The organism is Pseudarthrobacter linnaei (assembly GCF_055412825.1).
In genome coordinates this window covers 56529-110817 of record NZ_JBVAYX010000006.1, presented here as the reverse complement: position 1 = coordinate 110817, position 54289 = coordinate 56529, and the positions used below count along the sequence as shown (strand labels likewise).

Below are 54289 nucleotides of genomic sequence, written 5' to 3'. Positions count from 1 at the left end.
GTCGGCCTGGGAATGCTCGACGCCGCCGTCCCGGGCGCCGTGTTCACCTCGCCAACACCCGACCAGATCCTTCCGGCGACGCTCGCCGTCAACTCCGGCGCCGGCGTCGTGCACATCGTAAAGAACTACACGGGCGACGTCCTCAACTTTGAGACCGCTGGAGAGCTTGCCCAGGCCGAAGGCGTCGAGGTCCGCACCGTCCTGGTCAACGACGACGTTGCGGTGCAGGACTCGCTCTACACCGCCGGACGGCGCGGCGTGGGCGGAACCGTGCTGGTGGAAAAAATCGCCGGTGCCGCCGCCGAGCGCGGGGACAACCTCGACGCCGTCGCAGCCATCGGCGACCGGGTCAACCACAACGTGCGCAGCATGGGTGTGGCACTGACCGCCTGCACCGTTCCGCATGCCGGGGCGCCCAGCTTTGTGCTGGAGGAAAACGAAATCGAAATCGGCATCGGCATCCACGGCGAGCCCGGCCGGCACCGCATTCCGATGGAAAACGCCGACGGCATCACCGACCGCCTGCTGGAACCGGTCGTCAGCGACCTCGGCCTGGCGTCCGGGGACAAAGTGCTCCTGTTCGTCAACGGCATGGGCGGCACCCCGCAGAGCGAGCTCTATATCGTCTACCGCCGTGCCGCGCAGCAGTTGGCCGCGCAGGGCGTCACCGTGGCTCGGTCACTGGTGGGCAACTACATCACCTCCCTCGAAATGCAGGGCTGTTCCATTACCGTCCTGCGCCTCGACGATGAGATGACGGCCCTCTGGGATGCGCCCGTCCACACCCCGGCTCTCCGCTGGGGCGTCTGACCGTGGGGCTGGACGTCAACTGGGCACTGCGGTGGATGACACTCTCGGCCCAGGCCATGGCGGAGCACCGGGAGGAACTCATAGAGCTGGACCGGCCTATCGGCGATTCGGACCACGGCGAGAACATGGACCGCGGCTTCAAAGCGGTGATGGTGAAGATTGCCGAGGCGCCGCCGGAGACGGCGGGGGCGGCCCTGAAACTGACCGCCATGACCCTGATGTCCAAGGTCGGCGGAGCCGCCGGACCGCTCTACGGCACGGCGTTCCTCCGGGCGGGCACGGCGCTGGGCGAGGCGTCCGACATCGACGCCGCCACCCTCGCCGCGGCGTTCCAGGCCGCCAGGGACGGGATCGTGGCCCGCGGGAAGGCGGAATCAGGCGACAAGACGATGGTCGATGCCTGGACCCCTGCGGTGGACGCGGCCGCTGCCGCGGCAGGGGACAGCGATGTGCTCAAGGTCCTGGTGGCAGCCGCGGAGGCGGCAGAGGCCGGGGCCGTCTCCACCGACCCGATGCTCGCCCGCAAGGGACGCGCCAGCTATCTGGGGGAGCGCAGCATCGGCCACCGGGATCCGGGCGCCGTTTCCAGCGCGCTGATACTGCGCGCCGCCGTCGGGGCAGCTGAATGACGGTCAAGCTCGTCGTCGTCTCCCACAGCGAGAAGATTGCCGACGGCGCCGTCGAACTTGCCGCCCAGATGGCTCCCGACGTGCTGATCCTTCCCGCCGGCGGCACAGACGACGGCCGGATCGGCACCAGCCTCGAGCGCGTCATGGCGGCGCTGGAGCAGGCCGGGGACGCCAACAGCGACGGCATCGTCGTCCTGACGGACCTGGGCTCGGCTGTGATGACAGCCGAGTCCGCGGTGGAGTTCCTGGCGGACCCCTCCTCCGTGCTGCTGGCCGACGCGCCCCTGGTCGAAGGTCTTGTCGCGGCCGCCGTGGCCGCGCAGGCCGGAGCGGATTCCGCGGGCGTGAAGGAAGCAGCGGAAGCCGTCTACCGGCCCCCGGCCGCGGCGCAGCACGTTCACGAGCACCGGCCGCCGGAGGCGACAGGGGACTTTGAACTCATCAACCAGGCGGGCATGCACGCCCGTCCGGCAGCGAAGATCGCCGGCGGGCTCTCCGGCATGGACGCCGAGGTGACAGTGAACGGCGCCGACGGCGCATCGATGACGGAGCTCATGATGCTCGGGGCAGTGCGGGGCACGGTATTGCACGTCGAAGCCAGCGGCCCGGAGGCGGGCAAAGCCGTGGACTATCTGCGCGGACTGATCACGGCGGGCTTCGGCGAACCCTAGCGGTCTGCTCTCAGACCGCGCCGGCCGCGGTTAGGTCCGGTGCTGCCGTGGAGTGCCTGGAGCCGCTCCAGGCGATCCACCCGCCGGCAACTGCCATCAGCAGGGCCCCCGCGGCCTGGGTCGGCAGGCTGCTCCCCGTCGTCGTCTGTCCCAGGACGACGCCCAGGAGGTAGAACACGACGGCGCCGGCCGCCCAGAGTGCCCCGGCCCAGCGCGGCAATACGTGGGAATGCCACACCGCGACCCCCAGCAGGATGTTGCCGAGGAAGGCGAGCAGGAGGCCCATCAGAAACGCCCCTGTCATGGACCCCGGGAATTCAAGCTGCATCACGTCCTGGTTTCCGGCCAGGTAGGCCTTTCCGATGGCGGGAGTGGCGAAGGTGGAGATCGCAGCCGGCACCAGCAGCAGGGCCGTGCCGGCGGCTGCGGTGACCATTGCTGCCAGCGCGAGGCCTCCCACCCGGCTGTTTGCCAGGCAGCAGCCCAGCGCGAAGACGCCGAAGATGGCCAGGATCGTGCCCAGGGTGCTGCCGAACAGGTGGCTGGACTGGTAGGAGTCGGAGCTGACAAACCGTGCCCAGGCGTCCGGATCCCTCTCCTGGTCCGGCTGCGGCTCCAGCGTGGACCAGGCAGTGACAAGCCACGACACCGGCAGCGCCCACAGCCCGGCCCGGATCCAGCGGCTGATGTTTTGTGCGTTCACGGTGTCCACCTTTCTCAACGCAGGTCAGACGGCCCGGAGTCCGTCAGCATCCAGTAGCACTCCGGCTGAGATGAACCTGCCGCACTGCTCGCCGTACGGGTACGCCACCCGCGGCGTGAACGTCAGGGTCCGGACTGGCAGGGGGGGGCCGCCGCCGTCGGTGCCGCCCGCCATCACCTCGATGGGGGAATCGGTGAGCGGATCCAGCATGAGCATCCCGGTCAGGGTGCCGTCGGGCGTGGCGGTAGCGGAACAGGGCCGGTCCTTGCCGTCCGGTCCCGGTTCGCAGCCCTGATCCACAGTGGTGGTGCCCGGGAACAGCTCAAGGTCAGCCTCCGCGCAGTTCCCGTCCTGGCAGGCTTGGAGCCGGATTGTCTTCACGGAAGCGGCGTACTCCCGAGCCACTGTCAGCGCAACTACCGGTGCCTGGGCGATGGCCGGGCAGACCGCCTGGGGCTGGCAGCCGGTGGCCAGCAGTGCAGTGCACCCCAGGACGGCGAGTGTTGCGAACGTGCGCATGTTTTCAGGGTAGTTCCGGCAGGCCGGCCGAGCTAGGGTCCGGCGTCCTGGGACGATCAGGCGGGCAGCAGGAAACCAGCGGGATGCAGCTCGGCCAGGCCGTCGCTCAGCAGCCCTGCCAGCGCCCGTTCCAGCTGTTCCGGGGCGCAGCCGAGACGGTGCAGTGCGGCCAGCGGAATTCCGATCCCGGCCGGTTCGAAGCCAAGATCCGCCGGCGCCCGGTGGAACAGCTCTGCGGCCACCGGCGACTCGGCCACGCGGAGGACAGCCATCACCGCCCCCCGCACCTGACGGTCCGTTCCATGCCACGACTGCCCCTTGGGTGTGTAGGTCGGCGGCGGCTCGCCGGCTGCGAGCCAGGCGCAGGAACCGCTGACCGGGCATTCCCCGCACTTCGGCGACCGCGCCGTGCACACCAGCGCGCCCAGCTCCATGACGGACGCGTTCCAACGGACGGAGGGGGCGGCGTCGTCGGGCAGTGCCTGCGCGGCAACCCGCATCTCCGCGGCGGTGAGTGCGGGCGAGGGCAGGGCCGCGCCGGAAAACAGGCGTGCGTGCACGCGGCGGATGTTGGTGTCCACCACGGTTTCGCGGCGCCCGAAGGCGAAGGCGGCGACGGCCGCCGCGGTGTAGCTGCCCACCCCGGGCAGCTCCAGGAGTTCCGGGTACGTGCCGGGAACCTTTCCGCCGTGGCCGGCGCCGATGGCGACGGCGGCCGCGTGCAGCCGCAGGGCCCGCCGCGGATAGCCCAGCCGTCCCCAGGCCCGGACCGCTTCGCCGGCGGGCTCCCGGGCCAGATCGGCGGGCGCCGGCCAGCGCCGCAGCCATTCCACCCAGACCGGCAGCACGCGCACCACCGGCGTCTGCTGCAGCATGATCTCGCTGACCAGTACGCCCCATGGTGTGCATTCCGGCGCCCGCCAGGGCAGGTCCCGGGCGTTGGCCCCGAACCAGGTGTCGAGAGCCGCGTGAAGGGTGGCCAGCGGAGCGGCCGCGTGAAGGTCGACCGGTCGCGCGGCGGCAGGGGCGGTGGGGGAATCGGCTAGAGCTTTGATGGATCCAGCGTAATAGACGAGGGCCACAGTCTGCCTGCGGCGTGGGAGGGCCCCATACCCGGCGCGGTTCTCTAGCCTAGAAGGATGGGCAGGCAAGACAATTCAGGAACTCACGGTCCCCGCCCGGGGGCTTCCGGCAGCGGAGCATCCTCGGGCCGGAAACCGCCGCGCCAGCCTGCAGGCAAACCCGCGGGCAAAGCTCCCCGGAAGCCGGCCAGCCCCGTCTACCGCCGCCGCCGGCTGTTCGTGGGCGCCGCCCTGCTGCTCGTGATCGCCGTCGCCTTCGGCGGTTTCGCCGCCGTCTCCAGCGTTGTCAACGGCGGGCAATCCAATTCCGGCGGGGGAGCGGCACCCTCGGGCCAGGTAACGTTACCGGCCGCCAGCCCGGAAGCGACGCCATCGCCTTCGGCCACACCGACCGGGAACGGCTGCGAGCAAAACCTCCTGACCATTACGGCCGCCACGGACCAGGCCGCCTATGCAGACGGCGAGAACCCGCTGCTCACACTCAAGGTGACGAACGGTAACAAGGTGCCGTGCCAGGTCAATATCGGGACGTCGCAGATGGAATTCCTGATCACCAGCGGCTCGGACCGGATTTTTTCGTCCACCGACTGCCAGACCGACGCCACCGAACTCGTCAGGACCATCGCGCCGGGGCAAAGCGAGACGGCGAACTTCCCCTGGCAGCGCAACCGCACCGTTCAGGGCTGTGCCCCGATCGAGGCGAAACCGGGGGCGGGCGGCGCGTATTACGTCTTCACGGCGCGGCTGGCGAACAAGACCAGCCCCAAAGCCGTGTTCCAGCTCAACTAATCCCATCGACCAATTCCCTCAGCCAACCCCCGTCGATTGCTCCGCAACAGCCCTTTTGGGGCCCCAAAAGGGCTGTTGCGGAGCAATCGACGGGGGTTAGAGGAAGCGGTCCAGCAGGCTCGCCTCGGCCATCCGGCTCAGGCCCTCACGGACCGTCCGGGCGCGCTGGTCGCCGATGCCGTCCACGGTCATAAGGTCATCGATCGTGGCGGCCATGAGGAACTGCAAACCGCCGAAGTGGTCCACCAGACGGTCCGCGACAGCCTTCGGCACGGCCTTCAGCCCGGACAGCAGCCGGTAGCCGCGGGGCTGGACGACGGCGTCAAGGTTGGCCTCGCCGCCGGCGAAGCCCACGATTCCGGCGATCTTGCCCAGATCGATCAGCTCGGTGGGGCCCAGGCTTACAAGTGCCTTCACGGCCTTGTCGATGTCGTCGGCGGTCGCGTCGGGACCCGAGTAATCGCGGATGATGACGTCGCTGCCGGGACCGCGGCCCACGGTCAGTTCGTCCAGCTGGAGGGAGAGCAGCCGCCCGTCCTCGCCGAGCTCGAGCACGTACTGCGAGATCTCCTCGGAGATCCGGCGCACCATCTCCTGGCGCTGCAGGGTGACGGCGACATCACGGACCGTCACCATGGCCTCGATTTCCAGGGCAGAGAGGGAACTGGTCACCTGGTCCAGGCGCGAACGGTATCGTTCCAGGGTTGCCAGCGCCTGGTTGGCGCGGGCCAGGACCTTCTCCGAGCCCTCAAGGACGTGCCGCAGCCCGTTGACGTAGAGGGCGATGATCTGCATGGACTGGCTGACCGAGATGACCGGAACGCCCGTCTGGATGGCGACACGCTCCGCGGTCCGGTGCCGGGTGCCGGACTCCTGGGTCTCGATGCTGGAGTCGGGGACCAGTTGGACGGCCGCGCGCAGGATGTTGCTGGCATCCTTGTCGCAGATGATGGCGCCGTCCATTTTGGCCAGTTCCCGCAGGCGGGTGGGGGAGAAGTCGATTCCGATGTCGAAGCCGCCGGAGCAGATGGATTCGATGGTCCGGTCGATGCCCAGGACGATCAGGGCGCCGGTCCGTCCGCGGAGAATGCGCTCCAGGCCGTCGCGGAGGGGGGTGCCCGGTGCCACCCGGCCCAGGGTCGCCTTGAGTGAATCTTCAGGGCTCCGAGCCATAGACGTTCCCTTCAAAGGTGCAGGCCGCAGCCCGCAAGTGCGCCGGTTTCCAGTGATTCCCGGCAGGGTCAAAAGTACTCAGTTCCCCGCTCTCCCCATAGTAGAGGTAAAGCGGGCCAACTTCCGCACGGACAAGCCCCAAAGTGGCCCATGGGGACGTCCAGCGGGGCGCCTCCGGAATGGCCCTGCGGGCGGACGCCCGGGGCGTACTTTTCGAGCTGCGGCTGTCCGGCTCCGCGCCGGCATTCCGCCCGCTTCGCGGCGCCGGCGCGGGCTGCGATAAACTGGAAGCCTTGGGTGTTCCGTCGGCTACCCGGCGCCGCGCCCCGCAATCCTCCACAGCAGTCCCGCACACACCACGCAGAACAACCCGCGATTCCACCGGGCCACCCGGATTCCCGCCAACCCGGGAGCGCAACCATTCAACGCCGCAGCGAAAGTAGCACCGTGTCCCAAGAAGTCCTAAGCCCCGCCCGAGTCCAGGAGATTCATAAGCAGGCGGCCCGGCGTCGGACTTTCGCGGTCATTTCACACCCTGACGCCGGCAAGTCCACGCTCACTGAGGCGCTCGCTCTGCACGCGAAGGTGATCGGCACGGCCGGCGCCTCCAGCGGCAAGTCCAACCGCAAGGACACGGTCTCGGACTGGATGCAGATGGAAAAGGACCGCGGCATCTCGATCAGCTCCGCGGCCCTGCAGTTCGGCTACCGGGACACTGTGATCAACCTGCTGGACACCCCCGGCCACGCGGACTTCTCCGAGGACACCTACCGGGTGCTGGCCGCCGTCGACTGCGCCGTGATGCTCGTCGACGCCGCCAAGGGCCTGGAAACGCAGACCATGAAGCTCTTCGAGGTCTGCAAGCAGCGCAACCTGCCCATCATCACCGTGATCAACAAGTGGGACCGGCCCGGCCTCGATGCGCTGGCCCTCATGGACGAGATCACCGAGCGCACCGGCCTGCAGCCGATGCCGCTGACCTGGGCTGTCGGCATCTCGGGTGACTTCCGAGGTGTCTGGGATCTGCGCAATGACCGCTTCGCGCAGTTCAAACGCAACAACGCCGGCGCCAACATCGCCCTCACCGAGTACTTCACCCCGGAGCAGGCCGCCGCCAGCCAGGGCGACGACTGGTCCAACGCCGTCGACGAGGCCGGGCTGGTCATCGAGTCCAACCTGGAGTTCGACGTCGAGGCCTTCCACGCCGGCAAGGCCACCCCGATCCTCTTCAGCTCCGCCGCGTTGAACTTCGGCGTAAAGGAAATCCTTGACGCGCTCGTGGACTTCGCCCCGCCGGCCGCCCCGCGGCCCGACGTCGACGGCGCCGCGCGGCCCGTCGATGCGCCCTTCTCGGGATTCGTCTTCAAGGTCCAGGCCGGCATGAACAAGGCACACCGCGACCACGTCGCCTTCATCCGGGTCTGCTCCGGCATCTTCGAACGCGGCATGGTGGTAACGCAGGGCCGGACCGGCAAGTCCTTCGCGACCAAGTACGCCCAGCAGGTCTTCGGGCGGGAACGCGAGGTCATTGACGAAGCCTTCCCTGGGGATGTTGTGGGACTCGTCAACGCCTCCTCGCTGCGGGTGGGCGACAGCCTGTTCCTGGCAGAGCCGGTGGAGTTCCCCGCCATTCCGCTGTTCGCGCCGGAGCACTTCCAGGTGGCACGCTCCAAGGACCCCAGCCGTTTCAAACAGTTCCGCCGCGGCATCGAGCAGCTCGAGCACGAGGGCGTCATCCAGGTGCTCCGCTCGGACGTCCGTGGCGACCAGGCCCCGGTGCTGGCCGCCGTCGGCCCCATGCAGTTCGAAGTGGTGGAGGACCGCATGGCCCACGACTTCAGCGCGCCGATGCGCCTGGAGCGCCTGCCGTATTCCATCGCCAGGATCTCGACGGCGGACGCCATGCCGGCGCTGGCCAACGTGCCCGGCGCCGAGGTGCTGCTGCGCTCCGACGGCGAATACCTTGCGCTGTTCAATGATGTGTGGGCCCTGCGCCGGATCGAGAAGAACCACCCCGATCTGACGCTGCTGCCGATCGGCACCCACAACCCCGCCAAGTAGCCGCCCGCGCCCACCTGCGGGCGGAGAAAAATGCACAGTCTGCAGGTCTTTCCGAATCGGGAAAACGCGGTATCATAAGTAACCTTGCTAATTGTGCGGGCGCCGGAGCTTCACCAATGCCGGTATTGGACTGATCCGCCGGCGCCAACGGCGGACCCCGCTATAAGGGACAACGGACACTCCTTGACTGAGCTCATTTCACAACCGGCCCGTGCCACGCCGGTCACCCCGAAGCAGCGCATGGAATCCGGCTACCTGCTGAGCGGCCGGTACCGGATCACGGACCTTATTGGCCGCGGCAGCCAGTCCACCGTGTTCCGGGCCTACGACGAACTCCTGCAGCGCGAGGTGGCGGTCAAGCTCTTCCGCAACGACGCGCACGATCTGGAGCAGACCCGCCGGCAGGGCGAGGAGATCCGTATCCTGGCCGGAATGAGCCACCACGCCCTGGTGACGCTCTTCGACGCGGGCGCCGACCTGAGCGACCCGAGCGACCGGCTCACCTACCTGGTGATGGAGCTGGTGCGCGGGCAGGACCTGCGACACCGCGGCGCCCAGGGCCCGCTCTCGGCGGCGCACATGGCCCACATCGGCTATGACCTGGCGGACGGGCTTTCCTACATCCACCACCACGGTATTGTGCACCGGGACGTCAAGCCCGCGAACATCCTGCTCGTGGACTACAGCAACGATGACCGGCGCCCGCGGGCCAAGCTCACCGATTTCGGCGTCGCCGTCTTCACCCGCAGCGGTCCGGTCTCGGATGAAGGCGGGACCTCCGGGACACCGGCCTACCTCAGCCCCGAGCAGGCGTCCGGCGAACCGGTCGGCCCGCTCAGCGACGTGTATTCGCTCGGCCTGGTGCTGCTCGAGGGACTGACCGGAAAGAGGGCGTACCCTGGCGCGCCCATCCAGTCCGCCGTCGCGCGGCTGCTCAACGACCCCCAGATCCCTGAGGAGCTCGCACCCATGTGGTTTGCGCTGCTGTCCTCCATGCTGTCCCGCGACCCGGCGCAGCGCCCGCCGGCCCGGGAAGTGTCGCTGGCACTGCGCCGGGAAGTCATCAACAGCGCCGCGCGCCACCGCATGGAACCGGCCCCGGCGCCCTCGGACGAGGAAGGCCGGATGCGCGCAGTCGAGCGCTACCGCATCCTTGACACGCCGGCGGACGGAGCCTTCGACCGGATCGCGGGCCTCGCGGCCCGGATGTTCTCGGTACCCGTGGCGATCGTCAGCGTGGTCGACCATGACCGGATCTGGTTCAAGGCCCACCATGGCACCGAGGTCACGCAGATCGGCCGCGACCCGGGGCTGTGCGCCTCCGCGATCCTGCAGGACGAGGCCTGGATCATTACGGACGCTGCCAGGGATCCCCGCACCCTCGCCAACCCGCTGGTGGCAGGCGAATTCGGCCTGCAGTTTTACGCCGGGGTCCCGCTGCGCACCCCGGACGGTTACAACCTGGGCACGTTCTGCATCCTGGACCGGGAGCCGCGGAAGTTCAGCGCCGACGACACCCGGGCGCTGCAGGACCTGGCCGCGATCGTCATGAACGATCTTGAGCTGCGGCTGCAGAGCCGGGAAGCAATCACCGGGTAGAAGCAATCCGGTGGCGCCCGGCCGTGACCCGCCAATGATCCTTGGATCGGGTCAGGCGTTTAGCGAAGAACTCAGAGCCATACAGGGCTGCTGCGCCTGAGGAAGCACCCGGGCGGGGACTTCTCCCCGTCGCTGCCCGCCGCCCAAGACGTTAGGCTGACCCTGGAAGGGCCTGGATGGCGAACGTTTCCGCAGCGACTGGAACGGCACCCAGGCCAGGGTGCTCCGGGCGGCGGCCGCCGGCATCCCAAACGCACCCAAGGCATTGCTGCAGAACGCCGGCCAACAGGACCGGGCCAGCATCGGTTCCACGGGTGCAGGCACGGGAGGACCCGGCAGCGGCGGGGGGCAGCACTTCACCGGCCGTCGCCGCCCAGGAACTGACGGACAAGCTCAGCGGCATGACCCCTGAACGACGCGATGCCTACCTGAAGTCCGAGGAATTCGAACTGTGGGTCCGGCAGAGCCAGTCCCGCGCCGATGCGCCAAAGACCGTTCTGGACGGCCTCGTGGACACTGGTGCCATGGCCCCTTCGGACGCACAGGGGAACAAGAACGGCTACGGCCATGGTGAAACCCATGCCCGAACGAGTCGAGGAATACCGGATGGTGCCAGCTACCGCTCGAGCCTTGATGGGTGCGTTATGAGGGCCCGGTCAATAGTTGCACTGTTATGCAGCGCGCTCCTGCTGTCTGGCTGCGCATTCATACCCTCCCAAGAGGAGGAGCCCATCGTGGCCAGTGGACACTCCCAATTCACCAAGAGCGGTATCGAAGCGATGAAAGCAAGCCGGCAAGTCCGCCTCGACTTCACGTCGCTGCCGTTTGACATGGCTGCTCTAGGCCTGGACGAGGAGTCCGACGGTGCCATGGTCGCGACCGACACGGACCGGCGGATGAAGGTCGCCATGACAACCCCCAACGGGATGGTCGAGATGGAGACGGATACCATCCGAGTTCGCGGCGGAGGGGTTGAGAGCAAAGTGGACAGCGTCGACATCTTCGTCAACTACCCGGACGCCCAGGACGCCAATCCTGAGCTCAAGCGGGCCGCCAACGAACTGGGCATCATCGCGCTGAAGGATGCCACAACCATCGGCCCGGAGTTCAAGGACGGGTCCGGCAAGGAGACGTGGAACCCCGGCTACGGCAATGCCACCGGCACAGTTTTCGCACTGTCCATCAGGTCAAACCACACCACCGGGCGGATGACGTTCATCTACACCGTTTTCCTGTCCGAGGAGTACTACACCCCTCAAGCGCAGGCACAAATAGCCTAGACGGGAAGGTTCTGAACCCAGCGTCGGGGCCCGGCGAATTGCCGCCGCCGTCCTACCTGGGTATGGATCGGTGGATCAAGGATTAGCGCCGGCTGTGCTGGGCCGGTGCGACCTAACGCCGGCCGGCGTGGAGCGCCAGTTCCAGTTCGAACCGCGCCTTCGGGTCCTCCAGGGTGTCTCCGAACAGTTCGCGCAGCTGTGCCGCCCGGTAACCCACGGTCTGCGGGTGGATGCCCAGCTCTGCCGCCACCGGGGCGCGCTGGCCCCAGTGCCGCAGCCAGGACAACAGCGTCTCCGCTAGCCGCTCGCGCTGGGCCGGGCGCAGCCCCTCCAGGGGCGCCAGCCGGCGGTTGGCCAGTTCCGCGATTGCAGAGGGCTCCGCCCCGAGAATCACCTCGGCCAGATGCTCGTCGGCCCAGATCGGAGGGTCGTCAGGGCCGTCCCGCGGCGGCAGCGCCGAGGCTGCCAGCACTGCCAGGCGCAGCGAATCCGGGACCTTTTCCCAGCCCCCGGCTGGCCCAACGGCCGCCCCGCGTCCGCGCAGCGCCTTTTCCAGGTCCGCCCGCGCGGCCTGGGACTGCCGTATGGGAACCAGGGCGACGGCGTCGGTCTCGCGTTCGATTACCAGCGTTCCCGGCCCCAGCCGGATCCGCAGCCCGGCGGACCGGTTCACCGGCAGGGTCACCACCACCATCCGCTGCGGCAGGGACCAGTCCGCCATGGCGGCCGTCTGCCGCAGGGCCGCCTCATCGGCCTGCCCCAGCAGGAGCAGATCGAGCAGTTCGGTGCGCCGGCGGTCCACGGCTCCGGCCCGTTCGGACTGTTCAAAGGCATACGCCTCGGCGCTGACCGCGGACAGCTCGTCGATGTAGGCCAGGATCGATTCGCCCAGGTCCACCACCACGGTCTGGCCAAGGTGGTGCTCCACGGACACCCGGGACATCTCGCGGAAGGTCACGCGGGCCCCCATCCGGTAGGCGCTCAGCAGCGCATCCATGCTCCGGCCCTGGCGGAATTCGCCGCTCCCCAGTCCGGCCACGAGTTGCCTGCTTTCCTCGGAAAGGGCTGGCAGCCGGGTTCCCGGGAGCTGCAGGAAGCGTTCCAGCGCGGCTGCCACGCCCCGGCGCAGTCCCCGCCCGAAGCGGCCCTCGATCGGCCGTGCGTAGGCCGGCACGAGCTGCGGCACGGCGTTGATGATGGCCTCGACAATGCCCGGCATCATCGGCCGGAGCACGTCGCTGACCTCGCGCGGCAGGGCGAGCCATGGAGGGTCGTAGGCGGGGGAGGCGGGCGTCGCCGTCGGGGAAGCGTTCATGGGGCTGTTCCAAAGTTGTTGCGGGGAGATAGTTTCTTCACGTCGATCGTATGCCTTGGGTGAAGAACTATGACCCTGTCTGACATAAGATTAATGAATGATCCGGCTCCGTAAGCTGGCGCGCGCCGCATCTCTACTGACCACCCCCCTAGCTCCAGAAGACATTCTGGCGCTGTTCAATCCCGTGTTTTCCGCCCGCCAGTTGCGCGGCGTGGTAACGAGGGTGGTTCCAGAAACGGCCGATTCCGCCACCATTTTCTTCCGTCCCGGCCGCGGCTGGCAAGCACACCTTGCCGGCCAGTGGGCCCGTATAGGCGTCGAGCTCGACGGTGTCCGCCACTGGCGGTCCTACTCGCTCAGCGCCCCCGCCGGGCAGGACCCGGCCATCACCGTCAGTGACATGGGGGCCGTCTCCGGGACGCTCGTGCGCAACACCAAGCCGGGTGACGTGCTCTTCCTGGCACCGCCGCAGGGCGACTTCCTCCTTCCGGAGCACCCGCGGCCCCTGCTGATGCTCACCGCCGGGAGCGGCATCACCCCGGTCATGTCGATGATCCGCACCCTCGTCCCGCACCGCCCGGACTCCGACGTCGTGCTCATCCACACTGCCCGGACCGCGGCGGACGCCATCTTCCGCGAGGAGCTGGCCGAACTCGCGGACCAGTTTCCCAACCTCCGTGTGGTCCACTGGTTCACCGGCGAACACGGGCGGCTTGACTTCAGTTCCGCCGCCGGGCTGGAAGAGCTTTGCCCGGACTGGCGGCAGCGCGCGGCGTACGCCTGCGGCCCGGAAAGCTTCCTGGACGACGCCGAGGCCCTGTGGGACGCGGAGACCGCAACCGACGGGCCCGCCTCGGAGGCCACCCTCACCATCGAACGCTTCAGCACCAAGCTGGCCGGCGGCGCAGGGCACGACGGCGGCCTGGTCACCTTCGAGTCGTCGGACCGCGAAGTCGAAGCCGACGGCGACACCCCGTTGCTCGACGTCGGCGAGGACGCCGGTATTCTGATGCCCAGCGGCTGCCGCATGGGCATCTGCCACAGCTGTCTTATCCCCCTCCGGGCCGGCCAGGTTCGTGACCTGCGCACGGACGAAGTTCATGGCGAGCCCGGCCAACTAATCCAGACGTGTGTTTCGGCAGCCGCCGGACCCGTTAACCTCGACCTCTGAGGAGTACCCGCATGACGATTGTTTCCGACAAGACCGACCTTTCCGAGGACGCTCCCCAGCGCAAGGGGCCCGCTGCCGTGAAGACGCGGCCCGGCGCCCTTGCCGAGACGGGCAGCCCGACCCTTCGGCCGCCGGCTGCCGCGCATCTCTCCGACGAGCAGATCGCCGAGCTGGGCCGTGAGCTCGACACCATCAAGGACGACATCCTCGCCAAGCGCGGAGCATCCGACGCCGCCTACATCCGCCGCATGATCAAGATCCAGCGCGGACTGGAGATTTCCGGGCGCGCCACCCTGCTGGTCAGCAAGCACAAGGCGGCCTGGGTTGCCGGGACCACCCTGCTCAGCTTCGCCAAGATCCTGGAAAACATGGAGCTCGGGCACAACATCCTGCACGGACAGTGGGACTGGATGCGGGACCCGGACATCCACTCGACCACCTGGGAATGGGACTTCGTTACCCCGGCGCGCGCCTGGCAGCACACCCACAACGATTTGCACCACCGCTGGACCAACGTCATCGGCAAGGACAACGACGTCGGATACAACCTGCTGCGGATGGACGCGGACCAGGAGTGGAAGCCGTTCAACCTGGGCAACCCGCTCTACAATGCCCTGCTGGCCCCGGTCTTCGAGTGGGGCATCGCGATCTATGACCTTGAGCTGAACGACTACAAGGAGGGCAAAAAGTCCAAGGAGGCCCTCACCAAGGACCTCAAGGCCCTTGGCCGCAAGGCGCTCACGCAGTTCACCAAGGACTACGCTGCCACTCCCGCCGTCGCCATGCTGACCGGCTCCGGCAAGCAGGCGCTGTACGGCACCCTGACTGCGAATGCCGTCCGCAACGTCTGGGCGCACGCGGTGATCTTCTGCGGGCACTTCCCGGACGGGACAGACACCTTCACCGAGGAAATGGTGGAAGGGGAGACCCGCGGGGACTGGTACGTGCGGCAGATGATCGGCTCCGCCAACATCTCCGGTTCCAAGTTCATGCACCTCATGACCGGCAACCTGTCGCACCAGATCGAGCACCACCTCTTCCCGGACATCCCGTCCAACCGCTACGCCGAGGTGGCGCCGAAGGTGCAGGAGATCTGCAAGCGCTACGGCCTGCCGTACACCACCGGCCCGATCTGGAAGCAGGTCGGCTCAACCTGGGCCAAGGTCTTCAAGCTGGCGCTGCCGCCCAAGAAGGCCTGAGCGTCAGGTTTCACCTGGCTGGCTTAATGACGAAGGGCGTCTGCCGCGGCAGGCGCCCTTTTGCGTGCCCGGGCGGGTTATGCGGCCGGTGACCGACGTTCCCGCCCAGTTACCTGCCCCGCGACGTCCCCTCGGCAGTGGCAATCCGCGCAAATCCGCGCCGCTGAGCTCCGGCGAGCTGAAGTAACTGGGCCCGAACGTCACGGCGGCGGACGGGAAGGGTTTGCTGGCCGCCCCAGGCGTGGGCCAGCCGCGATACGCCGCGACCGGGCCCTCGTCTTCGCCCGGTGTTCGTCTGCAGGGCCACGTGGTGCCGGACGGGACCCGAACCTGGATCAGCCGGCCGGGGTTAGGCCTGTCATTTCGGCGCTGACGTTCCATAGCGTTGCGGCGGTGGCCAGGTCGTAGCTGGCGGGGGAGGAGGCGCGGGGCTTGCGTTTGGCGAAGAAGCGGCCGCTTACCTGGGCGAGGTCGGGTGCGGAGGCGAGGTGGACTGACGTGGCGGCGCCCTGGGCTGTTGTCAGCATGAAGGGGCGCAGGATCGGGACGAGCAGCCGCTGGGCACGGCCGGGGTCTTCGGCGCCGAAGCGGGTGCTCACCATTCCTGGATGGAGGGCATTGGCGGTGACGCCGGTGCCGTGCAGCCTTCGGTCCAGTTCGTAGGTGAACAGCAGGTTCGCGAGTTTGGACTGGTTGTAGGCCCGGGCGCCGGAGTAGGAGTGCTCGCCCTGGAGGTCGTTGAAGTCAATGCGGCCCATGGCCTGTGCGTTGGAGGCCACGGTGACCACCCGTGCCGGGCCGCTCAGCTGCAGCCGCTTCAGGAGCAGGTTGGTGAGCAGGAACGGTGCGAGGTGGTTCAGGGCGAAGGTGTGCTCGAGCCCGTCGGCGGTGGTGTGTCGGGTGTTCCAGTATCCTCCGGCGTTGTTGATCAGGACATCAATGCGCGGGAAGGTGGTGAGCAGCTCGTCGGCCAGGTGCCGTATTTGGGTTTGGGAGGACAGATCGGCGACGAAGGCGTCCACCTTGCCGCCGCCTGCTGCCCGGATCTCCTGGGCGGTTTCTTTGGTGCGTCCGGGATCGCGTCCGGTGATGATGAGGTGGGCTCCCATCATGGCCAGGCCGCGGGCGGTTGCCCTGCCGATGCCCCCGGTGGCGCCGGTCACGACCACTGCCTTGCCGGTCATCTGATTGCTGTGGCTCTGATTCATGATGGTGCTCGTTTCATGCGGGGCTGACCGGAGATGGTGTAACGTGCGAGTATTTCGGTGGGGCTCGCTGGCTCATGATCCACATTCTTATCCGGCAATACTGATGGCAATCTTGCCCCGAACGTCTCCCGCTTCGAGATGCCGCATGGCATCCTGTACATCGCCGAGCGGATACGTCCTGTCAATGCTTGGCGCCACCCGGCCCGCCTCGAGGAGCGGCGTGAGCCGTTCGAGGTCGCTGGCACGTTCCTTGGAGGCGAGCATGGTCAGGCGCTGCCGCACGAACATAGACAACAGCGGCGCCCGCAGGCTCCGTCCGAGGCCTCCCGTCCAGTTGCCGCCTTGCTCGCCCCCGACGATGACGGCCGTCCCGGTCGGGGTGAGGGCGCGGCGCAGGCGTGACAGCGGCGGGTTTCCTCCGATGTCGAGGATCAGGTCGTAGCGATGCTTTCCGTCGGCGAAGTCATCCTGCGTGTAGTCAAGTGCGTGTTCGGCTCCAAGGGAAAGCACCAGATCAGTCTTCCCGGCGCTGCTCACAGCGGTGACCTCCGCACCCAGGGACCTGGCCAGCTGGACGGCGTAGGTGCCGACGCCGCCCGAGGCGCCGAGGATCAGCACCTTCTGTCCGCGCTCCACCCGCCCGGCGTCAATGGCCTGAAGGGCGGTGCCGGCCGAAATCGGAACCACTGCTGCCTGTTCAAATGACAGGTTCGACGGCTTGTGGGCAAGCTTGTCCTCCAGCGCCGCGGCGTACTCGGCGAACGACCCTCGGGACATCCCGTACACCTCGTCGCCGACGGCGAACCGGGACACCGCGGAACCGACGGCGGCGACCGTGCCGGCGACATCGATCCCGGGAACCGGATTCTTCGGCCGCCGGAACCCGAACCCGAGGATGCGCAGGAGGTATGGGCGGCCCGTCATCATGTGCCACGTTCCGCGGTCCAGCCCGGCAGCGTGCACCCGGACCAGCACTTCATTCTCAGCGATCTCCGGACGCGCGATCCGGCTGTGACGGAGGGCGTCTACGGCGCCGTACCGGTCCTGCACGGTGGCTTCCATAGTGTCGGCGGCTTCATGCTTCTGCGCGGCCCCCGTGCTTTTAAGGTTTGTCATGCTGGTTCCTTTCAATCAGCTTGCCTTACTAAGTAAGGTCAATGTATCGTACTTAGTACGAAAGAGCCATAGGCTCAGCAAAATTAGGGAGTCTGGATGCCTGCAGGAGCGAACCCCGGCCGTCCCCGGCTCAGCCGGAGCCTGGTGTTGCGCGGCGCTGTTGCCGTCGCTGACGGCGGCGGCATTGGAGCCTTGACGATGCGCTCACTGGCCGACGCACTAGAGGTCAAGCCAATGTCGATATACCACCACGTCGCCAACAAGGATGAGGTCCTTGACGGCATTGTCGACATTGTCTTCAGTGAGATCGAACTGCCGGCGATCGGCGGCGAGTGGCAGGCCGGGATGCGGCGGCGGGCCGCCTCGGCCCGTGCTGTGATGCGCCGTCATCCCTGGGCGATCGGGCTCGTGCAGACGCGCACAAGCCCCGGACCGGCGACACTGAAGCACCATGACGCCGTCATCGGCACCCTGCGCGAAGCGGGATTTTCGGTGGAAATGACCGCCCATGCTTTTGCCCTGATCGATGCCTACGTCTACGGCTTCGCACTTTCCGAAGCCACCCTGCCCATCAACGGCCCCGAGACGGTCATCGAAGTTGCCGGGCAAATGATGGATCAGTCTTCCCCGAAGGACTACCCCTACCTCACCGAGTTCTCCATTGAACATGTCATGAAGCCCGGCTACGACTACGGTCGCGAGTTCGAGTTCGGACTGGACCTGCTCCTGGACGGCCTCGCGAGATCGCACAATCACTGCAAGGACCCCCGAAACACCTAACCGCCCGCGAAGCTCGTCCGGGAGGGCTGCATGGCTCGTCCAGCCGGAACTTTATCCGGGCTCCCGGGCTCCCGGGTCACCGCGAAGCGCGCTGCCGGTTCCATTTGGAAACCGCATTGACTGGACACATTGGTGAGGGCGGCGAAGCCTGTGGCCAGGTCCATGGGTTTCGGGATGGCCTGGGCGAAGAGTGCGGGGGTGCACATTGGAGGGCTACTTTCGGTGGCGCCTCAAAGGGCTCAGTGGATGGTGGGCTCGCGGCCCTTGACCAGAAGCCAGAAGATCGCGCTGGCTTCACCGATGACGGCGAACAAGCCGGCGAAGGTGACACGCATCCAGGCCGCAACTGCAGACCATCGCCGGTCGACGGTTTTGAAGAGCGCGTACCAGGCAACTGCCGCCATACGTTGCTGGACTTCCCAAGATGGCGGTGCCACTATGGCCGCAGAGACTGGAGGCACAAATGCAGGGGCCCGTCGATCTGGTCCTGGAGCAGTACCATCGTGCGCTCGATGCGGTTGTCACCGGAGACTCCGCACCGATGAAAGAACTGATTTCCAAGCGGCATGACGTCACCCTCGCCAATCCTCTCGGCCCGCCGGTCCGGGGCTGGAATGAGGTCGAGAGGACGATGGATTTCGCGATTTCCCATTTTCGCGATGGCGAGCCGACCCGATTCGAGCGGATTTCGCAGTTTGTCGGGACTGAACTGGCGTACATCGTCGAACTCGAACGAACGCGGGTAAAAATCGGTGGATCCGGCGAACTGTCTCCGATTGCACTGAGGGTGACCACCATCTTCCGCCTGGAGGACGGGGCCTGGAAGGTTGTCCACCGTCATGCTGATCCCATAACTGCCACTAAGTCGATCGAATCCATCGTCCAGTAGGTGGGAAAAGAAGCGGCCTGGGTGACGTGAATTGGCTGCCTCCGGGCCCCATGGCAGCCTAGCTGCGAACTTGGAGCACCAGGGTGAAATCGGCGTCCTGGGGCTTCAGCCGGTACGGCTCCAGGACCCCAGGCCCGCAGGCCGCCGTCCCCACGCCCCGGCGCGCGTGGTCAACGTAGACGTAGGTGCGGCCGTCCGCGACCAGATCCGTGCGATGGGTCGCGGCGTTCAGGACCTCCAAGCTGTAAGGCCTGACCGTCAGGGCAAAGGGGGCGCCGGCAATTTCCAGCGTCCCGGCGTCGAGCGCAACAGAAGCGGCGTGCACACCGGAACGTGCGCCTGACTCCTGCGGTCGCACATAGCCAACATCCATGCCTTCCAACGGCAAGGTAAACCAGCCGGTCTTGGTGCCCTGGCCGGTGTCGGGGTAGCTCTGGTGCGGCCCCTGGCCGAACCAACTCACGGTTTTGGCTTCGGACTCCAGCACGAGTTCAAGTCCGATCCGCGCCCACTCTGCGACATATCCCGCCTTTGTCCAGTCCCCGTCTGGATGGACCCTTGTCCGGAGGCCCACCTTGTCTCCGTCGCTGCTCCACGAGTAGTCGACCAGTACGCCGTACTGCTTGTCCGCCGCGGCCAGGCGGGTCCGGACAGTCAGGACCTCCCCGCCGTCCGATGCCGGCTCCGCGGAGATGCCGAGCAAGCGTGAGTGCAGCCGGTTGAGTCCCGCCGTGCTCCATTGGGCGGCCAGCGGCTGCCGGCGTGGCCCGGTCCATTCGCTGCCCAGGTCATTATCCGTAGGTGCCCACCACAGCGTCAGGCGGAAGTCGTCCACAGGGATGGTACCGAGGGAAACAGGCAAACCGGAGATACGGTCGAACCCCACCGGGCCCAGCCGGAGTTCGGCTGGGGAAACGCCCACCGACTCAAGGGAATGCGGCTGCACTGGCGCCGTGACGTCATGGACTGATTGGCCCCAGGCAAGTTCGTGACCGGCCTCAGCCCAGTCCGTGTTCAGGGCAAGGACTGCTTTGACGCTGAGCACGGATGGACTTCCGTCGGCCAGCACCGCCAGCCCTGCAGGAAGTTCCACGAACTTTTCCGTACGGGGTGCCAGCGGCTCGACTTCCACAACACCGTCGGAAAGCAGCTCGCCGCCGGTCTCGACCGCGTACCGGAAGCCAACCGCTGAGGTGTCCGCAAAGTCGAATCCGTTCCGCACAGTGAACCCGGACCAGTCCTCCGCCACGCTGATGCGCAGGGGTTCGATGACCTTCTTGAAGTCCAGCAGGCCGGGCCGCGGGTTGCGGTCCGCGTCAACCAAGCCGTCGGTAACGAAGTTGCCGTCGTGAATTTCCTCGCCAAAATCGCCGCCGTAGGCGAACTGCTCCCGGCCCTCCGCGTCCGTGACGGTGATGCCGTGCTCCAGCCACTCCCACACGAAGCCGCCCATCAGCCGGGGATACCGGTCAAAGAGTTCCTGGTATTCGGACATGCCGCCGGGGCCGTTGCCCATGGCATGGACGTACTCGCACAGGACGAACGGCATGGCGCGGCGGCGGACGTCCAGCTCAGGACTATCCAGCGGCTCCTCTATCCCCAGACCGATCAGCTCCGTTTCCGCGTGGCTTGCGTACATCCGCGAATAGACATCCACATAGGCACAGCTCCAATCGCCCTCATAATGGATGGGCCGGGACGGGTCCCTGTCCTTGGCCCACCGGGACATCGCTGCCAGGTTCCGGCCCGTGCCCGCTTCGTTGCCCAGGGACCACATCACCACCGAGGCATGGTTCTTGTCCCGTTCCACAGTCCGGCGCATCCTGTCCGTCAACGCAGGCTCCCACATCGGGTCGTCACTGGGGTTCTGGTTCCAGCTTGCGCTCGCAAAACCATGGGTCTCCAGGTCACACTCGAGCACAACGTAGAAGCCCAGCTGGTCCGCAAGCGCCAGGAAGTCCGGGTGCGGAGGGTAGTGCGATGTGCGGATCGCGTTGATGTTGTGCTGCTTCATCAGCCGCAGCTCCGCCTCCACAACGTCCCGGGGCACCACGCGGCCCAGACGGGGATGGTGCTCATGGCGGTTGACGCCGCGCAGCAGGACCCGCTGGCCGTTGACCTTGAACTGGGCATCCTCAATGGAAATGCTCCGGAACCCCAACTGCAGCGTCACGGTTTCGCCCGGCGCACTGACCGTCGCTTCATAGAGCAGGGGCAGTTCCGCCGACCAGGGTGAGACGGCCGGGACCCGGTGTTCGCTGCCGGCAGTCAGCTTCAGGTTGAGTTCCGGGACGTGTACAACAGCGCTAATCGGCTCACCAGCCCTGCTCGCCTCGACGCGCAGGATGCCTTCGCCGCTCTGGCGGTCGTAGCCGGCGTGCACAAACACGTCGTCGATTCCCTGTTCCGGCCTGGCCTGCAGGGTGACGTCCCGGAAGATTCCCGGCAGCCACCACATGTCCTGGTCCTCCACATAGCTCGCGGCGGAGAACTGGGCAACCCGGACGGCCAGCACGTTGGTGCCGTCTTTCAGGACTCCGGTAACGTCGAACTCGTGCGCGAGCCGGCTGCCCCGCGTGGTGCCCATTTCCGTGCCGTTGAGCCACACCGTCGCTGCGGATTCGATGCCATCGAACCGCAGGATGGCCCGCGGGAAGAATTCGGTGCCGGCCCGGAACTCCACTACATGGTCACCGATGGGGTTGGCGTCCGGCACGTGGGGCGGTTCCACGGCAAAGGGAAACTGGACGTTGGTGTAGGCCGGTGCGCCGTGCCCGTGCATGGGCCAGCTGGAGGGGACAGGCAGGCCGGTGAATCCGTCGAGGTTGTCGCCGAGCTGCCAGCCGTCCCGCGGCGCCTGCCGGATACCGGGACTGAGGCGGAACCGCCATTCACCGTTGAGTGTCTTCCTGGGTGCATCGCTGAGGAGATAGGCACGGGCAGGCAGGGTGCCGCGGGCCGGTTCCAGGGAGGCAAGACCCTCGACGTCGTCAACGCCAATGTCCAAAGGCCGGACCTTGGAGTGCGTGGCGGAGTGCGCCGGGGTCCCGGCCGGTACGAAGGGTGACACGGCTGACATGGAATTCCTTGCTGGGTGTTTGGGGTCGCACGGATGGTGCCGCGGGCGCTCAGCGTTTGCTGGCCGCCCCCAGGACGTGGGCCAGCCGCGGGTTGCCGGGAAGGACCGAGAAGCCGAAGCGCTCCAGGCCCTGCACCGTAAGGCCGGATCCGGCGATGGCGGCGGGCGTGTTCCGGTTTGGATGGCATCCGCCGGCCATCCGGCTCCACAGCGGCGTGACCAGGTCTTCCGCGGCCCCCAGCAGGCGGTGTGCGGACCGGACGTGTTCGTAGAACAGCAGCAGGCCGCCCGGCCGCAGGACCCGCACCACCTCCGCCAGGGCAACAGACTGGTCCGCCACGCTGCACAGCACCAGGCTGGAGACCACGACGTCGACCGAGGCGTCCGCCGCCGGCAGCGCCTCCGCGACACAGTTCACCACGGTGACCGGCACCGGCGCCCTGGCCGCGGCGGCCCGGGCCAGCTCCCGGAGCGTGGGATCCGGTTCGAGAGCCAGCACGCCCGTCACCGCGGAAGGGTAGAACGGGAAGGTGGCCCCGTAGCCCGCCCCGATTTCGACGACGGCGCCGTGCGCCGCCTCCAGGAGGCGCCGGCGGTGGTCCGCTGCCCCGCGGGCGTCCATCCGCGGACCCACGCGGGCGAAGGATCGTCCGAAGGACGGATGGCGCGGGTTGGTCTCCGGCATGGGGTCACTTTACGCCGACACCGGCTGGATTGAGTTTCAGGCGACGCAGCAGCTGCGCGTTGAGGGCCACCACGATCGTGGAGGCGGACATCAGCATCGCGCCGGCAGCGGGCGAGAGGACAATCCCGGCGAAGGCCAGGACGCCGGCAGCCAGCGGCACCGCAATGATGTTGTAGCCCGTGGCCCAGACGAGGTTCTGCCACATCTTCCGGTAGCTGGCCCGGGACAGGTCCACCATGGACAGCACCGCCCGGGGGTCGTTCCCGGCGAGGACCACGCCGGCGGACTCCACCGCGACGTCGGTCCCGCCGCCGATCGCGATCCCCACCTCGGCCCGGGCCAGAGCGGGGGAGTCGTTCACGCCGTCGCCCACCATGGCCACCCTGAGGCCGCGCGACTGGAGTTCGGCGACTTTCTTGTCCTTGTCAGCCGGGAGGACCTCGGCGAAGACCTCGTCGATGTGCAACTCGGCGGCCACCGCCTGGGCCACCTGGCGGGCGTCGCCGGTGATCATGGCGACCTTGATTCCCCGGTGCTGCAGGGCTGCGACCGCCTGGCGGGATTCCGGGCGCACCGCGTCCTCGAGGCTCACGGCGCCCACTACGGTGTTGCCGTCCACCACGTGGAGCACCGCGGCGCCCCGGCCCCGCCAGGCCGCCGTGGCGGCGGCCAGTGCCGGGGGTTCTTCCGCGCCCAGTTCCCGGAGCAGGGCCGGACCGCCCACCAGGACGGTCCTGCCGCCGATCGTGGCGCGGACGCCCCGGCCGGTCAGGGACGTGAAACCGCTCGCTTGCGGGACCGGGAGTCCGCGCCCGCGGGCGGTCGCCACGATCGCGCGGGCCAGCGGGTGCTCGCTGTCAGATTCCGCCGCAGCGGCCAGCGCCAGCAGCTCGTCCCGGCCGGTCCCGTCGACGGCGGCGAGGTCCTTGAGTTCCGGCTCGCCCTTGGTCAGGGTCCCCGTCTTGTCGAAGAGCACGACGTCGACCGTCCGCATCCGCTCGAGCGCCATCCGGTTCTTGATCAGCACTCCGGCCCGGGCGGCCCGTTCCGTGGAGATCGCGATGACCAGCGGGATGGCGAGGCCCAAGGCATGCGGGCAGGCGATTACCAGCACCGTCACGGTGCGCTCCACGGCGTCGGGCATGCTGCCCAGCAGAGTCCAGGCGATAAAGGTGATGACACCCGCCCCGGCGGCGAAGTAGAACAGGAAGGCGGCGGCGCGGTCGGCGAGGGCCTGGGCCCGCGAGGAGGAGGCCTGGGCCTCGGCCACGAGACGCTGGATGCCGGCAAGGGCGGTGTCGTCGCCGACGGCTGTCACCCGGACGCGGAGGCTGTTGTCCGTGGCGATGGTTCCCGCCACCACGGGGTCGCCGGGGGAGCGAAGAACGGTCTTGGACTCGCCGGTGATCATCGATTCGTCGAACTCGGCCTGCCCCTCGATCACGGTCCCGTCCGCCGGCATCCGGGCGCCGGAACGGACCAGGATAGTGTCGCCGCTCCTGAGCTCGGACACCCTGACGGTTTCGGTTCCGGACTCGGTGAGGCGCTCCGCCTCGTCCGGCAACAGCGCCGCGAGGGCGTCCAGGGCGCCCTGCGCCGAGCCGAGGGCGCGCATTTCGATCCAGTGCCCCAGCAGCATAATGTCGACCAGCAGGGCCAGTTCCCACCAGAAATCGAGGTCGAAGCCGCCGATCCCCAGGGTGGTCACCCACGAGGCCGCGAATGCGACGGTGATGGCCATGGCGATCAGCAGCATCATCCCCGGTTTGCGGCCTTTCAGCTCATTCAGGCCGCCCTTGAGGAACGGCTGGCCGCCGTAGAAGAAGATGACAGTTCCCAGGACCGGAGGGATCCAGGAGGAGCCGGGAAACACGGGCGCCTGGTAGCCGAGCAGGTGCCCGAACATGGGGCTGAAGAAGACCACGGGCACAGCCAGGGCAAGGGTCAGCCAGAACCTGTTCTTGAACATCGCCACGCTGTGCCCGGCATGCTGGCCGTGGCTGTGAACCATGTGCTCGTCGTCCTGCCGCGAGCCGTCCGTGGCGTTGGCGTGTGCTCCGAGACCCTGTGCGTTCATGCCGTGAGGCCGCTTGCCGCCGTGCTCCTCCTGCGGGTGGTTTAGTTGCTGGCCGCCTGCGGCCGGGCTGCTGTGCCGGTGTTCCATGATGCGCGCTCCTAGGGGAGGTTCCTCGCGAATTCAGATTCAGCTCCACCATACCCCTGGGGGGTATGCTTGACAAGAGGTTTTCCGGCTCACCGAACCTCAATCACGCCCATCATGCCCAGATCCTCGTGGTCCAGGATGTGGCAGTGGTACACCGAGCGGCCGCTGAAGTCGCGGAACGCGATCCTGACAGTGGCGCGGCCGTTCGCCGGCACGTTCACTACGTCCCGCATCACCACGGAACCGACTGCGCGGCCGTTGTCGTCGATGAGCTGCATCGGCCACACGTGCAGGTGGAAGGGGTGGTCCATGGGGCTGGTGTTGACCAGCGTCCATTCCTCCACGGTTCCGGCCGCGACGGTCGTGTCCGTGCGGGCCTCGCTGTATTCACGGCCGTTTATGGTGAACCGCATCATGCCGCCCATCCGCGCACCCCCGCCCCTGCGGCCCGCGCCCATGGACAGGACCAGTTGCCGGCGTGCGGCGACGGCGGCGGTCCTCAGGTCCGCTGGGGCCGGCCGGGACGTGAGGGCGCCGGGCGTGACGGCGGCGGCGCCGCTGACGCGGAACGTCGCCAGCGCGCCGCCCCCGCGGACGGGGACCGGCCCCTGCCCCATCATCCCCGGCATGCCGCCGCGGTCATAGGGGAGGGCCTGCAACACGGCTTCGCCGGCGGCGGCGGTCACGAGCAGGTCCGCCCGGTTGCCCGGCGCCAGCAGGAGTTCGTCGACGGTTTCGGGTTCGGCGGACCGGCCCGAGTCCATGCCGAGCAGCTGCAGCTGCTGGCCGTCGAGCCGGAGCCGGACGTAGCGGGCCACGCAGGTATTGACGATCCGCCACCGCTCCCGGGCGCCGGGGGCGGCCGTGAGCAGCGGGTTGCTCTGCCCGTTGAGCAGGAGCAGCCCACCCTCCCGGCCCGCCATGCGTTCCATCAGCGACACGGCGGCGATGTTCCCGGCACTGTCCAGCGTGGTGTCTGAGATCAGCAGTACCCGTTCCGTACTCACCGGGATGGCCTCGGAATCTTCGACAATGATCGCCCCGAAGAGCCCGGCAAAGATCTGGTCGGCGACCATGCCGTGGTGATGCGGGTGGTACCAGTACACACCTGGCGGATGGTCCGGCGGCAGCCGGTAGCGGTAGTCGAAACCCTGTCCGGGCAGGACCGCCCTGAACACATTGTCCGCGTCGGCCTCCGGGGACACGTGGAGGCCGTGGACGTGCAGGTTCGTTGGTTCGTTGAGGCTGTTCACGAGCCTGACGTTGAGCTCATCGCCTGGCCGCAGGCGGAGGGTGGGACCCGGGACGGTGCCGTTGTAACAGAGGGCGCGGGCCTGGCGGCCGCCGAGCTCCACCCGTCCGGGGGCGGCATCCAGGGTGAGCTCGAGCAGGCCGTCGGCGCTGCGAAGTTCGGCGGGACCGCGCAGCTCGGCGCCCTGCACGGGCGCTGCGCCCCCGCCGCCGATCCCGGCCGGCTGCTGCGTGGAATTCAGGGACCACCACAGCCCGGCGGCGCCGGCCACCGTGGCAGCCGTGCCCAGCCCGCCCACAATCAGGGCGTTGCGGCGGCTGATCGGCCGCATTACGGCTCCTCGCCGAGTACTTTCACATTCTCGCGGTACTGTTCCGCGGTGAGCTCGCCCCTCGCGAAGCGTTCATCGAGGATCAACCGCGCCTGGCTCTTGGCCCCGGGGAAGCCGGGGCCGCCCGGGGGACTCCCCGGCTGGCCATAGGGCGGGGCGCCGTAGGGGCCGTAGTGGGCCGGACCGCCCCGGCTGGTTCCACCGGTGAAGAGGCGGACCGCGAGCAGCACCAGCACCGCGATCCCGACCAGCAACAGCACACCCCAGAGCCACATCCAGCCGAAGCCGTTACCGTAGTAACCCATCATGGCCTGATCCCTTCGCCCGCGACCGCTCCTGCCCCCGCCGCCCCCATTGTCCGCCGGATACCGGGGGTGGGCTAGGGTCCTAAGTCGCCTGTTTGGGCAACCGGTCTGCGGGAAGGACCGCCCGCGGCGGGGCGGAACCCGGACCCGGGGCAGGTGGGCAGCCTCAGCTGATCAGCAGGCTCAGCGCTTCGGTCAGGTGCCCGACTTCCCGCACGGAGAAGCCCGCCGGCACCGGGCCCGGGCCGTTCGGACTCGCGGGCACCACGGCATGGGTGAATCCCAGCCGGTGGGCTTCGTGGATCCGCTGGTTGATGCCGGGCACGGGGCGGACCTCGCCGGCGAGCCCCACTTCGCCAAAGGCGATCAGCCGCTCCGGCAGGGGTTTCCTGGCCTTCGCCGAGGCCACGGCCAGCGCGACGGCGAGGTCCGTTGCGGGCTCGCTGAGCTTCACGCCGCCCACGGTTGCCACGTAGGAATCGTCCTTGTTCAGCAGACAGCCGGCCCGCTGCTGGAGCACCGCCAATAGCATGGCCACCCGGGAACTGTCCAGCCCGCTCGTTGCCCGCCGGGGCTGCGAGCTGGAACTTTCGGCCAGCAGGGACTGCACCTCGGCCAGCAGCGGGCGGCGCCCCTCCAGGGTCACCGTGATGCAGGTGCCGGAGACCGGTTCCTTGGTCCGGGAGACAAACAGCCCGCTCGGATCGGCCAGGCCCACAATCCCGTCCTCGTTCAGGTCGAAGCAGCCGACGTCGTCCGTGGGGCCGTAGCGGTTCTTGACTGCCCGCAGCAGCCGCAGCCGGGAGTGGCGTTCGCCTTCGAACTGGCACACCACGTCCACCAGGTGCTCGAGCAGCCGGGGGCCGGCGATGGAGCCGTCCTTGGTCACGTGCCCCACCAGCAGGGTAGTCATGTTGCGGCGTTTGGCTGCGGCGATCAGCGAGGCGGCGACCTCCCGGACCTGCGAGACACCGCCGGCGCTGCCTTCCACGTCGGCGCTGCTCAGAGTCTGCACGGAGTCCACGACCAGCAGCCGCGGTTCGAGCTTCTCCACCTGGCCCAGGGCCTGGCCGAGGTCCGTTTCGGCGGAGAGGTACAGGGATTCGGCGACGGCGTCGATCCGGTCCGCGCGGAGCTTGACCTGCGCGGCGGATTCCTCGCCCGTGATGTAGAGGACGTCCTGCGCTGTGCGGGCAAATTTGGCCGCGACGTCCAGCAGCAGGGTGGACTTGCCGACCCCGGGTTCGCCCGCGAGCAGGATCACGGCGCCCGGGACCAGCCCGCCGCCGAGCACACGGTCCAGTTCGTCCACGCCGGTGGGCAGGAACGCCGCGGTGGTGGCATCGACCTCAGCGATCCGGCGGGCCGGCTCCAGGACGGTGGTGGCCGCCGTCGTGCGCGCCACGGCGCCGCCGGTTTCCTCCACGCTGCCCCAGGCCTGGCACTCGCCGCAGCGGCCCACCCACTTGGCCGTGGTCCAGCCGCATTCGGCGCATTTGTAGCCCGGCGCCTTGGTAGCCCGGGAAGTCTTGGTAGCCATTGCTCCACCCTATCGGCGCACGCCGACGGAACGCTCCCGCACCGCGGCAGCTACAGCGGCGGCAGGATGTCCCGGGCCTCCCGGGAGTCGACACCGGCCGCCTCCAGCAGGTCCACCATCAGCGGGCGGAAGAGCATGACCACCGTTTCGCCCTCCAGCCGCTGCACGTCCAGCAGCCGCGGGTGCAGCCGGCCGGCAATTTCCCGCAGCTCCGCCCGGGCTGTCCGCAGGTGCGCGCGGCGGGCGCCGTCGTGCACTTCCGCCAGGCCCAGGGAGAGTTCGTCGACGGCGTCGGCGGTGTCCCGGAGGACATCGGCGATGTTCTGGGTGGCGTCGTCGGACAGTGCCGCATGATTGATGGCACTGGTCAGGCGGCGGGCAAAGACGCGGCTGTTACGCAGGGCAAGGTCGATGTAGTCCAGCGACTGCTCCATCCGGTCCAGCTCGTCCCGGTGCCGGCGGTAGGCCGGCGCCAGGGTGGCCACCTCGCCGGAGGCCCGCAGGGACTGCCGCATGGCATCGATCAGGGGCTGGCAGTTCCGCCCGCGGATCAGCGCATGCCAGGCCTGGGTGGAGTCGCTGTAACTCAGCGCGGAGGCACATTCGCGCAGCACCTCGGCGAGTTCGTGCAGGAGCTTCTTGACGTCGTTGCGGGGTTCCCGGCGCGGGTCCTTCGGGATCAGGACCGTCACCAGCAGGGCGAACACGCCGCCCACAATGGCGTCAATGCTGCGGGTGAACGGCCCCCCGGCGGGCGCCGGCAGCAGCACCACCAACAGGGACTGCAGCCCCAGCTGCGTGGTGAAAATGGTGCCGCTGTCCAGGAACCGTGCCAGCAGGATCGAGAACAGCAGCACGACGGCGGCCTGCCACATCCCGGCGCCCAGCCAGTGCAGCAGCAGGTCCCCGACCACAATGCCGATGGTGCAGCCCAGGCCGACCTCGATCACCCGCCGCAGCCGGGGATCCCGGGAAAAGCCCAGGGAGATGAGGGAGGACGTGGCGGCGAAGAGCGGGCCGCTGTGGCCCAGCACGTACTCGGCAAACGCGTAGGCGCCGACGGCGCAGGCGGTCATCTGGACGGCCGGGAGGAGGGAGTTCCGGCTCCGGACCAGGCCGGTGCGTACGCGGCCGCGCAGGAAGCGGGCGCTTGCGGAAAGTCCAATAGCGGGGGCCATGCGCTCCAGTCTATGGGCCGGCCCGGCCGCTCGACGCGGGACCTCTAAGGCCGAAGCCGCCGGTTGCAGCTCAGACGTTCATGTTCTGTTCATCTTCGCGGATCATAGTGTTCACGAAGGGGCTCTACCTTGAATGAAAGGCAGCTACTTGTTGCCCGGCGGAGACATTCCGCATATTAGCTTTCCGGCAGTCCGCATCAGCTGCCGAGTACACCGGAGGAACCAAGTGAACTTCAAGCGATCAAGCGCTGCTTTCGCGGCACTGGCGGCAGGCACCCTGCTGCTCTCGGCCTGTGGCAGCGACAACAACGCCGGTACCCAGACCACCACCTCCGGCGCGGCCGCGTCCGACGTGGTATGTGGCGGCAAGAAGGCGCTGAAGGCCAGCGGCTCCAGCGCCCAGTCCAACGCCATGACCCGTTTCGTCGCCGCGTACGAAGCGGCCTGCGACGGTCAGACCCTGAACTACACCTCCAATGGCTCCGGCGCTGGCGTCTCCGAATTCCTCGGCGCGCAGACCGACATCGGCGGCTCTGACTCCCCCCTGAGCGAGAAGAAGGGCGAGCCCGCCAAGGCCCTGGAACGCTGCGGCAGCGAAGCCTGGAACCTGCCGGTCGTTTTCGGCCCGCTGGCCGTGACCTACAACGTCAAGGGTGTCGACAAGCTGAATCTCGACGGCCAGACCGTCGCCAAGATCTTCAACGGCACCATTTCAACGTGGAACGACCCGGCCATCGCCGCGCTGAACTCCGGTGTCAGCCTGCCGGGCGAGAAGATCAACGTGATCTACCGCAGCGATGAGTCCGGCACCACGGACAACTTCCAGCAGTACCTCGACGCGGCATCCACGGGCGCCTGGGCCAAGGGCGCTGGCAAGACTTTCGCCGGCGGCGTCGGTGAGGGGGCCAAGGGTAACGAGGGCACTTCTGCCGCAGTCAAGGGCACCGAAGGATCAATCACCTACAACGAGTGGTCCTTCGCAAAGAGCCAGAATCTGTCCGTAGCCAGCATCATCACTTCGGCAGATCCGGCTCCGGTTGAGATCTCCACCGAGACCGTCGGAAAGACCATCGCGGGCGCCAAGATCAAGGGCAAGGGCAACGACCTGGTCCTGGATACCACCTCTTTCTACACTCCGAGCGAAAAGGGTGCCTACCCGATCGTTCTGGCCACGTATGAAATAGTTTGCTCCAAGTACACGGACGCCGAAACCGCCACCGCAGTCAAGGCGTTCCTGACATCCACCATCGGCGCGGGCCAGAACGGCCTGACGGACAACGGTTACATCCCCGTCCCGGACGACTTCAAGGCCAAGCTGAAGACGGCCATCGCCGCAATCTCTTAGGACTCAACTCATGTCGTCTCCACGACCCGAGGTGACCGAACCTTCGGCCCCGAGCAAAAGCTCGGGGCCGAAGGCCGCACCTGACCAAACGACCGGCGGAGGCCCCCCGGCCTCCCGGCCCGGCCGCGACACCTCCGGCGCTTCCGTATTTAAGCACGGCAGCGTTGTGGGCGACCGTGTCTTCAGCGCCGTCAGCACCGTCTCCGGCATCGTGGTCATCGTCTTGATTGCCCTGATCGCTGTCTTCCTGCTCGTCCGGGCCATCCCGTCGCTGCAGGCCAACACCGTCAACTTCTTCTTCAGCAGCGAATTCAACACCACCGACGAGAACAACCTCGCCTTCGGCATCCGCGACCTGTTCGTCGTCACGGTGCTCTCCTCGGCATTTGCCCTTCTGCTCGCCGTTCCCGTCTCAGTGGGTATCGCGATCTTCCTCACGCAGTATGCACCGAAGCGCCTGGCCCACTGGTTCGGAAGCATCGTGGACCTCCTCGCCGCCGTTCCGTCGATCATTTTCGGTCTCTGGGGAATCTTCGTCTTGGCCCCTTGGCTGGAGCCCCTGGCTAAGTCCCTGAACTCAACGCTTGGATGGTTCCCGCTGTTCTCCACGGGCAACGTCTCCCTCAACGGCGGCGGGACCATCTTCACGGCAGGCATCGTCCTGGCGGTAATGATCCTGCCGATCATTACCGCCATTACCCGCGAGGTCTACAAGCAGACACCCGGCGGGCACATCGAAGCAGCCCAGGCGCTCGGAGCCACGAAGTGGGAAGTCGTAAAAATGACCGTGCTGCCCTTCGGCCGCAGCGGGACAATCGCGGCATCCATGCTTGGCCTTGGCCGGGCACTGGGCGAAACAGTAGCCGTCCTGATCATTCTGCGCGCATCGGCGCAGCCGGCTAGCCTCACCCTGTTCGACGGCGGCTACACGTTCGCCTCCAAAATTGCGTCTGCCGCAGCGGAATTCAGCGCCCCGCTGCCCACCGGGGCATATATCGCCGCTGGCTTCGTGCTCTTCGCCCTGACCTTCGTCGTCAACGCGCTCGCACGCTCCGTGGTTGGAAAGAAGGTCAACGGATGAGCCGTTTGCCCAGCCTCGCCGGCCGTCAGCAGCCGGCGCCTCGTCCCATGCCGACCGAGGATGATCTAAAAGCAAAACGTGCGTTCCGGCCGATCAGCAAGCGGCGTCGGGTAACCGACAAATTCGTTGCGGGACTTGTGAGCGCGGCATTCCTCGTCGCGCTCGCCCCGTTGCTGTGGCTCCTCTGGACCGTCGTGTCCCAGGGCCTCCCCGCCATCCTCAACGCGGACTGGTGGACCAAATCACTGCAGGGGGTCCTGCCGGAGCAGTTCGCCGGCGGCATCTATCACGCGCTGTACGGAACTATCGTGCAAGCCTTGATGGCTGCACTTATCGCCGTTCCTCTCGGCCTGATGATCGCGATCTATCTCGTCGAGTACGGCCGCGGTTGGTTGGCCGGCCTCGTGACCCAGATGGTCGACATTATGTCCGGTATTCCGTCCATCGTCGCCGCCCTGTTCGTCTTCAGCTTGTGGATCGGAACGCTCGGACAGCCCCAGAGTGCCTTCGCCGTGTCGCTGGCGCTGGTTCTGCTCATGCTGCCGGTCGTCATCCGCAACACCGAGGAAATGCTGCGACTCGTTCCGGATGAACTCCGCGAAGCGTCCTACGCACTGGGTGTGCCGAAGTGGATCACGATCTTGCGCATCGTCTTGCCTTCGGCGATGTCCGGCATCATCAGCGGCATCATCCTCGCAGTAGCCCGCGTGATGGGCGAAACAGCCCCCGTCCTCGTCTTGGTGGGGTACAGCAGGTCCATCAACTTCAACGTGATGGACGGCAACATGGCCTCGCTGCCGCTGCTGCTCTACACGGAGCTGATCAACCCCGAGCCGGCCGGGCAGCTCCGCGTCTGGGGCGCCGCCCTGACGCTGATCATCCTGATCGGCCTCCTCAACGTTATTGCTACCGTTGCCGCACGCCTCGTGGCGCCCAAAAAATCTTAATCTGCAAGGAATCCTGAATGGCAAAGCGCCTTGATATCAAAGATCTCAACGTCTACTACGGAAAATTCCACGCCGTGGAGTCAGTCACCATGTCGGTGGAGCCGCGCAGTGTCACAGCACTGATCGGACCCTCCGGTTGCGGCAAGTCCACGGTCCTCCGAACCCTGAACCGTATGCACGAGGTCATCCCCGGCGCCCGCGTCGAAGGACATGTCCTCCTCGACGGAGCCGACATTTACGATCCCGGAGTCAGCCCTGTCTCAGTCCGACGAACCATTGGCATGGTCTTCCAGCGGCCCAACCCGTTCCCGACCATGTCCATCAAGGACAACGTCGTCGCGGGCCTGCGCCTCCAGGGCCTGAAAGACAGAGCCAAACTGAACGAAGTGGCTGAGCAGTCCTTGAAGGGCGCGAACCTTTGGAACGAGGTCAAGGACCGGCTCGACAAGCCCGGCGGTGGACTCTCCGGCGGGCAGCAGCAGCGTTTGTGTATCGCCCGGTCCATCGCAGTGGAACCTGATGTTCTGCTCATGGACGAGCCGTGCTCCGCTCTCGACCCGATCTCCACCCTCGCAATCGAGGACCTGATCACCGAGCTCAAAGAGCGTTACACCATCGTCATCGTGACGCACAACATGCAGCAGGCCGCCCGCGTCAGCGACCAGACGGCGTTTTTCAACCTGGCCGGGGTTGGCCAGCCTGGACGCATGGTGGAAATAGACAGCACGGAAAAAATCTTCAGCAACCCTACGGAGAAAGCAACTGAGGACTACATCTCGGGCCGGTTCGGATAAAGCGGTCCAAACGGTGAACGGACGATGACTACCGTGTCAGAGCAGACTGAAACCGAATGGGCGGGCAAGAGGGAAGATTCAGTGCTGGTGGCCGGCCCGATCACGGTTGACCTGGAGCGGCACGAAGTCAGGCTTGACGGGCAGGAAATCGTCTTCAGCCACCGTGAGCTGTTGTTGCTCGCGTACCTCATCCGTCAAGGCGGCAGAGTCGCCAGTACCGAAGAAATAAGTGATGCCGTGTGGGGGAAGCGGGCAGCGACAAACACGGTGGCAGTGCACGTCAAGCGGGTGCGCGTGAAGCTGGGCGACGACCCCCAGCACGGGAACATGATTCGAACCGTCCGCGGCGTCGGCTATCGGCTCGGTCCGTCACTGTGCAGCTGACCCGCGTTTCTGGCCGAGGTCCGGCGACGCTTATTCGTCTTTGACGCAGGTGCGGAAGCGCAAGGACCGGACGGCTCTGAATGTGGGTCAGCGCGGTTGTTATTGATCCCTCCAACGAGCAGGTGTGGCGCGGAAAAGCCGCCGAGGCACCCCCAAACCCATCAAAGGCTCAGGCGCCGCCTGAGCCCAAGGCGCTGGCAATGCCGCGGATGGCCTCAGGGACGACCCTGTAGTGCACGCTCATCCCGCGACGTTCCTTGGTGAGAAGACCGCTGCCCTCCAGTACCGGAAGGCCGGGATCATTTTCGTGGTCCCGGTGCTGCGGTCCTTCATGAGCGTCAAAGCGCACCCGCGCCCTTCAGGGCGGCACTCGGGAGGGCAAACTGCCGCCGCCAACGACGTGGGGCAATCCGGGAGAATGGAGGATGATGACCGTATGGCAAAGACCGTAATTTTCTTGTTCCACGACGACAACGCTTCACTTGACGCAGGTTCCCATGTCGCTGAGCGGGTCCGCCAGGTCGCAGCCGGCCAAGGCGTGGAACTTGAGGTGTTCTGCTTCGGTCCGGCGCAGGCCGCGCTCACCGAGGACGGCAGCGACCCCGTACGCGAAAGCTACCGCCAGCAGATTGACGCCCTGATTGCCGCCGGCGTCACCGTGCACGCGTGCCTGAACGCGGCGAACGCCGCCGGGACAGCCGGGGCACTCACCTCGCGCGGACTGGCTCTGGAGTTCGCCCGTGATGCCTTCGTCCGCTACGCGCTCGAGGGCGCGGCAGTGATCAGCTTCTGACATGACCGGAATGAACGATCCCGCCGAGCGGGCCCCTGGAGGCGAACAGCGCCAGGATCCGCGCTGGGACGTCCCGTCCTGGCTGGCGGAGGCGGCGGACCTGCCCCGGTTCCAGGTCCTGGACACGAGGTCCGCGCAGGGCCGGATTGAAACACGGACCAAAACCGTCACCGTCGCGGACCTGATCCTCTTCCACGGTCATGCCTGCGACGGGCTGCTCCGCGGAGCCTATGCCTTCGCCGCCCTGGCAGCCACAGCATTCCCCGATGGAGTCTTTGACCGGAGCGACCTGATTGCCGTATCCAAAAACAGCCCCTGCCTGGGCGACATTGCCGCCTACCTGACCGGGGGCCGGGCCCGGTTCGGCACGCATCTGCTGGATGGCTCCTTCGGGGTTCAGTTCGTGGTCAGGGAAATCTCGACAGGGGCCACCTGGGAAGTGCGGGAGGAACCCGGTTTCTTCCCGCCGCTGATTGTTCGCTGGGACGCCGCCCTCCTCGATGACGCACTCACCGACAACGGAACGCTCAGCCCGGCTGACAAAGCCGAACTCGTGGCTGTCAACGAGGCCGTTCAATGGAACTGGGTGCGCGCCGTGCTGCTGCCCAGCCACCCTGCCGAGCACTACCTCGTCCGGGAACTCCGTGATGCCCAGCTTCCTGTACCCCTCGCCGATGCCCGGCGCACCGACGTCGTCAACCGCGATGTTCCGCCGCCGGCCCGGTTCCACAGTCCCTACGAAATGGGATTCGATGCGCCGGAACCCGAGGTTCCCGTGGATCTGCCCGAACCCTGGGCCTCGAGATACCTGGATGGACCGCCTCCCCGGCCATCCTCCCCAGCGGCCCCGAAGGAACCCTGATGAGAACTCCACCCACGACTTACCGGGTCCACGGGCACGGCGCGGCAGGCCAGGAAGCGTCCATCCAGGCCGGTAACCAGAGGATTCCGATCGACGCCAGCTGGGGCGCCGACGAACCCTCCGGGCTGCCCGGCCCGGCCGAGCTGCTCGCTGCGGCCTTTACCGCTTGTCTGCTGAAGAATCTGGAACGCTCCGGTGCGATGATGCCGTTCAGCTACCACAGTGCCGAGATCGATGTGCAAGCCCGCCGCCAAGACAGTCCGCCGAAATTTGTCGAGATCGAGTACGAAATCCGCATCGTAACCAGCGAAAGCCCGCGACGCGTCGAACTCCTGCACCGCAACCTCAGCCGGTACGGCACCGTTTACAACACCCTCGCCGCCGTCTGCGACGTCCACGGCACTATCGTCGCGGCGGCCCCCCGGTCCTGACCCGCAGGCGACGGAGCTCTACGACGAGAGCGGGGACAGGGACAGCGCCAGCACAAACGCGGCTGCCGCGGTGACCGCGGGCGTGATCAGCCAGAACATCAGCACGCGGATCACGACCTTCTGGTTGGTGGCAGGAAACCCCTGATTGGCGCCGGCGCCCAGCACCGCTGACGTGACCGTGTGTGTGGTGGAGATGGGCAAGTGCAGACCGACTGCGCCCACCAGCAGGATGACCGAGCTGAGCAACTGGGCCACGGAGCCGCGCAAGGCATCCATCCGGATCATCCGGTAACCGATGGTGTAGGAGATCCGCCAGCCGCCGGCCAGGGTCCCGGCGGTCAGAAGCGTCGCGGTGAACAGTGCCACCCAGATTGGCATCTCGCTGCCATCGGACAGCCCCGACGCCAGCATCGCCAGGATCAGGACGGCACTGGTGCGCTGGCCGTCCTGCAGGCCGTGGGCCAACGCGACGGCGCCCGCGGCAACGCTCTGGGCCCTCCGGGAACGGGAATTGACGACATTCGGCGGCGTGTACCGCGCGGCCCAGGTCGCGGGCCAGACCAGCAGGTAGGCGCCCGCGAATGCAATCAGCGGCGAGAGCAGCAGCGGAAGCACCACCTGAAAGAGCAAGGACATGTCAACGCCCCCGACGGCGTTCCCGCCGATAACTACGCTCGCGACCCCGGCGCCGGCCAGTCCGCCAACGAGGGCATGCGTTGAGGACGACGGGATGCCCCGCCACCAGGTGTAGATTCCCCAGAGCACGGCACTGACCAGGCCCGCCACCAGGATGGTCAGCCCGATCTCCCCCTCGGGGAGCTGCACCCAGGTCTGGCTGACCGTGAGGGCCAGGGCGGCGCTCAGCCCGGCGCCGATGAAGTTGAAGAACCCGGCCAGCAGCACGGCGACGGTGGGGGTGAGGGCCCGGGTCCGGACAGCCAGTGCCACCGCCGCCGAGGCGTCCCTGAAGCCGTTCAGAAAGGCGAATGCCCCGGCGAAGACCACCACCAGGACAAACAGGAAGATGATCACGTCAGGATTCCTTGACGATGATGCTGCCCACCTGGGCCGCGACCTTTCGCATGTCCCTGGTGACGTCGACCAGCTGGTCAGCGATGTCCCGGGTGCGTGCGTACCGCGTCGACTTCATTTCGTTGAGCATGTCCGCCACCCAGACCCGGTGTGACCGTTCTGCGCGCTTGGCCAGGCGAAGGACCTCGATCCAGTAATCCTCAAGGTCGTCCAGGTTGTCCAGCCGCCGCATGGCGTCCACGGTGAGCTCGGCCTGCCTGCTGATGATTTCCAGCTGGTCCGCGGCGCGTTTGGGCAGCCGGTCCAGTTTGTAGAGGGACACCAGCTCCGCAGCGGCATCGAGTTTTTCCATCGCATCATTGAGGTACAGGGAAAGGACGTACATGTCCTCGCGGGGGAGCGGGCTCACGAAGGTGGTCCGCATGTGTGTCAGTAGGGCGAAGTGCAGCTCCGCGGACTTCGCTTCATGGTTGTGCATGTCCTCCACCAGCCGGGCATTCTCACTGGCCGGGGCGCCAAGGATCTCCGAAAGGGTGCCCGTGGCGAGCACAATCTGGTTTGCCAGCTGGGCGAGGAGATTCAGCCCGGCAGGCTCCTGGGGGAAAAGGCGCAGCTTCACGTGTGGTTACCGGCCTTCGGGAGGGAGGTGCGCGGGCGGTGTCGGCCGGGCGTGTGAGTTGATGGTGACCCGCGCATGAGGATTACTTTACCGCCCGGCCTGAAGCGCTGGGAACGCGCCCCGGCGGCCGGTGGAATATGACGGCGGCCCGGTGGGCAGGGGCACGTTGCGCCCGGCCGCTTCGGGGGGCCCGCGGCGTACAGTCTCCAACGTCACTCTCGACGAGGCTATCTTGCATCGACAATGGTCGATATCATTAGAAAGTGCCACACGGACGACGTCGCTCGGAATCATGCGCCGCTGCCTGACCAAATGTGGCACCGTGTTTCGGTGCTGGATCGAACCACTGCAAGTGCCAAGGAGAATTACATGCCTGCTATCCGAATCTACGAATCCGCTCTTTGCTGCGACACCGGCGTCTGCGGCCCCGACGTGGACCAGTCCCTGGTGGATGTGACCGCGGATGTGCGCCACCTCCAGGGCCTCGGTGCCGACATTGCGCGCCACAACCTGGCCAGCGAACCGACCGCTTTCGCCGAGGACGAGATGGTCCGCGGTTTCATGCACCTGGTCGGGTCCAAAGGCCTGCCGCTGACTATCGTCGACGGCGTCACGGTCGCCGCCGGCACCTACCCGAACAGGGGACAACTGCTGTCGTTCGCCGGCCTTGGCGAGGCCGCAGGCGAGCCGAAGTCGCGTCCGGATTTGGGCCTCACCGAAAAGCAGTCCGACGGCTGCTGCGGCGGCTCTACGAGCTGCTGCTAGGCCCGGCGTGAAATTCCTGGATAACTCTCCACGGTTCGTTTTCTTCACAGGCAAGGGCGGCGTGGGTAAGACTTCTGTTGCCTGTGCGACCGCCCTGACCCTTGCAAAGGCCGGCAAGCGGGTGCTGCTGGTCAGCACGGACCCGGCGTCCAATGTCGGGCAGGTTTTCGGTGTGACCATCGGGAACACGGTTACTGCCATCCAGGATGTGCCGGGTCTCTCTGCATTGGAAATTGACCCGGAGCAGGCAGCCGAGGCCTACCGTGAACGCATCATCGCGCCCGTCCGCGGACTCCTGCCCGAGACCGAATTGGCCGGCATCGCCGAGAGCCTGTCAGGTTCCTGCACCACAGAGATCGCCTCGTTCGACGAGTTCACCAACCTGCTCGCCGACGACAGCGGTTACGGCGAATATGACCACATCGTTTTCGATACCGCACCGACAGGCCACACGATCCGGCTATTGCAGTTGCCGGGCTCCTGGACCGATTTTCTCGAGGCCGGCAAGGGGGACCCGTCCTGCCTGGGCCCTCTCTCGGGACTTGAGAAGCACAAGCAGGTGTACGCCCGGGCGGTCCAGGCCCTCACCGACCCGGCGAGGACCCGGCTTGTCCTGGTCAGCCGCGCGCAGACATCTTCACTGAGCGAAATCGAGCGGACCTACCTCGAGCTCAACCAGATCGGGATCGGGGGAGGATACGTTGTCGTCAACGGCGTCCTGCCGGAAGCCGCTGGTGGGGAGGATCTGGCGCAGGCCTTGCGGGCCCGGGAGGCTGCGGCCATCGCGGCCATCCCCGAGGTGGTTGCCGCTTTGCCCCGTGACGTTCTGGACCTGAAGCCGGGCAATATGGTCGGCATTCCGGCACTTGAATCCCTGTTCGCGGACACTTCCGGCGCCGGTATCACTGATGACGCGCTGGTCCCCGAAATTGAGGACGCCCCGCTGGCTGCCCTGGTAGATGAAGTGGAGCTCGACGGCCACGGCCTCGTGATGTGCATGGGCAAAGGCGGGGTCGGGAAGACCACCGTCGCGGCCGCCATTGCGGTTGCCCTGGCCAAACGCGGGCATACGGTCCACCTCACCACGACTGATCCCGCTGCCCACCTCACCGAAACACTCCATGGTTCCATCCCGGGCCTAACGGTTTCGCGCATCGATCCTGAATCGGCAATTCAGGAGTATCGAAGCCACGTGATGGAGACCAAGGGGCGGAGCCTGGACGATGAAGGACGCGCGGCCCTCGCGGAGGACCTGTTGTCCCCGTGCACGGACGAGGTGGCTGTGTTCCGGCAGTTCTCCAGGGTGGTCCAGGAATCCCGTCGGCACTTCGTGGTGATCGACACCGCACCGACCGGCCACACGCTGCTGCTCCTGGACGCCACCGGCTCGTACCACCGGGAGATCGCCCGCCAGGTCGGCGACACGATGGGGTTCGTGACGCCCCTGATGCGGCTGCAGGACCCCGCGCAGACCAAGGTCGTTCTCGTCACGCTGGCCGAAACGACGCCCGTGCTCGAAGCCGAAGGACTGCAGGATGACCTGGAAAGGGCCGGAATCTACCCGTGGGCCTGGGTCATCAACAACTCGATCGCCGCCGCACACCCACGGACGGCGTTCCTGCGGGCCCGCGCCGCGAGCGAAATAGAACAGATCACAAGGGTGCACACCCTGACGGACCGGTTCGCCCTCATTCCGCTGCTGCCCGAGGAGCCCGTCGGCGAGGAGAAGTTGTCGGCCCTGACTGCGCTCAGCTCCCTGCCAGCCTGACGGAAATCCAGCCTCCGCCGACACTTGTGCGGCGGGGGTTGTGACCCGTTCGGCTAGCCGTCCAGGCGCTGGGCCAGCAGTGCTTCGATATCCCGGGCGGTGGCCTCCAGTTTGGCGATCGTGTCCCGTTGGAGTGCCCGCAGGTACTCGGCATCCGACTCGCCGTCCTGCACCCAGTTCTCGTCACCCGGTGAGTCCATTGCCTGGCGCGTGTTGGCGGTTGCCGTACTGATGTTCTCCAGCATTGCGCGCAGCCGGTCTTCTGTGGCGGATGCCTCGGTGTGCATAGTGTCCTCCTTGCTTGCGGTCCTGTGGCCAGGTCCGTGGGGCGACTCTGTCGACGGTGCTTCGCAGGAACTAAAGGACCGGTGTGCGCCGTTCGATCAGGACGGCGTCCCGCCATTGGCCTGCAGCGGGGCCGTGTGCCATCAGGGCAATTTTTTCCCGTCGCCCCACGACCCTGAATCCGTGGGCGAGGTGCAGCTTCAGGCTTGGCTCGTTCTCAGGGAAAATGCTCGCCTGGATGGTCCAGATGCCGTCTTCCTCAGTCGAGGCAATCAAGGACCGGAGGAGGAGTGACCCGATCCGCCGGCCGCGGGCCGCCTCGGAAACGTAGATGGAGTGCTCGACAACGCCGGAGTACACCGGACGGGCGGAAACGGCGGACACCGCCGCCCAGCCGAGAACCCCGCCGGTGGGCCCCTCGGCCACCAGGCGGTGGGCGGCGAGCCTCGAATGGTCGAAATGGTGCCAGCCCGGCACCCCGGCCTCGAAGGTTGCCTGGCCCGTCGCGATTCCCTCGCTATAGACCCTCTGGACCCAGGGCCAATCTGAGTCCTGCATCGGCCGGACCGTGACAGCGGGAGTCGGACTCTGGCTCACAGGGAGGCCAAGAGGTCTGCCGTCTGCTCCATGGCGCCGGGGACGAGGGAATAGTACGCCCAGGTGCCGCGCTTTTCGCGGTGCAGCAGGCCGGCATCGACCAGAATCTTGAGGTGGTGGGAGACGGTGGGCTGCCCCAGGTCCAGCGGCTCGGTGAGATCGCACACGCAGGATTCACCGGAGGCGTCGCTCTTGACGATGGAGAGCAGGCGCAATCTGTTGGGATCGGACAGAGCCTTGAACACGAGGGCCTTGCGCCGGGCATCCTCCGCGCTGAGGACGGGCTGACCGGACGGTGCGCAGCAGGCGTCGTCGGGGGCCGGCCCAACCGTTTGCAGAGAATTCATGTGTCCATTATGCACACAGATTGACATTCATCGATATAGTCGGAAATACTTCGTATCGACAAGCATCAATCTAGAGCTGAGCAGCACAGGAGCCCCGTGAGCATCCAGACCGACCCGTCCCCCACCCTTGGAGGCGAGCCTGCCGTCGTTGGCAGGCTCTCCACCCTGGACCGTTTCCTCCCGGTGTGGATCATTGCCGCCATGGTCCTTGGACTGCTCCTGGGCAGCTTTATCCCGGGACTGAACACCGCACTCGAGGCGGTCAAGGTCGGCGAAGTCTCACTGCCGATAGCCATCGGGCTGCTGGTGATGATGTACCCGGTGCTGGCCAAGGTCCGCTACGACCAGGCCCACCACGTGATCGGGGACCGCAAGCTTATGGTCAGCTCCCTGGTGCTGAACTGGGTGCTGGCGCCGGCGTTCATGTTTGCCCTGGCCTGGATCTTCATCCCGGACCTGCCCGAGTACCGGACGGGCCTGGTCATCGTGGGCCTGGCCCGCTGCATCGCCATGGTGATGATCTGGAACGACCTCGCGTGCGGGGACAGGGAAGCCGCCGCCGTCCTCGTGGCCATCAACTCCGTTTTCCAGGTCATCGCGTTCGGCGCGCTCGGCTGGTTCTACCTACAGCTGCTGCCGGACTGGCTGGGCTTGCCGACCACCAGCGCGGACTTCTCCTTTTGGGCCATCACCGCCTCGGTCCTGGTGTTCTTGGGGATCCCGCTGCTGGCCGGCTTCCTCACCCGCACGATCGGCGAAAAGGCCAAGGGCCGCGCCTGGTACGAAGAAACTTTCCTGCCGAAACTCGGCCCGTGGGCGCTGTACGGCCTCCTCTTCACGATTACCCTGCTCTTCGCACTGCAGGGCGGCACCATCACCTCGCGCCCGTTCGACGTCGTCCGGATCGCCCTGCCGCTGCTGGTCTACTTCCTCGTCGTCTTCGGCGCCGGAATGCTGATCGGAAAGTGGCTGGACCTCGGCTACGCCAAGACCACCACCCTGGCGTTCACCGCCGCCGGCAACAACTTTGAGCTCGCCATCGCCGTGGCCATCGGAACTTTCGGCGTCACCTCCGGCCAGGCGCTGGCCGGAGTTGTTGGCCCCTTGATCGAAGTGCCGGTTCTTGTTGCACTGGTTTACGTGGCTCTGTGGACCCGCAAACGCTTCTTCACCTCCAGCCCCCTTTCCGTCTGACCCCCGAATTTCAGGAGAACCCCATGAGCACCGAAACCGCGAAGAAGCCGTCCGTCCTGTTCGTCTGCGTCCACAACGCGGGCCGCTCCCAGATGGCCGCAGCGTTCCTCACCACCCTGTCCCAGGGTGCCATCGAGGTCCGCTCCGCCGGCTCCCAGCCCGCCGAAACGGTCAACCCGGCCGCCGTCGAGGCCATGGCCGAACTCGGCATCGACATGTCCGCAGAGATCCCCAAGGTCCTCACCACCGAGGCCGTCAGGGAATCCGACGTCGTCATCACCATGGGCTGCGGCGACACCTGCCCGATCTTCCCGGGCAAGCGCTACGAGGACTGGGCACTCGAGGACCCGGCCGGCCAGGGCGTCGAGTCCGTCCGCCCCATCCGCGACGACATCAAGACCCGCATCGAAGACCTCATCGCATCCCTCATCCCCGCCGGAAAGTAGCAGACAGCCATGCCTAAGCAACTCGTCATTATCGGATCCGGACCCGCCGGCTACACTGCGGCGATCTACGCCGCCCGGGCGGGCCTGAAGCCGCTGGTTATTGCCGGTGCGGTTACCGCGGGCGGAGCCCTCATGAACACCACCGAGGTGGAGAACTTCCCCGGCTTCCCCGGTGGCGTCCAGGGCCCCGAGCTGATGGACGGGCTGCAGCAGCAGGCCGAGAAATTCGGCGCGCAGGTGCTGTTCGACGACGCCACAGAGGTCGACCTTGCCGGCCACATCAAGCGAGTGACCACCGCCGGCAGGGAGTCGTTCGAGGCCAAGGCGGTCATCCTTGCCACCGGCTCCGCATACAAGGAGCTTGGCCTGCCGGAGGAGAAGAAGTTCAGCGGGCACGGCGTCTCCTGGTGCGCCACCTGCGACGGGTTCTTCTTCCGCGATCAGGACATCATCGTCGTGGGCGGCGGAGACTCGGCCATGGAGGAAGCGACGTTCCTGACCCGGTTTGCCCGGTCCGTCACGGTCGTGGTCCGCAAGGGTGAGCTTCGGGCCTCCCGGATCATGGCCCAGCGCGCCAAGGACAACCCCAAGATCAGCTTCGCGTGGAACTCCGCCATCACGAAGATTCACGGCGACGCCAAGGTCGCCGGCGTGACATTGACAGACACCCGCACCGGCGACACCCGGACACAGGACGCCACCGGCATCTTCGTCGCGATCGGGCATGTCCCGCGCACCGAGCTGCTCACCGGCCAGGTGGAGCTCGACGCCGAGGGCTACATCCAAGTCGAGGCGCCCACCACTGTCACCAACCTCTCCGGTGTTTTCGCGTGCGGGGATGCCGTGGACCACCGCTACCGCCAAGCCATCACGGCCGCCGGCACCGGCTGCGCTGCCGCCCTGGACGCCGAACGCTACCTCGCCGCGCTGGACGACGCCGACAGCATCGCCACTGCCCTTGTCGAGGAACCCACCCACTCCTGACCCACGCTTCCACGGTCTGCCAGTCCCACAGGCACTGGCAGGCGCGCCCCGGCAATGAACCGCCATCCGCAGATGAAACAGAGGAAACCATGGCTGTCATCACATCCCTTCCCGTAGCTGTCATCGGAGCGGGCCCCGTCGGCCTGGCCGCGGCGGCGCACCTGATCGAACGCGGTCTTGAGCCCCTGATCCTGGAGGCCGGCCCGACCCCGGCCGCGGCAATCGAACAGTGGCGCCACATCCGGCTCTTCTCCCCGTGGCAATACAACACCGACGCAGCCGCCGTCCGCCTGCTCGACGCCACCGGATGGGAAGCGCCGGAGGCGACGGCGCTTCCCACCGGCGGCGAACTCATCGACCACTACCTCACCCCGCTCGCCGCGCTTCCCGCGATCGCGTCCCGGTTGCTCACCGGCGCCCGCGTTGTCGCAGTGACCCGGCAGGGGATGGACAAGACCCACAGCCGGAACCGCGACACGACCGCATTCGTGGTCCGGGTCGAACACGCCGACGGCGAGGTCCGCGATCACCAGGCCGCCGGCGTCATCGATGCGTCCGGCACCTGGTTTACCCGCAATCCGCTGGGAACCTCCGGCCTTCCCTCCCTCGGCGAAGCCGCTGCAGCTGCCCACATATCCTCACCGCTGCCGGATGTCCTTGGCCGCGACCGCGAGACGTTCGAGGGCCGCACGGCGCTCGTGATCGGCGCCGGCCACTCCGCCGCCAATACCCTGATCAGCCTCTCCGAACTCGCCAGCCAGTCACCGGGAACCAGAATCCTCTGGGCCATTCGCGGCGCATCCGCCGCCAGGGTCTACGGCGGCGGCGACGCCGATGGGCTTGCCGCCCGCGGCCAACTGGGAAGCCGGCTCCGCGCACTCGTTGAGAAGGACGCCATCGAACTACACACCGGGTTCGGGATTGCCGCTCTTGCTGCCGCTGCCGGCACCGTCACCTTGACCTCTAGGGACGCCCGCACCCTCGATGCCGACGTGATCGTGCCCGCGACCGGCTTCCGCCCGGATCTGGGTATCCTCCGGGAACTCCGGCTGGAACTGGACCCCGGCGTCGAGGCCCCGCGTGAGCTCGGTCCGCTGATCGATGCCGAATTCCATTCCTGCGGCACCGTCGAGCCCCACGGCGCCAAAATGCTGGCCCACCCGGAACGGGACTTCTACATCGTCGGCATGAAGTCCTACGGCCGGGCACCGACCTTCCTGCTCGCCACCGGCTACGAGCAGGTCCGCTCCGTCGCCGCGGCCCTGGCCGGTGACCGCAAGGCCGCCGACACCGTCCAGCTCGAACTCCCCGAAACCGGCGTCTGCTCCTCCGATATCGGCACCAGCTGCGACGTCCCCGCAGCCGCACCTGCGGGATTTGTCGCCGAAACCTCCGGCGGCTGCTGCGGAACGCCCGAACCGGTCCTCGTCGGGTTCCCCGCCGGACTGGCCCACGGCCGCTCCGGCGAGAACTGATCTCCTTCCCCCTTGCTTTCGTCCACTGAACACACTGGAGAGCTGACATGACTGACCATCCTGAACACGGCATCGGCCTGCAGGACAACACCGAACTCCTGCACCGGATCAGCGCCCGCCTGGCCGATCGGTTTGCCGGCGTGTTCGCCGCGGAGACGGTCGAACGCTACGTCTTCGAGTCCTACACCGCGCTGGCCCGGACCGCGAAGGTCAGCACTTACCTGCCATCCATCACCGAGCACTTCGCCAGCGACCGGCTCAACGCCCTGGCCAAGTCCAAGGGCGCCGTCGCCTCCGAGGTCCCCGAGGTGCTGTTCGTCTGCGTGCAGAACGCCGGCCGCTCCCAGATGGCCGCCGCCCTGCTCACCGTCGAGGCCAAGGGCAGGATCCGCGTCCGGTCCGCCGGCTCCCTCCCTGCGGCCGAACTGGACCCCGCCGTCGTCGCGGCGATGTCCGAAATGGGACTGGACCTCACCAAGGAATACCCGAAGCCGCTCACCGACGATGTCGTGCGCGCCTCCGACGTGGTGATCACGATGGGCTGCGGCGACTCCTGCCCCATCTACCCGGGCAAACGCTACGAGGACTGGGAGCTGGCAGACCCGGCCGGGCTGCCCGTTGCGGCCGTGCGGATCATCCGCGATGAGATCCACGACCGGGTCAAGGCGCTGGCAGCGTCCCTGCTCAACACCCCCGAAGACCAGGAAGAATCCAACGCATGACCCAGACCACGAAAACCCCCAGCGTCCTGTTTGTCTGCAGCAAGAATGGCGGGAAGTCCCAGCTCGCCGCCGGGCTCATGAACCGGCTCGCTAACGGGACAGTCACGGTGCACTCCGCCGGGACGAAACCCGGCAAGTCGCTGAATCCCCAGTCCGTGGACTCGCTGGCGGAACTCGGCATCGACATCACCGGCGAACACCCGAAGCCCGTCACCAACGAGGTCCTGGACGCGGTCGACGTCGTGATCGTCCTGGGCAACGAGGCAAAAGTCGACGCCCCCGAAGGCAAGCGGCTTGAGGTCTGGGATACGGACGAGCCCTCCGAGCGCGGCATCGAAGGCATGGAACGCATGCGCCTGGTCCGGGACGACATCAAGGCCCGGGTCCAGAGGCTGTATGCGGAGCTCACCGGGGACTGACCTGGGGCGTAAAAATGGTGCCGAACCGGAGACGCCTCTCGGCGGTAGGCCGCTCTAGGCGGCTAGATGTTGAAGCCCGGGGGTTTCGCGGTTCGGCACCGCCTTTAGTTTTCTACGTGACCGGGGACAAGTCAACATTGACAGTCCGCGGGCGGCGTGCCTGCCGGGGGTCGGAGGCGCGCGGGGGACTCAGTCCAGCTCGCCCAGGCGCCAGGCGTTGGCGGCGTGCTCGAGGTCCTCTGCGGTCTTGACCAGGAGGTGCGAATTGCGCGTGAGCTTGCTCGCGTGGGTCTCGTTGCTGTGCTCGGCGCCGTCGGCGAGGGTGGCCTGGCCCAATGCCACCACGCGGCAGAACGCGGCGGAACGTTCCAGCGCGACGTCGAACTCGCCGTCGAACGCTCCGGACAGGATGGCGTCCGCCATCGCCCTCATCTCGTCCGCCCCGGGCGGCTCGGCGGCGCCGGCGACCACGTGGGAGACCTGCGCGGTGTCCTTGCCGGCCTTGAAGTAGACGGAGATCCGCTCGGGGTCCTGGATGGTGGCGGCGCGGATGGCGTACAGGCGCCAGAGGGCGCCGGGCAGGGAGCGTGCCGGGCTTTCGGCCCACATCTCGGCGATGGCTTCCAGGCCCTGCTCATCGGCGAGCTTCACGAGCCGTTTGGTCACCACGGGGTCGTCGCTGTCACGTCCGCGTCGCACGAGGGCCTGGGCAGCGAGATGGGCGGCCTCGGAGATGCGGGCGGGATCGGCCCCGCCCGCGAAGGGTTCGAAGTCAATGGGGGCGAAGGGCTTCGGCTTGTGGTGCCGGTGCGGTCCGGGGGCGCTGGATCCTGCTTGCTCGCTCATGCCACCACGCTACTCCTGTGCTGTCGGGGAATCGAGCGTGCGGACCGGCAGCGCCGCAGCGGCGCACGGCTGGCGGAGGGCCGGCGGAGGGCTCCCGCCCCGGCGCGCGACGCCGGTGTCCCCGCCCGGTGCTAGAACCCGCCCCGGTCTGGGGTACAGTATTAACGTCCAGAAATGGACTGGGCTGATCGGCCCTTGAACACCGGATTTATCCGGTGTTCCGGGGCTTCGGCTGGGGCCTTTAGCTCAGTTGGTAGAGCATCGGACTTTTAATCCGTGGGTCGTGGGTTCGATCCCCACAGGGCCCACCCGCGGAGCAGGCCAGAGGCATTTTGCCTCTGGCCTGCTCCTGTTTAAAGCCCATTTCTCCTGGGAAGGGTCCGGCCCTGCGGTGCGGGACATGGTTTGCCGCGCTCGTCACCGCTCGAGCTTCGTCCTGCCCGAGGGTGGCATCGAGGCCAGATCGCCAGCATCCCGTTCAGCTCCCACCAGGATCCGGGCATCGACACCTGGCTCGCGGAACTCCGGGACCGCGGTGTCAGGCTTGCACTGGGTCATCGGAGCCTGGCTGGCCTGCAGGTGCGCTGGCCCGCGGCCGAACGAGTGGCTGCCCCTGCTCGGGGTGACCGTCGCGTCCCCGGCGCTGCTATGGATCACCTACCTGCTGTTTAGACGCACCGCATCCCGGCATCGTCAACGACATCCGTAGCGTGAGGCAGGGACGCCAGAAACCACGTTGGCCTAGTTATCAGTTCGGCTAGGATTACCGGATGAACGCGCACAGCCCCCCCGGTTCCGGGTACTGGTATGGACCCGACGACAGGCTCGACCCGCCCGGCGCGGTGCTCCAGGCGCTGCGTGAATACCGCAACGTGGAGCTCGCCCGGCGGCGCTCCACGCGGGATTCCATGGGGATGGGCGAGACGGACCTGCTGGCGCTGAGGTACCTGCTGCGGGCCCAGGCCCGTGGCGAGCAGGTCGGGCCCAAGGACCTCAGTCGCAGCCTGGGCATCACCACGGCCTCCACCACCTCGTTGATCGACCGCCTCGTGGGCAGCGGCCACGTCCGACGCGAGCCCCACCCCACGGACCGGCGCTCCCTGGTGATCGTTCCTACGGTGGCCACGGATGCCGAGGTGCGGGCCACCTTGGGGGACATGCACCGTAGCATGATGGCTGTCGCCGAGGGCCTGAGCGCCGAGGAGGCAAGGATCGTGGTCAGCTTCCTGCGGCGGATGAGTGAAGCCATCGCTCAGGCCCCTGATCAAGAAGGTGAACAACCAGATATAACTAGCTAGCCTGTCTAGTTATATGTATGCTTACTAACTATGTCTGATATGAGTTTTTCCGGTGGCGCCGTGGCCGAACTGGCCCCCGCCTCCGCGGCCCCCGTGCAGTCCCTGGCCGCGCCGGTCCACTGCGGGACGCCAATGGAATGGAAGTCGCCTATGTCGGCCACCATGTCCCTATACTCCTTCGCGCCCGCCGATGCCGCAGCGGAACTGCCGCCGCTCTGGCGCTGCGCTTGCGGCTTCCAGCTGGACGGAATCGTGCGCACGCCCAGCACCCTGTCCACGCTCAGCCGTTGACCCCGCCCGCCGCGGCGGCCCTGGCGGACCGCCCCGCCGGCACCCCCTCTTCAGTTCCCTCAGCCGGACCCGGATGCGGCCCGCAGCCGCGGCGGCCCTAGAACGCGCAGCGAAGCTGACCCGCACGCACTGAGATCTGCGGCCGGACCGCCAGGGCCGGCTCCGCCGACCGGCCAGCGAATGGCCCCCGCTGCCCAGAAAGGCACGACATCGCTGCGGCGTAGGGGTCCCCGGGCGGCGGCGGGGGTGCAAGATGGTGCCATGGATGCCGTCGACGCCCTCAACGAGATTGCCTTCTGGCTCGAACGCGAGCTCGCTCCGACGTTCAAGGTCCAGGCGTTCCGGAAAGCCGCCGGAATCATTGCCGGCCTCGGGCCTGAGGAACTGGCGGCCCGGGCCGGGGACGGCCGGCTCAGGAGGACCAAGGGGATCGGCGACCGCACGTTCCAGGTCATCAGCGAGGCGCTCGACGGCGGCGTGCCGGAGTACCTGGGTGGACTGCGAAGCCGGGGAGCCCGGCCGCTGGTGCCGGGCGGGCATGAGCTGCTTGCCGTGCTGCGCGGAGACCTGCACAGCCACAGTGACTGGTCCGACGGCGGGTCTCCGATCGAGGCAATGGTTGGAGCCGCGAGGCTGCTGGGCCGCGAGTACCTCGCGCTGACCGATCATTCGCCCAACCTCAGGATCGCCAACGGGCTGAGTGCCGAGCGGCTGGCCGAGCAGCTCGGCATCGTCGCGGAAATCAATGACCGCAACGACGGCGGTTTCCGCCTCCTGCGGGGCATCGAGGCCGACATCCTCGAGGACGGCAGCCTGGACCAGAACCCCGAGATGCTGGAACGGCTCGATATCGTGGTCGCGAGCGTGCACTCGAAGCTTCGCGCCGACAAGCGCACCATGACCCGGCGGATGCTCGGTGCCATTGCGGACCCGCACATGAACGTGCTGGGCCACTGCACCGGCCGGCTTATCCAGGGCGGCCGGGGAACACGTCCGGCGTCGGAGTTCGACGCCCGCGAGGTCTTCGCCGCCTGCGCGGAGCACAACGTCGCCGTCGAAATCAACGCCCGGCCCGAACGCCAGGACCCCCCGGGCGCCCTCATCGAGGTCGCCCTCGACGCCGGCTGCCTGTTCAGCATCAACAGCGATGCCCACGCCCCGGGGCAGCTCGACTTCCTGCAGTACGGTGCCGAGCGTGCGGAACACAACGGCATACCGGCGGAGCGGATCATCACCAGCTGGCCGCTGGACCGCCTGCTGGAATGGGCGGCGCCGGGACCCTGACATTACCCGGGGGACATGCCCTCCGGGTGCGGGCATTGCTGGACATGGCGCCGTTATGCCCAGTGTTCGGCGCGGGGAGCGGGCATGTCCCGCGCCGGGACCAGCGCCGTGGGCGAAGCCAGGTCCAGCCTGCCCACGGCTTCGCCGGGGAGCCCGCTTCCCGGATCCAGCCGGTACGTCACCACGTCCCCGGAGCGTTCGTGCGCCACGTGCAGCCAGCCGTTCCGGACCAGGTGATGCCGCGGCCAGTCACCGCCGCTGGGAATGTCGGCGACGGGCCGGACGGTGCTGCCGCCAGCGTCCACCGCCAGCACACCGATCCGGTTGGAGCCGCGCACACCGACATAGGCGTGCCTCCCGTCCGCGGCGAGGGCAATCTCCGCCGCGGAATCCCCGGGCCGGGCACCCGCCGCGGTCGCCGGGACCACGTCGGCCAGGCTGAATGCCCCGGACCCGGCGGACCGCTGCACCACGGCGACCTCAACCGAGTACTCGGTCACCACCAACACGCTGCCGCCGCGATGCTGGGCCAGGTGCCGGGGGCCGCTGTCCCGGGGGAGGGCCAGTTCATGGTCCAGCCGCAGCCCATGGCCGGGCACGTAGTTCCAGACCCGCAGGAGATCGTGCCCGAGGTCGGTGGTCATCACCCTGCCATCGTCGAGCATCAGGCTGGCGTGGGCGCGGCTGGGACGCCCGGCCAGCGTCGACGCGGCCGCCGCGAACCGTGCCGAGATCCTGCCGTCGTCGTCCAGTTCGTACAGCAGCACCTGGCCGTCACCCCAACAGGCCACCATGAGGAAGCGGCCCTGCGGGTCGACGGCGACATGGCAGGCGGCGTCTCCGGCCGGCCAGTGGCGGCCGGCGGCTTCCAGACCGAAGTCGCCGGACCGGCGGTACGCCGTGACGGTCCGGGCCGCCTCGCCCACGGCATAGACGACGTCACGGGTGGGGTGCACGGCGAGGAACGAGGGCGAGTCCGCCGCCGCGGCGACCCCGAGCCAGCGCAGCGATCCGTCACTGCCGGCCCGCAGCGCCCCGATTCCGGACCCGCGGCCACCGCCGTCCGCGGTGTAGCAGCCGGTCCAGAGCAGCTCATGCGCGGGGACGGCACCCGGCGGCACTTGAAGGGAAGAGTCGTCGGCGGTTCGTGCGGTGGCCATGGTGCCATCCTGCCATCTCGATAGCATGGGATTCCGGCACCATCAACGTACGGGGGGCGCATGAGAGCTTGTCCTGTGCCCCTGCCCGCGCCCCGGCCCTCGGTCATCACGCGGCTGCGGGCGGCCGGCTGCGTCTTCGCCGAGGAGGAGGCCCGGCTACTTGCCTCCGCCGCCGTGACACCTGCACAGCTGGACGCCCTTGTGGAGCGGCGGGTTTCCGGACTGCCGCTTGAGCACATCCTGGGCTGGGCGGAGTTCTGCGGACTGCGGGTCGAAGTGGACGCGGGTGTCTTTGTGCCCCGCCGCCGCACCGGGTTCCTGGTCCAGCAGGCTGCGCGGCTCCTGGCCGGCACCGGCGGCCCGGGGCGCGTGCCCGTCGTCGTCGATTTGTGCTGCGGCTCGGGGGCGGTCGGTACCGCGCTGGCCGCCCTGGCCGGTCCCCTGGAGCTCCACGCCGCAGACATCGACCCCGCCGCGGTGCGCTGCGCGGTCCGTAACATCGTTCCGCTCGGCGGCGCCGTCCACGGAGGTGACCTTTACGAGCCACTCCCGGCGCGGCTGCGCGGGCGCGTCGACATCCTTGCGGTCAACGCCCCGTATGTTCCCTCCGCGGAAATCGGCACCCTGCCGCCGGAAGCCCGCCTGCACGAGCCGCGGGTTTCCCTCGACGGCGGCACAGACGGGCTGCAGGTCCAGCGCCGGGTGGCCGCCGCGGCGCCGCAATGGCTGGCGCCGGGCGGCCACCTGCTGATCGAGACCAGCCGGCACCAGGCGTCGCGGACGGTCGAGCTGCTCATCCGCAACGGACTCACGGCGCGGGTGTCAAGCTCCGGGGAGCTGGACGCCACGGTGGTGATCGGAACGGTGGTGATCGGAACAGCCGCGCCGGGCACAACTGTCCGGCCGGCGGACCCGGTGTAGTTAGGAGACCTTGCTGGAATCGACGTGGGTCGCGGCTCCGGCCGGAGTGGCGCCGCCTTCGTCGGACCAGTCCTGCCCATGCTGGTCGTTCAGTGCCGGGTCGGACTCGACATCGGCAGCAGCGCCCGCGGCGCCCGCGGAAGTGGTCCCAAGGTTCACGGTCTCCGGATGCGTGCTGTGCGCTGGGATGCCGCCAGCGGCCGCGCCGTCGTTCGACGTCCCGACGTCCGGTGTCCCGGTGGGGGAGTTGTCACGGCGGACGGCTGAGCCGATGACGGTCCCGGCGCGCCGGGCCGCCTCGCCGAGCTGTTCAGAAACCTCGGGGGCCTTTTCTTTCACTGCTTCGGTTGCCGCGGTCACCTTGTCCTGGACCGGCTGGCTTTCCCAGAGGGCTGCCGCGCGGGCCTTGAGTTTCTCGTAGGCTGCCCGCCCGGACCGTGATCCAAGAACGTAGCCTGCGGCGATTCCGGCTCCAAAAAGAACTTTGCCTTTCATGCTGTACTCCTGCTCCTCGGTGGTGTTCAAAATATGGTGGTTGTTAAAACGTCGTGAGTGCGTGTGCCAAAAAACCGGCCCCGGGAAAAATCCCGGGACCGGTTTCGGCCGCGTCAGCTTTAGCGGGCCGAGCGCTTGGTGATCATGCCGTAAACGAGCAGGACGATGATCGCACCGCCGATGGCCAGAAGCCAGGTCGACAGCGAGAAGAACTCGTTGATGCCGGTGCCGAACAGCAGTCCGCCAATCCAGCCGCCCAGGAGGGCGCCGACGACGCCGAGCAGCAGCGTGATGAAAATGCCACCGCCCTGCCGGCCGGGGAGGATTGCTTTAGCGATTGCACCGGCGATAAGGCCCAGAATCAGAAATGCGATAAAACCCATTTTTTGTCGTTCCTTCTTCTTTGTTGAGGAGACACCCGGGTTGCCGAGTGCGCTTCATCCTTCTGCCCTAATACTAATCATGCTTAGCATTAAAGTGCCACTCCGGGGCCGGGAAGCATTCCGCGGGATGCCCCTTTCTGGGCCGTCCGGAGCCCTCCGCGCGGGCTCATTCCCGCCGCGGACCATCACCGCGCATAATCCTCCGGTGCCGCGGGGAGTGGCCGCACAGCCGCCGGAGCGTGCCGCCGTCGAGCACCAGCGCTCCGGTTCGGCCCCGGTGGCCGGGGCCGCCGTAGACGTTCGCGGTGTCGAAGAAGTTGAAGCCCGACTCCAGCGCCGGCTTAGCGCTCCAGCCGGAACCCGAGCTTGATGGTTACCTGCCAGTCGGCGATCGCACCGTTTTCGAGGTGTCCGCGGATTTCCTTGACCTCAAACCAGTCGAGGTTCCGCAAGGTCTTGGCCGCCTCGGCGATGCCGTTGCGGACGGCGGCGTCAACGCCCTCGTTCGACGTTCCGACAATTTCAGAAATGCTGTAAGTGTGATTAGACAACTTCGCTCCTCGTGATCGCCATCGATACCCGGCGGTGGGCCGTTCCTGCAGATTAGCCGACAGACCGCAGAGGGACTAGGGGCCAGCGGCCGTGCGTCAAAACCCGGAGACCGGCCCCGGCTCGGGACGCTTGGGCGTCAGCGGCGGGGCGTCAGCACGCTTCCGGACCTGCTTGACCATCCAGGGAAGCAGGTAGTTGGTGAACCAGGCGAGGTCTCCGGCCTTGCTTTCGCGCCAGCTTC

The 54289-nt window shown here is 67.3% G+C and carries 59 protein-coding genes and 1 tRNA gene (2 of these 60 only partly in view); 32 read left to right on the top strand and 28 right to left on the bottom strand.

From position 1 onward, the window contains the following. The 3 genes in view from dhaK to dhaM are tightly spaced (at most 2 nt apart) and all read left to right on the top strand, a layout consistent with a single transcriptional unit that may run on beyond the window. Window positions 1-810, top strand: the 3' portion of a protein-coding gene (gene dhaK, locus ACZYZ3_RS08125) for a dihydroxyacetone kinase subunit DhaK (RefSeq protein ID WP_463963316.1). The gene continues 192 nt to the left of window position 1, outside the view; the window shows 810 of its 1002 coding nt (coding positions 193-1002); its start codon lies off the left edge, out of view; the stop codon is at window positions 808-810. 2 nt (window positions 811-812) lie between these two features. Beyond that, window positions 813-1439, top strand: coding sequence for a dihydroxyacetone kinase subunit DhaL (dhaL, locus tag ACZYZ3_RS08120; RefSeq protein ID WP_463963315.1), 627 nt, complete (start codon window positions 813-815; stop codon window positions 1437-1439). Beyond that, window positions 1436-2110 (top strand): dihydroxyacetone kinase phosphoryl donor subunit DhaM, encoded by a 675-nt coding sequence (gene dhaM / locus ACZYZ3_RS08115; protein ID WP_463963314.1) that lies wholly within the window; start codon window positions 1436-1438, stop codon window positions 2108-2110. The genes dhaL and dhaM overlap by 4 nt, the downstream gene beginning before the upstream one ends. 10 nt (window positions 2111-2120) lie before the next feature. Here the strand turns inward: dhaM and ACZYZ3_RS08110 are convergent, their stop codons facing one another. Genes ACZYZ3_RS08110 through ACZYZ3_RS08100 form a run of 3 tightly spaced genes read right to left on the bottom strand, consistent with a single transcriptional unit; the run spans window position 2121 to window position 4414 of the window. Continuing rightward, window positions 2121-2813 carry a hypothetical protein gene (locus ACZYZ3_RS08110; protein WP_463963313.1) on the bottom strand — a complete coding sequence of 231 codons (693 nt, stop codon included), beginning with the start codon at window positions 2811-2813 and terminating at the stop codon, window positions 2121-2123. Between the two features lie 24 nt (window positions 2814-2837). Continuing rightward, on the bottom strand, window positions 2838-3332 hold the full coding sequence (locus ACZYZ3_RS08105) for a hypothetical protein (protein WP_463963312.1): 495 nt from the start codon (window positions 3330-3332) through the stop codon (window positions 2838-2840). Window positions 3333-3388: 56 nt separating this feature from the next. Beyond that, window positions 3389-4414 carry an iron-sulfur binding domain-containing protein gene (locus tag ACZYZ3_RS08100; protein ID WP_463963311.1) on the bottom strand — a complete coding sequence of 342 codons (1026 nt, stop codon included), beginning with the start codon at window positions 4412-4414 and terminating at the stop codon, window positions 3389-3391. 57 nt (window positions 4415-4471) lie between these two features. Here ACZYZ3_RS08100 and ACZYZ3_RS08095 point away from each other — a divergent pair, with 57 nt between their 5' ends. Continuing rightward, window positions 4472-5203, top strand: a complete 732-nt coding sequence (locus tag ACZYZ3_RS08095; RefSeq protein ID WP_463963310.1) for a hypothetical protein — start codon at window positions 4472-4474, stop codon at window positions 5201-5203. Window positions 5204-5299: 96 nt separating this feature from the next. On the opposite strand, the gene disA is transcribed toward ACZYZ3_RS08095, so the two are convergent. Continuing rightward, the gene (disA, locus tag ACZYZ3_RS08090; protein ID WP_282378536.1) at window positions 5300-6376 is read right to left on the bottom strand and encodes a DNA integrity scanning diadenylate cyclase DisA; all 1077 of its coding nucleotides are present in this window, start codon (window positions 6374-6376) and stop codon (window positions 5300-5302) included. 447 nt (window positions 6377-6823) lie between these two features. Here disA and ACZYZ3_RS08085 point away from each other — a divergent pair, with 447 nt between their 5' ends. The 3 genes from ACZYZ3_RS08085 to ACZYZ3_RS08075 all read left to right on the top strand — a co-directional run bounded on the left by ACZYZ3_RS08085 (window position 6824) and on the right by ACZYZ3_RS08075 (window position 11316). Beyond that, window positions 6824-8437: a peptide chain release factor 3 gene (locus ACZYZ3_RS08085; protein WP_463963309.1), complete on the top strand. Its 1614-nt coding sequence runs from the start codon at window positions 6824-6826 to the stop codon at window positions 8435-8437. A gap of 183 nt (window positions 8438-8620) precedes the next feature. After that, window positions 8621-10036 (top strand): protein kinase domain-containing protein, encoded by a 1416-nt coding sequence (locus ACZYZ3_RS08080; protein ID WP_463963308.1) that lies wholly within the window; start codon window positions 8621-8623, stop codon window positions 10034-10036. A gap of 314 nt (window positions 10037-10350) precedes the next feature. Further along, window positions 10351-11316, top strand: a complete 966-nt coding sequence (locus ACZYZ3_RS08075; RefSeq protein WP_463963307.1) for a hypothetical protein — start codon at window positions 10351-10353, stop codon at window positions 11314-11316. A 112-nt stretch (window positions 11317-11428) separates the two neighbouring features. Here the strand turns inward: ACZYZ3_RS08075 and ACZYZ3_RS08070 are convergent, their stop codons facing one another. Then, window positions 11429-12631, bottom strand: a complete 1203-nt coding sequence (locus ACZYZ3_RS08070; protein ID WP_463963306.1) for a PucR family transcriptional regulator — start codon at window positions 12629-12631, stop codon at window positions 11429-11431. 97 nt (window positions 12632-12728) lie between these two features. On the opposite strand from ACZYZ3_RS08070, the gene ACZYZ3_RS08065 reads away from it, so the two are divergent. Continuing rightward, window positions 12729-13802 carry a ferredoxin reductase gene (locus ACZYZ3_RS08065; protein ID WP_463963305.1) on the top strand — a complete coding sequence of 358 codons (1074 nt, stop codon included), beginning with the start codon at window positions 12729-12731 and terminating at the stop codon, window positions 13800-13802. Window positions 13803-13813: 11 nt separating this feature from the next. Then, window positions 13814-15001, top strand: a complete 1188-nt coding sequence (locus ACZYZ3_RS08060; RefSeq protein ID WP_463963304.1) for a fatty acid desaturase family protein — start codon at window positions 13814-13816, stop codon at window positions 14999-15001. A 335-nt stretch (window positions 15002-15336) separates the two neighbouring features. On the opposite strand, the gene ACZYZ3_RS08055 is transcribed toward ACZYZ3_RS08060, so the two are convergent. Beyond that, entirely contained in the window at window positions 15337-16185 is an 849-nt protein-coding gene (locus ACZYZ3_RS08055) for an SDR family oxidoreductase (RefSeq protein ID WP_463963303.1), read from the bottom strand. A gap of 111 nt (window positions 16186-16296) precedes the next feature. Continuing rightward, window positions 16297-17325 (bottom strand): NAD(P)-dependent alcohol dehydrogenase, encoded by a 1029-nt coding sequence (locus ACZYZ3_RS08050; protein WP_463963302.1) that lies wholly within the window; start codon window positions 17323-17325, stop codon window positions 16297-16299. 96 nt (window positions 17326-17421) lie between these two features. Here ACZYZ3_RS08050 and ACZYZ3_RS08045 point away from each other — a divergent pair, with 96 nt between their 5' ends. Further along, on the top strand, window positions 17422-18105 hold the full coding sequence (locus ACZYZ3_RS08045; RefSeq protein WP_463963301.1) for a TetR/AcrR family transcriptional regulator: 684 nt from the start codon (window positions 17422-17424) through the stop codon (window positions 18103-18105). Window positions 18106-18344: 239 nt separating this feature from the next. On the opposite strand, the gene ACZYZ3_RS08040 is transcribed toward ACZYZ3_RS08045, so the two are convergent. Then, entirely contained in the window at window positions 18345-18509 is a 165-nt protein-coding gene (locus tag ACZYZ3_RS08040; protein WP_463963300.1) for a hypothetical protein, read from the bottom strand. 59 nt (window positions 18510-18568) lie between these two features. Between ACZYZ3_RS08040 and ACZYZ3_RS08035 the strand changes: the two genes are divergently transcribed. Next, window positions 18569-18994, top strand: coding sequence for a YybH family protein (locus tag ACZYZ3_RS08035; RefSeq protein ID WP_463963299.1), 426 nt, complete (start codon window positions 18569-18571; stop codon window positions 18992-18994). A 58-nt stretch (window positions 18995-19052) separates the two neighbouring features. Here the strand turns inward: ACZYZ3_RS08035 and ACZYZ3_RS08030 are convergent, their stop codons facing one another. The 7 genes from ACZYZ3_RS08030 to ACZYZ3_RS08000 all read right to left on the bottom strand — a co-directional run bounded on the left by ACZYZ3_RS08030 (window position 19053) and on the right by ACZYZ3_RS08000 (window position 29528). Next, a complete protein-coding gene (locus tag ACZYZ3_RS08030; RefSeq protein ID WP_463963298.1) occupies window positions 19053-22073 on the bottom strand; it encodes a glycoside hydrolase family 2 TIM barrel-domain containing protein in 3021 nt (1006 codons plus the stop codon). Window positions 22074-22122: 49 nt separating this feature from the next. Beyond that, window positions 22123-22758 carry a class I SAM-dependent methyltransferase gene (locus tag ACZYZ3_RS08025; protein WP_463963297.1) on the bottom strand — a complete coding sequence of 212 codons (636 nt, stop codon included), beginning with the start codon at window positions 22756-22758 and terminating at the stop codon, window positions 22123-22125. Between the two features lie 4 nt (window positions 22759-22762). Then, complete coding sequence (locus tag ACZYZ3_RS08020) at window positions 22763-24922, bottom strand: heavy metal translocating P-type ATPase (protein ID WP_463963296.1); 2160 nt, start codon at window positions 24920-24922, stop codon at window positions 22763-22765. 89 nt (window positions 24923-25011) lie between these two features. After that, window positions 25012-26505 carry a multicopper oxidase family protein gene (locus ACZYZ3_RS08015; RefSeq protein WP_463963295.1) on the bottom strand — a complete coding sequence of 498 codons (1494 nt, stop codon included), beginning with the start codon at window positions 26503-26505 and terminating at the stop codon, window positions 25012-25014. After that, complete coding sequence (locus ACZYZ3_RS08010; RefSeq protein WP_463963294.1) at window positions 26505-26813, bottom strand: SHOCT domain-containing protein; 309 nt, start codon at window positions 26811-26813, stop codon at window positions 26505-26507. Before ACZYZ3_RS08010 ends, ACZYZ3_RS08015 begins: the two co-directional genes overlap by 1 nt. A 163-nt stretch (window positions 26814-26976) precedes the next feature. Continuing rightward, on the bottom strand, window positions 26977-28350 hold the full coding sequence (radA, locus tag ACZYZ3_RS08005; protein ID WP_354349538.1) for a DNA repair protein RadA: 1374 nt from the start codon (window positions 28348-28350) through the stop codon (window positions 26977-26979). A gap of 50 nt (window positions 28351-28400) precedes the next feature. Next, the gene (locus tag ACZYZ3_RS08000; RefSeq protein ID WP_463963293.1) at window positions 28401-29528 is read right to left on the bottom strand and encodes an FUSC family protein; all 1128 of its coding nucleotides are present in this window, start codon (window positions 29526-29528) and stop codon (window positions 28401-28403) included. A 226-nt stretch (window positions 29529-29754) separates the two neighbouring features. Here ACZYZ3_RS08000 and pstS point away from each other — a divergent pair, with 226 nt between their 5' ends. From pstS to ACZYZ3_RS07975, 5 genes are read left to right on the top strand one after another with little or no spacing between them, the layout of a single operon-like run. Continuing rightward, on the top strand, window positions 29755-30873 hold the full coding sequence (gene pstS, locus ACZYZ3_RS07995; RefSeq protein WP_463963292.1) for a phosphate ABC transporter substrate-binding protein PstS: 1119 nt from the start codon (window positions 29755-29757) through the stop codon (window positions 30871-30873). A 10-nt stretch (window positions 30874-30883) separates the two neighbouring features. Beyond that, the gene (gene pstC / locus ACZYZ3_RS07990) at window positions 30884-31954 is read left to right on the top strand and encodes a phosphate ABC transporter permease subunit PstC (RefSeq protein ID WP_463963291.1); all 1071 of its coding nucleotides are present in this window, start codon (window positions 30884-30886) and stop codon (window positions 31952-31954) included. Window positions 31955-31959: 5 nt separating this feature from the next. Continuing rightward, a complete protein-coding gene (gene pstA, locus ACZYZ3_RS07985) occupies window positions 31960-32901 on the top strand; it encodes a phosphate ABC transporter permease PstA (RefSeq protein WP_463963290.1) in 942 nt (313 codons plus the stop codon). Window positions 32902-32918: 17 nt separating this feature from the next. After that, window positions 32919-33695, top strand: coding sequence for a phosphate ABC transporter ATP-binding protein PstB (gene pstB / locus ACZYZ3_RS07980; RefSeq protein ID WP_463963289.1), 777 nt, complete (start codon window positions 32919-32921; stop codon window positions 33693-33695). A 33-nt stretch (window positions 33696-33728) separates the two neighbouring features. Continuing rightward, window positions 33729-34079, top strand: a complete 351-nt coding sequence (locus ACZYZ3_RS07975) for a winged helix-turn-helix domain-containing protein (protein WP_463963288.1) — start codon at window positions 33729-33731, stop codon at window positions 34077-34079. Window positions 34080-34248: 169 nt separating this feature from the next. Here ACZYZ3_RS07975 and ACZYZ3_RS07970 read toward each other — a convergent pair whose 3' ends face one another. Further along, window positions 34249-34428, bottom strand: coding sequence for a hypothetical protein (locus ACZYZ3_RS07970; protein WP_463963287.1), 180 nt, complete (start codon window positions 34426-34428; stop codon window positions 34249-34251). A gap of 87 nt (window positions 34429-34515) precedes the next feature. On the opposite strand from ACZYZ3_RS07970, the gene ACZYZ3_RS07965 reads away from it, so the two are divergent. The 3 genes from ACZYZ3_RS07965 to ACZYZ3_RS07955 are packed head-to-tail and all read left to right on the top strand — an operon-like array spanning window position 34516 to window position 36165. Next, window positions 34516-34872 carry a DsrE family protein gene (locus tag ACZYZ3_RS07965; protein WP_463963286.1) on the top strand — a complete coding sequence of 119 codons (357 nt, stop codon included), beginning with the start codon at window positions 34516-34518 and terminating at the stop codon, window positions 34870-34872. 1 nt (window position 34873) lies between these two features. After that, a complete protein-coding gene (locus tag ACZYZ3_RS07960) occupies window positions 34874-35734 on the top strand; it encodes an FmdE family protein (protein ID WP_463963285.1) in 861 nt (286 codons plus the stop codon). Continuing rightward, window positions 35734-36165: an OsmC family protein gene (locus tag ACZYZ3_RS07955; protein WP_463963284.1), complete on the top strand. Its 432-nt coding sequence runs from the start codon at window positions 35734-35736 to the stop codon at window positions 36163-36165. The genes ACZYZ3_RS07960 and ACZYZ3_RS07955 overlap by 1 nt, the downstream gene beginning before the upstream one ends. 18 nt (window positions 36166-36183) lie before the next feature. Here ACZYZ3_RS07955 and ACZYZ3_RS07950 read toward each other — a convergent pair whose 3' ends face one another. Next, window positions 36184-37197 (bottom strand): inorganic phosphate transporter, encoded by a 1014-nt coding sequence (locus ACZYZ3_RS07950; RefSeq protein ID WP_463963283.1) that lies wholly within the window; start codon window positions 37195-37197, stop codon window positions 36184-36186. A gap of 1 nt (window position 37198) precedes the next feature. Further along, window positions 37199-37816, bottom strand: coding sequence for a DUF47 domain-containing protein (locus ACZYZ3_RS07945; protein WP_463963282.1), 618 nt, complete (start codon window positions 37814-37816; stop codon window positions 37199-37201). A gap of 369 nt (window positions 37817-38185) precedes the next feature. Here ACZYZ3_RS07945 and arsD point away from each other — a divergent pair, with 369 nt between their 5' ends. After that, window positions 38186-38581: an arsenite efflux transporter metallochaperone ArsD gene (gene arsD, locus ACZYZ3_RS07940; protein ID WP_463963281.1), complete on the top strand. Its 396-nt coding sequence runs from the start codon at window positions 38186-38188 to the stop codon at window positions 38579-38581. A gap of 7 nt (window positions 38582-38588) precedes the next feature. Beyond that, window positions 38589-40349, top strand: a complete 1761-nt coding sequence (gene arsA / locus ACZYZ3_RS07935) for an arsenical pump-driving ATPase (protein ID WP_463963280.1) — start codon at window positions 38589-38591, stop codon at window positions 40347-40349. Window positions 40350-40402: 53 nt separating this feature from the next. Here the strand turns inward: arsA and ACZYZ3_RS07930 are convergent, their stop codons facing one another. The 3 genes from ACZYZ3_RS07930 to ACZYZ3_RS07920 all read right to left on the bottom strand — a co-directional run bounded on the left by ACZYZ3_RS07930 (window position 40403) and on the right by ACZYZ3_RS07920 (window position 41578). Continuing rightward, window positions 40403-40636: a hypothetical protein gene (locus tag ACZYZ3_RS07930; RefSeq protein ID WP_463963279.1), complete on the bottom strand. Its 234-nt coding sequence runs from the start codon at window positions 40634-40636 to the stop codon at window positions 40403-40405. Window positions 40637-40706: 70 nt separating this feature from the next. Continuing rightward, complete coding sequence (locus ACZYZ3_RS07925) at window positions 40707-41192, bottom strand: GNAT family N-acetyltransferase (protein ID WP_463963278.1); 486 nt, start codon at window positions 41190-41192, stop codon at window positions 40707-40709. Window positions 41193-41227: 35 nt separating this feature from the next. After that, window positions 41228-41578, bottom strand: coding sequence for an ArsR/SmtB family transcription factor (locus ACZYZ3_RS07920; protein ID WP_463963277.1), 351 nt, complete (start codon window positions 41576-41578; stop codon window positions 41228-41230). Window positions 41579-41779: 201 nt separating this feature from the next. Between ACZYZ3_RS07920 and arsB the strand changes: the two genes are divergently transcribed. The 6 genes from arsB to ACZYZ3_RS07890 all read left to right on the top strand — a co-directional run bounded on the left by arsB (window position 41780) and on the right by ACZYZ3_RS07890 (window position 46818). Next, window positions 41780-42772 carry an ACR3 family arsenite efflux transporter gene (gene arsB, locus ACZYZ3_RS07915; protein ID WP_463963418.1) on the top strand — a complete coding sequence of 331 codons (993 nt, stop codon included), beginning with the start codon at window positions 41780-41782 and terminating at the stop codon, window positions 42770-42772. Between the two features lie 23 nt (window positions 42773-42795). After that, window positions 42796-43218 carry an arsenate reductase ArsC gene (locus tag ACZYZ3_RS07910; protein WP_463963276.1) on the top strand — a complete coding sequence of 141 codons (423 nt, stop codon included), beginning with the start codon at window positions 42796-42798 and terminating at the stop codon, window positions 43216-43218. 9 nt (window positions 43219-43227) lie between these two features. Further along, window positions 43228-44202, top strand: a complete 975-nt coding sequence (trxB, locus tag ACZYZ3_RS07905) for a thioredoxin-disulfide reductase (protein ID WP_463963275.1) — start codon at window positions 43228-43230, stop codon at window positions 44200-44202. 89 nt (window positions 44203-44291) lie between these two features. Further along, window positions 44292-45677, top strand: a complete 1386-nt coding sequence (locus ACZYZ3_RS07900; protein ID WP_463963274.1) for an FAD-dependent oxidoreductase — start codon at window positions 44292-44294, stop codon at window positions 45675-45677. Between the two features lie 47 nt (window positions 45678-45724). After that, the gene (locus ACZYZ3_RS07895) at window positions 45725-46399 is read left to right on the top strand and encodes an arsenate reductase ArsC (RefSeq protein ID WP_463963273.1); all 675 of its coding nucleotides are present in this window, start codon (window positions 45725-45727) and stop codon (window positions 46397-46399) included. Continuing rightward, the gene (locus ACZYZ3_RS07890) at window positions 46396-46818 is read left to right on the top strand and encodes an arsenate-mycothiol transferase ArsC (RefSeq protein ID WP_463963272.1); all 423 of its coding nucleotides are present in this window, start codon (window positions 46396-46398) and stop codon (window positions 46816-46818) included. The genes ACZYZ3_RS07895 and ACZYZ3_RS07890 overlap by 4 nt, the downstream gene beginning before the upstream one ends. 189 nt (window positions 46819-47007) lie before the next feature. Here the strand turns inward: ACZYZ3_RS07890 and ACZYZ3_RS07885 are convergent, their stop codons facing one another. Further along, a complete protein-coding gene (locus ACZYZ3_RS07885; protein WP_463963271.1) occupies window positions 47008-47664 on the bottom strand; it encodes a hypothetical protein in 657 nt (218 codons plus the stop codon). Between the two features lie 235 nt (window positions 47665-47899). Here ACZYZ3_RS07885 and ACZYZ3_RS07880 point away from each other — a divergent pair. Next, window positions 47900-47972, top strand: a tRNA-Lys gene (locus tag ACZYZ3_RS07880). A gap of 109 nt (window positions 47973-48081) precedes the next feature. On the opposite strand, the gene ACZYZ3_RS07875 is transcribed toward ACZYZ3_RS07880, so the two are convergent. After that, complete coding sequence (locus ACZYZ3_RS07875; protein ID WP_463963270.1) at window positions 48082-48321, bottom strand: hypothetical protein; 240 nt, start codon at window positions 48319-48321, stop codon at window positions 48082-48084. 113 nt (window positions 48322-48434) lie between these two features. Here ACZYZ3_RS07875 and ACZYZ3_RS07870 point away from each other — a divergent pair, with 113 nt between their 5' ends. The 3 genes from ACZYZ3_RS07870 (at window position 48435) to ACZYZ3_RS07860 (ending at window position 50537) form a co-directional block, all read left to right on the top strand. After that, a complete protein-coding gene (locus tag ACZYZ3_RS07870) occupies window positions 48435-48962 on the top strand; it encodes a MarR family winged helix-turn-helix transcriptional regulator (RefSeq protein ID WP_463963269.1) in 528 nt (175 codons plus the stop codon). Window positions 48963-49001: 39 nt separating this feature from the next. After that, a complete protein-coding gene (locus ACZYZ3_RS07865; RefSeq protein WP_463963268.1) occupies window positions 49002-49253 on the top strand; it encodes a hypothetical protein in 252 nt (83 codons plus the stop codon). 261 nt (window positions 49254-49514) lie between these two features. Next, window positions 49515-50537 (top strand): PHP domain-containing protein, encoded by a 1023-nt coding sequence (locus ACZYZ3_RS07860; RefSeq protein ID WP_463963267.1) that lies wholly within the window; start codon window positions 49515-49517, stop codon window positions 50535-50537. A 53-nt stretch (window positions 50538-50590) separates the two neighbouring features. Here the strand turns inward: ACZYZ3_RS07860 and ACZYZ3_RS07855 are convergent, their stop codons facing one another. Beyond that, window positions 50591-51697: a lactonase family protein gene (locus ACZYZ3_RS07855; RefSeq protein ID WP_463963266.1), complete on the bottom strand. Its 1107-nt coding sequence runs from the start codon at window positions 51695-51697 to the stop codon at window positions 50591-50593. A 60-nt stretch (window positions 51698-51757) separates the two neighbouring features. On the opposite strand from ACZYZ3_RS07855, the gene ACZYZ3_RS07850 reads away from it, so the two are divergent. Beyond that, complete coding sequence (locus tag ACZYZ3_RS07850) at window positions 51758-52618, top strand: putative protein N(5)-glutamine methyltransferase (RefSeq protein ID WP_463963265.1); 861 nt, start codon at window positions 51758-51760, stop codon at window positions 52616-52618. Here ACZYZ3_RS07850 and ACZYZ3_RS07845 read toward each other — a convergent pair whose 3' ends face one another. The 4 genes from ACZYZ3_RS07845 to ACZYZ3_RS07830 form a co-directional block, all read right to left on the bottom strand. Continuing rightward, window positions 52619-53113, bottom strand: a complete 495-nt coding sequence (locus ACZYZ3_RS07845; RefSeq protein ID WP_463963264.1) for a hypothetical protein — start codon at window positions 53111-53113, stop codon at window positions 52619-52621. A gap of 119 nt (window positions 53114-53232) precedes the next feature. Beyond that, window positions 53233-53496 carry a GlsB/YeaQ/YmgE family stress response membrane protein gene (locus ACZYZ3_RS07840; RefSeq protein ID WP_463963263.1) on the bottom strand — a complete coding sequence of 88 codons (264 nt, stop codon included), beginning with the start codon at window positions 53494-53496 and terminating at the stop codon, window positions 53233-53235. 341 nt (window positions 53497-53837) lie between these two features. Next, complete coding sequence (locus tag ACZYZ3_RS07835; RefSeq protein ID WP_144672133.1) at window positions 53838-54047, bottom strand: dodecin; 210 nt, start codon at window positions 54045-54047, stop codon at window positions 53838-53840. 96 nt (window positions 54048-54143) lie between these two features. Then, on the bottom strand, window positions 54144-54289 hold the end of the coding sequence (locus tag ACZYZ3_RS07830) for an SGNH/GDSL hydrolase family protein (protein WP_463963417.1). It continues 598 nt past the right edge of the window; the window shows 146 of its 744 coding nt (coding positions 599-744); its start codon lies beyond the right edge, outside the window; its stop codon occupies window positions 54144-54146.

Bases quoted from the DNA above. Each gene is read 5' to 3' on its own strand.
- dhaM (WP_463963314.1), top strand. From the start codon at position 1,436: ATGACGGTCAAGCTCGTCGTCGTCTCCCACAGCGAGAAGATTGCCGAC.
- ACZYZ3_RS08105 (WP_463963312.1), bottom strand. From the start codon at position 3,332: ATGCGCACGTTCGCAACACTCGCCGTCCTGGGGTGCACTGCACTGCTG.
- ACZYZ3_RS08095 (WP_463963310.1), top strand. From the start codon at position 4,472: ATGGGCAGGCAAGACAATTCAGGAACTCACGGTCCCCGCCCGGGGGCT.
- disA (WP_282378536.1), bottom strand. From the start codon at position 6,376: ATGGCTCGGAGCCCTGAAGATTCACTCAAGGCGACCCTGGGCCGGGTG.
- ACZYZ3_RS08070 (WP_463963306.1), bottom strand. From the start codon at position 12,631: ATGAACGCTTCCCCGACGGCGACGCCCGCCTCCCCCGCCTACGACCCT.
- ACZYZ3_RS08065 (WP_463963305.1), top strand. From the start codon at position 12,729: ATGATCCGGCTCCGTAAGCTGGCGCGCGCCGCATCTCTACTGACCACC.
- ACZYZ3_RS08060 (WP_463963304.1), top strand. From the start codon at position 13,814: ATGACGATTGTTTCCGACAAGACCGACCTTTCCGAGGACGCTCCCCAG.
- ACZYZ3_RS08055 (WP_463963303.1), bottom strand. From the start codon at position 16,185: ATGACCGGCAAGGCAGTGGTCGTGACCGGCGCCACCGGGGGCATCGGC.
- ACZYZ3_RS08050 (WP_463963302.1), bottom strand. From the start codon at position 17,325: ATGACAAACCTTAAAAGCACGGGGGCCGCGCAGAAGCATGAAGCCGCC.
- ACZYZ3_RS08045 (WP_463963301.1), top strand. From the start codon at position 17,422: ATGCCTGCAGGAGCGAACCCCGGCCGTCCCCGGCTCAGCCGGAGCCTG.
- ACZYZ3_RS08040 (WP_463963300.1), bottom strand. From the start codon at position 18,509: ATGGCGGCAGTTGCCTGGTACGCGCTCTTCAAAACCGTCGACCGGCGA.
- ACZYZ3_RS08035 (WP_463963299.1), top strand. From the start codon at position 18,569: ATGCAGGGGCCCGTCGATCTGGTCCTGGAGCAGTACCATCGTGCGCTC.
- ACZYZ3_RS08030 (WP_463963298.1), bottom strand. From the start codon at position 22,073: ATGTCAGCCGTGTCACCCTTCGTACCGGCCGGGACCCCGGCGCACTCC.
- ACZYZ3_RS08025 (WP_463963297.1), bottom strand. From the start codon at position 22,758: ATGCCGGAGACCAACCCGCGCCATCCGTCCTTCGGACGATCCTTCGCC.
- ACZYZ3_RS08020 (WP_463963296.1), bottom strand. From the start codon at position 24,922: ATGGAACACCGGCACAGCAGCCCGGCCGCAGGCGGCCAGCAACTAAAC.
- ACZYZ3_RS08015 (WP_463963295.1), bottom strand. From the start codon at position 26,505: ATGCGGCCGATCAGCCGCCGCAACGCCCTGATTGTGGGCGGGCTGGGC.
- ACZYZ3_RS08010 (WP_463963294.1), bottom strand. From the start codon at position 26,813: ATGATGGGTTACTACGGTAACGGCTTCGGCTGGATGTGGCTCTGGGGT.
- radA (WP_354349538.1), bottom strand. From the start codon at position 28,350: ATGGCTACCAAGACTTCCCGGGCTACCAAGGCGCCGGGCTACAAATGC.
- ACZYZ3_RS08000 (WP_463963293.1), bottom strand. From the start codon at position 29,528: ATGGCCCCCGCTATTGGACTTTCCGCAAGCGCCCGCTTCCTGCGCGGC.
- pstC (WP_463963291.1), top strand. From the start codon at position 30,884: ATGTCGTCTCCACGACCCGAGGTGACCGAACCTTCGGCCCCGAGCAAA.
- pstB (WP_463963289.1), top strand. From the start codon at position 32,919: ATGGCAAAGCGCCTTGATATCAAAGATCTCAACGTCTACTACGGAAAA.
- ACZYZ3_RS07965 (WP_463963286.1), top strand. From the start codon at position 34,516: ATGGCAAAGACCGTAATTTTCTTGTTCCACGACGACAACGCTTCACTT.
- ACZYZ3_RS07960 (WP_463963285.1), top strand. From the start codon at position 34,874: ATGACCGGAATGAACGATCCCGCCGAGCGGGCCCCTGGAGGCGAACAG.
- ACZYZ3_RS07955 (WP_463963284.1), top strand. From the start codon at position 35,734: ATGAGAACTCCACCCACGACTTACCGGGTCCACGGGCACGGCGCGGCA.
- arsD (WP_463963281.1), top strand. From the start codon at position 38,186: ATGCCTGCTATCCGAATCTACGAATCCGCTCTTTGCTGCGACACCGGC.
- ACZYZ3_RS07930 (WP_463963279.1), bottom strand. From the start codon at position 40,636: ATGCACACCGAGGCATCCGCCACAGAAGACCGGCTGCGCGCAATGCTG.
- ACZYZ3_RS07925 (WP_463963278.1), bottom strand. From the start codon at position 41,192: ATGCAGGACTCAGATTGGCCCTGGGTCCAGAGGGTCTATAGCGAGGGA.
- ACZYZ3_RS07920 (WP_463963277.1), bottom strand. From the start codon at position 41,578: ATGAATTCTCTGCAAACGGTTGGGCCGGCCCCCGACGACGCCTGCTGC.
- arsB (WP_463963418.1), top strand. From the start codon at position 41,780: ATGGTCCTTGGACTGCTCCTGGGCAGCTTTATCCCGGGACTGAACACC.
- ACZYZ3_RS07910 (WP_463963276.1), top strand. From the start codon at position 42,796: ATGAGCACCGAAACCGCGAAGAAGCCGTCCGTCCTGTTCGTCTGCGTC.
- trxB (WP_463963275.1), top strand. From the start codon at position 43,228: ATGCCTAAGCAACTCGTCATTATCGGATCCGGACCCGCCGGCTACACT.
- ACZYZ3_RS07900 (WP_463963274.1), top strand. From the start codon at position 44,292: ATGGCTGTCATCACATCCCTTCCCGTAGCTGTCATCGGAGCGGGCCCC.
- ACZYZ3_RS07895 (WP_463963273.1), top strand. From the start codon at position 45,725: ATGACTGACCATCCTGAACACGGCATCGGCCTGCAGGACAACACCGAA.
- ACZYZ3_RS07890 (WP_463963272.1), top strand. From the start codon at position 46,396: ATGACCCAGACCACGAAAACCCCCAGCGTCCTGTTTGTCTGCAGCAAG.
- ACZYZ3_RS07885 (WP_463963271.1), bottom strand. From the start codon at position 47,664: ATGAGCGAGCAAGCAGGATCCAGCGCCCCCGGACCGCACCGGCACCAC.
- ACZYZ3_RS07870 (WP_463963269.1), top strand. From the start codon at position 48,435: ATGAACGCGCACAGCCCCCCCGGTTCCGGGTACTGGTATGGACCCGAC.
- ACZYZ3_RS07865 (WP_463963268.1), top strand. From the start codon at position 49,002: ATGAGTTTTTCCGGTGGCGCCGTGGCCGAACTGGCCCCCGCCTCCGCG.
- ACZYZ3_RS07860 (WP_463963267.1), top strand. From the start codon at position 49,515: ATGGATGCCGTCGACGCCCTCAACGAGATTGCCTTCTGGCTCGAACGC.
- ACZYZ3_RS07855 (WP_463963266.1), bottom strand. From the start codon at position 51,697: ATGGCCACCGCACGAACCGCCGACGACTCTTCCCTTCAAGTGCCGCCG.
- ACZYZ3_RS07850 (WP_463963265.1), top strand. From the start codon at position 51,758: ATGAGAGCTTGTCCTGTGCCCCTGCCCGCGCCCCGGCCCTCGGTCATC.
- ACZYZ3_RS07845 (WP_463963264.1), bottom strand. From the start codon at position 53,113: ATGAAAGGCAAAGTTCTTTTTGGAGCCGGAATCGCCGCAGGCTACGTT.
- ACZYZ3_RS07840 (WP_463963263.1), bottom strand. From the start codon at position 53,496: ATGGGTTTTATCGCATTTCTGATTCTGGGCCTTATCGCCGGTGCAATC.